The 56,873-nt window shown below is 69.4% G+C and carries 52 protein-coding genes (1 of these 52 running past the window's edge); 21 read left to right on the forward strand and 31 right to left on the reverse strand.

The genetic code is table 11. The features are described 5' to 3' along the window. The 5 genes from VFK57_14250 to VFK57_14270 form a co-directional block, all read right to left on the reverse strand. Positions 1 to 321 (reverse strand): complex I subunit 1 family protein (locus tag VFK57_14250; protein HET7696871.1); only part of this gene is annotated, 321 nt, incomplete at its 3' end. Next, positions 318 to 1,466, reverse strand: coding sequence for an NADH-quinone oxidoreductase subunit D (locus VFK57_14255; GenBank protein HET7696872.1), 1,149 nt, complete (start codon positions 1,464 to 1,466; stop codon positions 318 to 320). The genes VFK57_14250 and VFK57_14255, both read right to left, overlap by 4 nt. A gap of 12 nt (positions 1,467 to 1,478) precedes the next feature. Continuing rightward, positions 1,479 to 1,931 carry an NADH-quinone oxidoreductase subunit C gene (locus tag VFK57_14260; protein ID HET7696873.1) on the reverse strand — a complete coding sequence of 151 codons (453 nt, stop codon included), beginning with the start codon at positions 1,929 to 1,931 and terminating at the stop codon, positions 1,479 to 1,481. 1 nt (position 1,932) lies between these two features. Beyond that, positions 1,933 to 2,568, reverse strand: a complete 636-nt coding sequence (locus VFK57_14265; protein HET7696874.1) for an NADH-quinone oxidoreductase subunit B family protein — start codon at positions 2,566 to 2,568, stop codon at positions 1,933 to 1,935. Beyond that, on the reverse strand, positions 2,565 to 2,921 hold the full coding sequence (locus VFK57_14270; protein HET7696875.1) for an NADH-quinone oxidoreductase subunit A: 357 nt from the start codon (positions 2,919 to 2,921) through the stop codon (positions 2,565 to 2,567). Before VFK57_14270 ends, VFK57_14265 begins: the two co-directional genes overlap by 4 nt. 112 nt (positions 2,922 to 3,033) lie before the next feature. Here VFK57_14270 and VFK57_14275 point away from each other — a divergent pair, with 112 nt between their 5' ends. From VFK57_14275 to VFK57_14285, 3 genes are read left to right on the forward strand one after another with little or no spacing between them, the layout of a single operon-like run. Beyond that, positions 3,034 to 4,755, forward strand: a complete 1,722-nt coding sequence (locus VFK57_14275; protein ID HET7696876.1) for a GMC family oxidoreductase — start codon at positions 3,034 to 3,036, stop codon at positions 4,753 to 4,755. Between the two features lie 42 nt (positions 4,756 to 4,797). Further along, positions 4,798 to 5,394, forward strand: coding sequence for a gluconate 2-dehydrogenase subunit 3 family protein (locus VFK57_14280; protein HET7696877.1), 597 nt, complete (start codon positions 4,798 to 4,800; stop codon positions 5,392 to 5,394). Between the two features lie 40 nt (positions 5,395 to 5,434). Next, positions 5,435 to 5,851: a hypothetical protein gene (locus tag VFK57_14285; GenBank protein HET7696878.1), complete on the forward strand. Its 417-nt coding sequence runs from the start codon at positions 5,435 to 5,437 to the stop codon at positions 5,849 to 5,851. A gap of 76 nt (positions 5,852 to 5,927) precedes the next feature. Here the strand turns inward: VFK57_14285 and VFK57_14290 are convergent, their stop codons facing one another. Continuing rightward, positions 5,928 to 6,353, reverse strand: a complete 426-nt coding sequence (locus tag VFK57_14290) for a cupin domain-containing protein (protein HET7696879.1) — start codon at positions 6,351 to 6,353, stop codon at positions 5,928 to 5,930. 126 nt (positions 6,354 to 6,479) lie between these two features. After that, positions 6,480 to 7,646 (reverse strand): lactonase family protein, encoded by a 1,167-nt coding sequence (locus VFK57_14295; GenBank protein ID HET7696880.1) that lies wholly within the window; start codon positions 7,644 to 7,646, stop codon positions 6,480 to 6,482. Positions 7,647 to 7,667: 21 nt separating this feature from the next. Here VFK57_14295 and VFK57_14300 point away from each other — a divergent pair, with 21 nt between their 5' ends. From VFK57_14300 to VFK57_14310, 3 genes are read left to right on the forward strand one after another with little or no spacing between them, the layout of a single operon-like run. Continuing rightward, positions 7,668 to 8,411 (forward strand): carbohydrate-binding family 9-like protein, encoded by a 744-nt coding sequence (locus VFK57_14300; GenBank protein ID HET7696881.1) that lies wholly within the window; start codon positions 7,668 to 7,670, stop codon positions 8,409 to 8,411. 54 nt (positions 8,412 to 8,465) lie between these two features. Beyond that, positions 8,466 to 9,782 (forward strand): MFS transporter, encoded by a 1,317-nt coding sequence (locus VFK57_14305; protein ID HET7696882.1) that lies wholly within the window; start codon positions 8,466 to 8,468, stop codon positions 9,780 to 9,782. Positions 9,783 to 9,794: 12 nt separating this feature from the next. After that, positions 9,795 to 11,801 (forward strand): FAD:protein FMN transferase, encoded by a 2,007-nt coding sequence (locus tag VFK57_14310; protein HET7696883.1) that lies wholly within the window; start codon positions 9,795 to 9,797, stop codon positions 11,799 to 11,801. On the opposite strand, the gene VFK57_14315 is transcribed toward VFK57_14310, so the two are convergent. The 3 genes from VFK57_14315 to VFK57_14325 are packed head-to-tail and all read right to left on the reverse strand — an operon-like array spanning position 11,788 to position 14,597. Then, complete coding sequence (locus tag VFK57_14315; protein HET7696884.1) at positions 11,788 to 12,633, reverse strand: SDR family NAD(P)-dependent oxidoreductase; 846 nt, start codon at positions 12,631 to 12,633, stop codon at positions 11,788 to 11,790. The two genes, VFK57_14310 and VFK57_14315, sit on opposite strands and share 14 nt — an antisense overlap. A 4-nt stretch (positions 12,634 to 12,637) precedes the next feature. Beyond that, positions 12,638 to 13,462 (reverse strand): hypothetical protein, encoded by an 825-nt coding sequence (locus VFK57_14320; protein HET7696885.1) that lies wholly within the window; start codon positions 13,460 to 13,462, stop codon positions 12,638 to 12,640. Continuing rightward, positions 13,455 to 14,597: a DUF362 domain-containing protein gene (locus VFK57_14325; protein HET7696886.1), complete on the reverse strand. Its 1,143-nt coding sequence runs from the start codon at positions 14,595 to 14,597 to the stop codon at positions 13,455 to 13,457. Before VFK57_14325 ends, VFK57_14320 begins: the two co-directional genes overlap by 8 nt. 61 nt (positions 14,598 to 14,658) lie before the next feature. Between VFK57_14325 and VFK57_14330 the strand changes: the two genes are divergently transcribed. From VFK57_14330 to VFK57_14340, 3 genes are all read left to right on the forward strand, one after another. Further along, positions 14,659 to 15,132 (forward strand): RidA family protein, encoded by a 474-nt coding sequence (locus VFK57_14330; protein HET7696887.1) that lies wholly within the window; start codon positions 14,659 to 14,661, stop codon positions 15,130 to 15,132. A 220-nt stretch (positions 15,133 to 15,352) separates the two neighbouring features. Next, a complete protein-coding gene (locus VFK57_14335; GenBank protein ID HET7696888.1) occupies positions 15,353 to 16,951 on the forward strand; it encodes an aminotransferase class V-fold PLP-dependent enzyme in 1,599 nt (532 codons plus the stop codon). 4 nt (positions 16,952 to 16,955) lie between these two features. Further along, entirely contained in the window at positions 16,956 to 18,287 is a 1,332-nt protein-coding gene (locus VFK57_14340) for an amidohydrolase/deacetylase family metallohydrolase (GenBank protein HET7696889.1), read from the forward strand. A gap of 189 nt (positions 18,288 to 18,476) precedes the next feature. On the opposite strand, the gene VFK57_14345 is transcribed toward VFK57_14340, so the two are convergent. Beyond that, a complete protein-coding gene (locus VFK57_14345; GenBank protein ID HET7696890.1) occupies positions 18,477 to 19,325 on the reverse strand; it encodes a DUF1080 domain-containing protein in 849 nt (282 codons plus the stop codon). Continuing rightward, a complete protein-coding gene (locus VFK57_14350) occupies positions 19,322 to 20,011 on the reverse strand; it encodes a DUF1080 domain-containing protein (protein HET7696891.1) in 690 nt (229 codons plus the stop codon). The genes VFK57_14345 and VFK57_14350 overlap by 4 nt, the downstream gene beginning before the upstream one ends. A gap of 41 nt (positions 20,012 to 20,052) precedes the next feature. Between VFK57_14350 and VFK57_14355 the strand changes: the two genes are divergently transcribed. Then, on the forward strand, positions 20,053 to 21,657 hold the full coding sequence (locus VFK57_14355; protein HET7696892.1) for a Gfo/Idh/MocA family oxidoreductase: 1,605 nt from the start codon (positions 20,053 to 20,055) through the stop codon (positions 21,655 to 21,657). Between the two features lie 173 nt (positions 21,658 to 21,830). Here the strand turns inward: VFK57_14355 and VFK57_14360 are convergent, their stop codons facing one another. Continuing rightward, positions 21,831 to 24,263 (reverse strand): ABC transporter permease, encoded by a 2,433-nt coding sequence (locus tag VFK57_14360; GenBank protein ID HET7696893.1) that lies wholly within the window; start codon positions 24,261 to 24,263, stop codon positions 21,831 to 21,833. Positions 24,264 to 24,381: 118 nt separating this feature from the next. Next, on the reverse strand, positions 24,382 to 27,864 hold the full coding sequence (locus VFK57_14365; protein HET7696894.1) for a TonB-dependent receptor: 3,483 nt from the start codon (positions 27,862 to 27,864) through the stop codon (positions 24,382 to 24,384). 105 nt (positions 27,865 to 27,969) lie between these two features. Between VFK57_14365 and VFK57_14370 the strand changes: the two genes are divergently transcribed. Beyond that, positions 27,970 to 29,685, forward strand: a complete 1,716-nt coding sequence (locus VFK57_14370) for a VWA domain-containing protein (protein HET7696895.1) — start codon at positions 27,970 to 27,972, stop codon at positions 29,683 to 29,685. 52 nt (positions 29,686 to 29,737) lie between these two features. Here VFK57_14370 and VFK57_14375 read toward each other — a convergent pair whose 3' ends face one another. Then, positions 29,738 to 32,173 carry an ABC transporter permease gene (locus VFK57_14375; protein ID HET7696896.1) on the reverse strand — a complete coding sequence of 812 codons (2,436 nt, stop codon included), beginning with the start codon at positions 32,171 to 32,173 and terminating at the stop codon, positions 29,738 to 29,740. 134 nt (positions 32,174 to 32,307) lie between these two features. Between VFK57_14375 and VFK57_14380 the strand changes: the two genes are divergently transcribed. Further along, complete coding sequence (locus VFK57_14380; GenBank protein ID HET7696897.1) at positions 32,308 to 32,526, forward strand: hypothetical protein; 219 nt, start codon at positions 32,308 to 32,310, stop codon at positions 32,524 to 32,526. Here the strand turns inward: VFK57_14380 and VFK57_14385 are convergent. Beyond that, positions 32,523 to 35,201: an ABC transporter permease gene (locus VFK57_14385; GenBank protein ID HET7696898.1), complete on the reverse strand. Its 2,679-nt coding sequence runs from the start codon at positions 35,199 to 35,201 to the stop codon at positions 32,523 to 32,525. The two genes, VFK57_14380 and VFK57_14385, sit on opposite strands and share 4 nt — an antisense overlap. A 1-nt stretch (position 35,202) precedes the next feature. Then, complete coding sequence (locus VFK57_14390; protein ID HET7696899.1) at positions 35,203 to 35,532, reverse strand: PadR family transcriptional regulator; 330 nt, start codon at positions 35,530 to 35,532, stop codon at positions 35,203 to 35,205. Positions 35,533 to 35,876: 344 nt separating this feature from the next. Between VFK57_14390 and VFK57_14395 the strand changes: the two genes are divergently transcribed. After that, the gene (locus VFK57_14395) at positions 35,877 to 38,840 is read left to right on the forward strand and encodes a TonB-dependent receptor (protein HET7696900.1); all 2,964 of its coding nucleotides are present in this window, start codon (positions 35,877 to 35,879) and stop codon (positions 38,838 to 38,840) included. 82 nt (positions 38,841 to 38,922) lie between these two features. Beyond that, entirely contained in the window at positions 38,923 to 39,714 is a 792-nt protein-coding gene (locus VFK57_14400) for a helix-turn-helix domain-containing protein (protein ID HET7696901.1), read from the forward strand. A 1-nt stretch (position 39,715) separates the two neighbouring features. Here VFK57_14400 and VFK57_14405 read toward each other — a convergent pair whose 3' ends face one another. After that, positions 39,716 to 40,183 (reverse strand): DUF6265 family protein, encoded by a 468-nt coding sequence (locus VFK57_14405; protein HET7696902.1) that lies wholly within the window; start codon positions 40,181 to 40,183, stop codon positions 39,716 to 39,718. 176 nt (positions 40,184 to 40,359) lie between these two features. On the opposite strand from VFK57_14405, the gene VFK57_14410 reads away from it, so the two are divergent. Next, positions 40,360 to 40,830 (forward strand): hypothetical protein, encoded by a 471-nt coding sequence (locus VFK57_14410; GenBank protein ID HET7696903.1) that lies wholly within the window; start codon positions 40,360 to 40,362, stop codon positions 40,828 to 40,830. Between the two features lie 26 nt (positions 40,831 to 40,856). Here VFK57_14410 and VFK57_14415 read toward each other — a convergent pair whose 3' ends face one another. Beyond that, the gene (locus tag VFK57_14415; protein ID HET7696904.1) at positions 40,857 to 43,274 is read right to left on the reverse strand and encodes an ADOP family duplicated permease; all 2,418 of its coding nucleotides are present in this window, start codon (positions 43,272 to 43,274) and stop codon (positions 40,857 to 40,859) included. Beyond that, entirely contained in the window at positions 43,274 to 43,402 is a 129-nt protein-coding gene (locus VFK57_14420; GenBank protein ID HET7696905.1) for a hypothetical protein, read from the reverse strand. Before VFK57_14420 ends, VFK57_14415 begins: the two co-directional genes overlap by 1 nt. Positions 43,403 to 43,487: 85 nt before the next feature. On the opposite strand from VFK57_14420, the gene VFK57_14425 reads away from it, so the two are divergent. Both VFK57_14425 and VFK57_14430 read left to right on the forward strand, forming a co-directional pair. Continuing rightward, entirely contained in the window at positions 43,488 to 44,156 is a 669-nt protein-coding gene (locus VFK57_14425; protein HET7696906.1) for a response regulator transcription factor, read from the forward strand. After that, positions 44,153 to 45,130, forward strand: a complete 978-nt coding sequence (locus VFK57_14430) for a sensor histidine kinase (GenBank protein ID HET7696907.1) — start codon at positions 44,153 to 44,155, stop codon at positions 45,128 to 45,130. Before VFK57_14425 ends, VFK57_14430 begins: the two co-directional genes overlap by 4 nt. Before the next feature lie 87 nt (positions 45,131 to 45,217). Here VFK57_14430 and VFK57_14435 read toward each other — a convergent pair whose 3' ends face one another. Next, positions 45,218 to 47,629 (reverse strand): ABC transporter permease, encoded by a 2,412-nt coding sequence (locus VFK57_14435; protein ID HET7696908.1) that lies wholly within the window; start codon positions 47,627 to 47,629, stop codon positions 45,218 to 45,220. Here VFK57_14435 and VFK57_14440 point away from each other — a divergent pair. Further along, the gene (locus VFK57_14440; GenBank protein HET7696909.1) at positions 47,624 to 47,854 is read left to right on the forward strand and encodes a hypothetical protein; all 231 of its coding nucleotides are present in this window, start codon (positions 47,624 to 47,626) and stop codon (positions 47,852 to 47,854) included. The genes VFK57_14435 and VFK57_14440 overlap by 6 nt on opposite strands. Here VFK57_14440 and VFK57_14445 read toward each other — a convergent pair. The 8 genes from VFK57_14445 to VFK57_14480 form a co-directional block, all read right to left on the reverse strand. Next, on the reverse strand, positions 47,847 to 48,350 hold the full coding sequence (locus tag VFK57_14445; protein ID HET7696910.1) for a DinB family protein: 504 nt from the start codon (positions 48,348 to 48,350) through the stop codon (positions 47,847 to 47,849). The two genes, VFK57_14440 and VFK57_14445, sit on opposite strands and share 8 nt — an antisense overlap. Beyond that, positions 48,347 to 48,874, reverse strand: coding sequence for a DinB family protein (locus tag VFK57_14450; GenBank protein HET7696911.1), 528 nt, complete (start codon positions 48,872 to 48,874; stop codon positions 48,347 to 48,349). Before VFK57_14450 ends, VFK57_14445 begins: the two co-directional genes overlap by 4 nt. A gap of 77 nt (positions 48,875 to 48,951) precedes the next feature. Then, positions 48,952 to 49,872 (reverse strand): LysR family transcriptional regulator, encoded by a 921-nt coding sequence (locus tag VFK57_14455; GenBank protein ID HET7696912.1) that lies wholly within the window; start codon positions 49,870 to 49,872, stop codon positions 48,952 to 48,954. Positions 49,873 to 49,946: 74 nt separating this feature from the next. Next, complete coding sequence (locus tag VFK57_14460) at positions 49,947 to 51,575, reverse strand: cation acetate symporter (protein ID HET7696913.1); 1,629 nt, start codon at positions 51,573 to 51,575, stop codon at positions 49,947 to 49,949. Beyond that, positions 51,572 to 51,889, reverse strand: coding sequence for a DUF485 domain-containing protein (locus VFK57_14465; protein ID HET7696914.1), 318 nt, complete (start codon positions 51,887 to 51,889; stop codon positions 51,572 to 51,574). The genes VFK57_14460 and VFK57_14465 overlap by 4 nt, the downstream gene beginning before the upstream one ends. 12 nt (positions 51,890 to 51,901) lie before the next feature. Further along, positions 51,902 to 52,708, reverse strand: a complete 807-nt coding sequence (locus VFK57_14470) for a DUF4412 domain-containing protein (GenBank protein ID HET7696915.1) — start codon at positions 52,706 to 52,708, stop codon at positions 51,902 to 51,904. 16 nt (positions 52,709 to 52,724) lie between these two features. Beyond that, on the reverse strand, positions 52,725 to 52,874 hold the full coding sequence (locus VFK57_14475; GenBank protein ID HET7696916.1) for a hypothetical protein: 150 nt from the start codon (positions 52,872 to 52,874) through the stop codon (positions 52,725 to 52,727). A 117-nt stretch (positions 52,875 to 52,991) separates the two neighbouring features. Next, positions 52,992 to 53,246: a zinc ribbon domain-containing protein gene (locus tag VFK57_14480; protein HET7696917.1), complete on the reverse strand. Its 255-nt coding sequence runs from the start codon at positions 53,244 to 53,246 to the stop codon at positions 52,992 to 52,994. Between the two features lie 88 nt (positions 53,247 to 53,334). On the opposite strand from VFK57_14480, the gene VFK57_14485 reads away from it, so the two are divergent. Continuing rightward, positions 53,335 to 53,715, forward strand: a complete 381-nt coding sequence (locus tag VFK57_14485) for an MbcA/ParS/Xre antitoxin family protein (GenBank protein ID HET7696918.1) — start codon at positions 53,335 to 53,337, stop codon at positions 53,713 to 53,715. After that, entirely contained in the window at positions 53,681 to 54,439 is a 759-nt protein-coding gene (locus VFK57_14490) for an RES family NAD+ phosphorylase (GenBank protein HET7696919.1), read from the forward strand. Before VFK57_14485 ends, VFK57_14490 begins: the two co-directional genes overlap by 35 nt. Before the next feature lie 4 nt (positions 54,440 to 54,443). Here VFK57_14490 and VFK57_14495 read toward each other — a convergent pair whose 3' ends face one another. Beyond that, the gene (locus VFK57_14495) at positions 54,444 to 55,706 is read right to left on the reverse strand and encodes an MFS transporter (GenBank protein HET7696920.1); all 1,263 of its coding nucleotides are present in this window, start codon (positions 55,704 to 55,706) and stop codon (positions 54,444 to 54,446) included. Positions 55,707 to 55,999: 293 nt separating this feature from the next. Continuing rightward, positions 56,000 to 56,467, reverse strand: a complete 468-nt coding sequence (locus VFK57_14500) for a four helix bundle protein (protein HET7696921.1) — start codon at positions 56,465 to 56,467, stop codon at positions 56,000 to 56,002. Between the two features lie 128 nt (positions 56,468 to 56,595). On the opposite strand from VFK57_14500, the gene VFK57_14505 reads away from it, so the two are divergent. After that, positions 56,596 to 56,873 carry the 5' end (the start) of a sugar phosphate isomerase/epimerase family protein gene (locus VFK57_14505; GenBank protein HET7696922.1) on the forward strand. Its footprint extends 568 nt past the window's final position, so the window shows 278 of its 846 coding nt (coding positions 1-278); it begins with the start codon at positions 56,596 to 56,598; its stop codon lies beyond the right edge, outside the window.

The following is a 56,873-nucleotide window of genomic DNA, read 5'->3' on the forward strand; positions in this document are numbered from 1 at the left end:
CCACTTCGACGCCCACGACGCGCCGAACGGGATGACCGCCCACGCCATCATGGCCGGCGCGAAGGAGAGCATCGGCGCCAGGAAGAAGAGCGCCTTGTTCGCGTACGGCGGCAGCGTCTCCTCTTTCATGATGTTCTTCACGCCGTCGGCGATCGGCTGCAGCAGGCCGTGCGGGCCGACACGGTACGGCCCGACCCGCGACTGCATCCGCGCCGCGAACTTCCGCTCGAGCAGCGTCACGTAGGCGAGCACGCCGGTGAGCACGCCGAGAATGGCGGCCCCCATCAGCGCCGCGGCGACGGCGGGCGGCAGCGCGATCACCGGTCCACCTCGCCGAACACCGGATCCACCGAGCCCATGATCGCGACGACGTCCGCGACGCTGGTGCCGGGCAGGATGTGCGGCAGCACCGCGAGGTTCGAGAACGACGCCCCTCGCCACTTCATGCGATACGGCTTGTTGCTGCCATCGGACACGAGATAGCAGCCGACCTCCCCGCGCGGCCCTTCCACGCGCGCGTAGGCCTCCCCCTTCGGCACCTTCACCTGGGCCAGCGACTTCACCCCCGGGCGCGAGGAGATCGGCCCCGGCGGCAGGCCGTCGAGGGCCTGCCGGATGATCCGGATCGACTGGCGGAACTCCACCATCCGGACCAGATACCGCGCTTCGCAGTCGCCGGCCGGCCGGACCGGGACATCGAACGCGAAATCGCCGTACGACGAATACGGCTGCGCGCGGCGCAGATCGTAGGCGATCCCCGAGCCGCGGAGGAGCGGGCCGCTGACGCCGACGTCCTGGGCGAGCGCCGCCGAGATCACCCCGACCCCGCGCGTGCGCATCGTGAAGAACGGGTTGTCCGCCAGCATCCCCTCGTATTCGTCGAGCCGCTGCTCGATGAGGTCCACCGTCCGCCGGCACTGCTGCACCCAGCCGTCCGGCAGGTCGTAGCGCACGCCGCCGACCTGGTGAAATCCGTAGAGCAGGCGCGCGCCGACCAGCGACTCGAACAGGTCGAGCACCAGCTCGCGCTCGCGGATGCAGTAGAGGAAGATCGTCGCGCCGCCGCCCAGCGCGCCGCCCATGTCCATGCACCACGTGCCCAGCCACAGGCAGTGCGACGCGATCCGCTGCAGCTCGCCGACGATGACCCGCAGGTACTGCGCGCGCTTGGGGACCTCGAACTGCCCGATCTGCTCGGCCGCCATCACGTACGCCAGCTCGCTCGACATCGCCGCGACGTAGTCCGTCTTCGACGCGATCGTCGGGTACTGCACGTAAGCCAGCGTCTCCGCGAGCTTCTCGTGGCAGCGGTGCAGGTAGCCGATCACCGCGTCGACGCCCACCACCGTCTCCCCTTCGAGCGTGAGGATGGCGCGGAACACGCCGTGGGCCGAGGGATGCTGCGGCCCCATGTTCATGGTCAGCCGCTCGCTGCCGGTGTAGTCGAGTGCGCGAACGTCAGGCATGCGGGCAGGCGCCTACCGGTACGGCGGATGCGGCGTGTCGACCGCGTAAGACTTGAGGAGCGGATGCCCCTCCCAGTCGTCGGCGAGCAGGATGCGGCGGCGATCGGGATGGCCGGCGAACTCGACGCCGAACATGTCGTAGCACTCGCGCTCCATCCAGTTCGCGCCGCGGTAGACCGGCACCAGCGACGGACACGCCGTCCCGCCGGCGCCGAGCTTGGTCCGCAGCTGCACCGAGACGCGCGCCTCGAGGTTGTCGAGCCGGGCAATCACTTCGAGGCCCTCGGCCTTCCAGTCGATCGCGGTCAGGAAATTGAAGAACGCGCAGCCGAGCGTGTCTTTCGCGAACCGCGCCGTGGCCTGCCACGCCTCCGGCTGCACCCGGGCGACGATGGGGGCCGTCCCCTCGATGGTCGTGACCCCCTCGACCAGCGTCAGCAGCTCGCGCGCGCGTTCGGGCGTCATGTCAATCGACCTTCGGACCCGGTTCGGCGCGGCGGCCGGTGCGGCGGAAATGCGAGATCTGATCCTGGAGCAGCAGCAGCCCGTTCAACAGCGACTCGGGCGGCGGAGGACACCCGGGCACGTAGACGTCGACGGGGATGATCCGATCCACGCCCTTCACCACGTGGTAGCCGTGGCGGAACGGCCCGCCGGAATTGGCGCACGAGCCCATCGAGACCGCCCACTTCGGATCCGGCATCTGGTCGTAGATGCGCTCCAGCATCGGCGCCATCTTGATGGTGACGGTCCCCGACACGATCATCAGATCGGAGTGGCGCGGCGACGCCCACGGCACCATCCCGAGGCGCTCGACGTCGAAGCGCGACGCGAAGGTCGCCATCATCTCGATCGCGCAGCAGGCGAGGCCGAACGACACCGGCCACACCGAGGACTTGCGCGCCCAGTTGAAGAAGCCGTCGGCCACGGTGGTGACGACGAACCCGCCAGGGAAGGCGTGGATGCCCTCGGTCACGCGCTCGAACAGCGAGGACGCGGCGTCGCCCGTCTCGGGCCGCCGCTGGTGGTGGGTCTCCCACTCCTGGAGATCTTTGACGTCGCGCCAGAGCGGAATCGGAATCTGCGGAACCGGCGGCTTCACTTCCACTCGAGGAGCCCCTCCCGATAGGCGTAAATCCACGCGAGCCCGAGGATGCCGACGAACCCCAGCATGACCAGGAGGCCGCCAACCCCGAGCGCGCGCATCGTCACGGCCCACGGAAAGAGGAACACCGCGAGCGTATCGAAGACGAGGAAGATCAGGGCGACGAGATAAAACCCGACCGGAAACTGCACCCAGGCTTCGCCGATGGGCTCGGCGCCGCATTCGTAGTTCACGGCCTTGGCCGCTGAGGGGCGCGACGGCCGGACGACCCAGGCGGCGGCCAGAGATCCGGCGGCGAACGCCAGGATCAGCCCGAAAAAGATCGCAACCGGCAGATAACCGCTCAGCATCGGCGTGGACTTCGCAGGATGCGGAGAGCATAGCACGCGGCGGTGCCCGGATCGGCCGGACGCGATGCGGGCGGCCGGGTACCGCATTACAATCGGCGCGGGACACCCACCTATGCAAATCATCCGCAATCGCAGAATTTACGACGTCGCCATCATCGGCTCCGGCGCGGGGGGCGGCATGGCCGCGAAGGTCCTCACCGAAGCCGGGGCCGACGTCGTCATGCTCGAGGCCGGGCCGATGTGGGATCCGGTCAAGGACTCCTACATGTTCCGGTGGAACTACGACAGCCCGCGGCGCGGCGCGGCCATCCCCACCCAGCAGTTCGGGGAGTACGACGCCGCGTTCGGCGGGTGGACCCTCGACGGCGAGCCCTACACCACCGCCGCGGGCGACGACTTCTTCTGGTTCCGATCGCGCATGCTCGGCGGCCGCACCAACCACTGGGGGCGGATCTCGCTGCGCTTCGGGCCCGACGACTTCCAGCGCAAGTCCATTGATGGGCTCGGCGACAACTGGCCGATCACCTACGAGGACATGAAGCCCTGGTACGACGAGACCGATCGGCTGATCGGCATCTTCGGCACCAACCTCCCGTTCCGCAACGAGCCCGACGGCATCTTCCTGCCGCCGCCGAAGCCGCGCTGCTACGAGCTGCTGATCCAGCAGGCGTCGGAGAAGCTGGGGGTTCCCTGCGTGCCGTCGCGGCTGTCGATTCTCACCCGCCCGCACAACGGCCGCGCCGCGTGCCATTACTGCGGCCAGTGCAACCGCGGCTGCGCGACGCACTCGAACTTCTCGTCCCCCTCGGTGCTGATCCCGCCGGCGATGAAGACGGGCAGGCTCACCATCGTCGCCAACGCGATGGCGCGCGAGGTCACCGTGGACGAGAACGGGCTCGCCTCGGGCGTGTCGTACATCGACAAGAACACGGTCCGCGACAATCACGTCCGCGCCCGGATCGTCGTCCTCGCGGCGAGCGCCTGCGAGACCGCCCGCATCCTGCTGAACTCGAAGTCGCCGAAGTTCCCCCAGGGCCTCGCCAACTCCACCGGCATCGTCGGCAAGTACCTGACGGACTCGACCGGCACGGGCGTGACCGGGTTCATCCCGAAGATGATGGACAACCACCCGCACAACGAGGACGGCACCGGCGGCGCCCACCTCTACATGCCGTGGTGGATCGACAACAGGAAGCTGGACTTCCCGCGCGGGTATCACATCGAGATCGGAGGCGGCCGGCGCATGCCGGGCGCCGGCTTCCTCGGCAACATCCACGCCTATACCGGCGTGGAAGCGTCGGGAACGCCGATCGCGTTCGGCGGCTACGGCGCGAGCCTCAAGCGCGACTACCGCCGCGTCTATGGGTCGACCGTCAGCTTCGCCGGACGCGGCGAGATGATTCCGAACCCGGACAGCTGGATGGAAATCGATCCGCGCGTGGTCGACAAGTGGGGCATCCCGGTGCCGCGGTTCCACTTCAAGTGGAGCGACTACGAGATCAAGCAGGCGAAGCACATGCAGGAGACCTTCCGCGCCATCATTCACGAGATGGGCGGGACGCCGCTGTCGCCGATGCCGACGGCGCAGCAGAACTACGATCTCGCGCCCGGCGGCCGCATCATCCACGAAATCGGCGTCGTCCGGATGGGCAACGATCCGAACACCTCGGCGCTGAACAAGTACTGCCAGGCGCACGACGCGAAGACCGTCTTCGTCGCCGACGGCGCCCCGTTCGTGTCGCAGCCGGACAAGAACTGCACGTGGACGATCCTGGCGCTGGCGATGCGCACGGCGAACTACATCGCCGAGCAGCGCAAGGCAGGAGCCATCTGAGGCCACGGATCACACGGAACACACGGAACACACGGATGACTTATGGATAAGCTGAATCGCAGAACGTTGCTCAAGGTGCTCGGCGCGGCGCCCGCCGCCGCCGGGTTCACCTGGACCGAGGCGGAGGCGGCGCAGGCGGCGAAGTCGCAGGCGGCGCGGCGCACCGGGGCGAAGCCCGCCGCCTTCAAGCCGAAGTTCTTCACCGCGCACGAATGGGCGACGGTGAACCTGCTCGTCGACATCATCATCCCGAAGGACGAGCGCTCGGGCAGCGCCACGGACGCGGGCGTGCCGGAGTTCATGGACTTCATGATGAGCGACCAGCCGGGGCGGCAGACCGCGATGCGCGGCGGGCTGCGCTGGATCGACGCGCAGTGCGAGAAGCGGTACGACAAGCGCTTCCTCGAGTGCACCGAGGCCGAGCGCACGGCGGTGCTCGACGACATCGCGTGGCCGCAGAAGGCGAAGCCGGAGTTCCTGCACGGCGTCACGTTCTTCAACAGCTTCCGCGATCTGACGGCCGCGGGTTTCTGGTCCAGCAAGATGGGCGTGATCGACCTCGAGTACACGGGCAACACGATGATGCCGGAGTGGCCCGGCTGTCCGCCTGAGGCGCTGAAGAAGCTCGGGGTCGGCTAGAGAGTTCAGCCGTCAGCCGAAAGCGGAGAGCGGAGTCCGCATGAAAGTTCCGGCCCGATGGTCGGCGATCGACGACTCGGAACCGCTGCCGGTGTCCCTGCTGCGCGCGCCTGCCGCAATCGCCGCGGGCGCCTTCGTTGCCGGCGTGGCCGTGGGCGCCGTCGCGGCCCCGTTCGCGTCGGCGCCGACGCCGGCGATCACGTATCTCCTCACCCTCATCGTGTGCGCGCCGTTTCTGCTGCCGACGTCGGCCTATCGCCGGCACCGCGCGCTCTGGTGGTGGATGGCCGCGGCCGCCGCCCTCGCCACCATGCGCGCCGTCTTCATGGCGGGCTTCCTGCTGCCGTACCAGTCCTGGGGAGCGTGGGCGCTGAAATGCGCGATGGATCTCCTCGCCGCCGCGGTCCTGTGGCTCGCGACGCTGGCGATTTTCAGAGCCCCAGTCCCCGATTCGTAACCGATCGCCCGATCACCCGATCACCCGATCACCCGATCACCCGATCGCCCGATCGCCCGATCGCCCGATCGCCCGATCACTTCGCTTTCCAGTTGATCACGTGATACGTGGCGGGCGTCGAGCCGACGTTCTTGATGTTGTGCAGCTGGTTCGACGCCTGGAAGATCAACGATCCGGGCCCGCCGCGTTTCAGCTCGCCGTTGACCAGAGCTTCGACCTGCCCCTCCTTGACGATGAGGATCTCTTCGTTGGGATGCCGGTGCGGCGGGTGCGATTCCTCACCCGGGCGCAGCGTCGTGATGTGAATCTCGAGCTCCGCCAGCGTCGCCGTGGGCTGCTGCACGACCCGCCGCACTTCGCCGGTCCGGTTCGGCTGCGGGCTCAAGCTCGACCACTCGAAGAGTGTGGACGGCAGAACGTCGGCCCGTGCGGACGCGATCGATACCGCTGTCAGCGTGAGAAGAACCGCGATGGAAGCCACTGCCACGTCTCGACGCGTCATAACACTCCTCATCCGACATCCGCAGTCGTGGACTCACCCGACCGTGAGTTCTCCGCGCAGGTGGATGTCCTTTGACGACGACCCGATCATCTGCCGGTTTCATGATTTGCGAGGCGCGATACGCCCTCAGGGATTCACGAACACGACGCTGACCGGGAACGGGACCTGAAGCGTGGTTCCCGCCGGCGTGAGCCCGCCGGTCGCCTGATCGATCCGGAACACCACGATCGTGCTCGAGTTCTGGTTGGCCGCAATCAGGAGACGCCCGGACGGATCGATCGCGAAGTTGCGCGGCGTCTTCCCCTGCGTCGACGCGCGATCGAGCGCCGTCAGCGTGCCCTTCCCGGCGTCGATCCGGAAAGCCGCGATGCTGTCGTGGCCGCGATTGGACGCGTAGAGGAACCTGCCGCCCGGGTGCACGGCGATCTCGGCGCCGCTGTTGTCGCCGGCGAATCCTTCCGGCAGCGTGGAGAGCGTCTGGAGTTCGGTCAGCGTCCCGCGCGTGGCGTCATACCGCATCGCCACCACACGGGAGAGCATCTCGCTCAGGACGTAGGCGAACTTCCCGTCGGGCCGGAACGCCAGGTGCCGCGGACCGGATCCCGGTGCAATCGCGGAGAACGGCGGATCCGCGGGGGCCAGACCGCCGGCGCGCGGATCGATCCGGTAGGTCAGCACCTTGTCGAGGCCGAGATCCGCGGCGAGCACGAAGCGGTTGTCGGGCGACACCGTCACCGCGTGGCCGTGCGGTCCGCTCTGGCGTTCCTTGTTCACGCTCGAGCCGCTGTGCTGGAAGAACGCCGAGGCGTCGCCAAGCCGGCCGTCGTCCTGCACCGGAAACGCGGCGACGCTGCCGCCGCCGTAGTTCGCGACGAACACCCATTTGCCCGACGCGTCGAGCGAGACGTGGCACGGCCCGCCGCCGCGCGACGAGACCCGATTCAGCAGAGTCAGCGTGCCGGTGCCGCGATCGATCGAGAAGGCGCTGACGCTCCCGGCGTCGCGCCCTTGGTACCTGGACACCTCGTTCACCGCGTAGAGAAATCGCTGGTTCGGGTGCACCGCCAGAAACGACGGGCTCTCCGTTTCCGCGGCCAGGCCGTCGGTCCCCATCGGCGTCATCCCGCCGTCGGCGCGCAGCCGGTACGCGTAGATGCCCTTGCTCGGTGCCCGTGTATAGGTTCCGACGAACACGATCCGGTCGCCGGACGTCTGCGCGCGCGGAGCCGCCGCGGCGCCGGTCCAGACGATGGCGGCCAGCACGCCGGCAACGCCGAGGAGAATCCTGCGCATCGGCGCTAGATTACACCTGTCATGAAGGTTGTGATCTCCGTCCTGACCGTCCTGTGCCTGGTCCCGGTGACGACCCGCTATGATGGCGCCGTGAACGCGCAGCCCGCGGAGCGTCCCCGTCTGTCGGTCAAGCCGACGCCGGACTTCGAGGTTACCGGGACGGGTGACCATCCCGGCTGGCAGGCGACGGAGTGGACCACGCTCCGCCGGCGCCAGCCGGACGGGCATCCCTACGAGACCCGATCCAAGGTGCTCTATTCGAAGACGGGTTTGTACTTCCTCATGGACGCCGCGGACAGGACGCTCACGGCGGCGATGAAGGAAGACTTCATGGATCTGTGGAACGAGGACGTCTTCGAAGTGTTCCTCTGGACGGACGAGCGCTACCCGATCTACTTCGAGTACCAGATTTCGCCGCTGAACCGCGAACTGGCGATCCTCGTGCCCAACTTCGGCGGCCAGTTTCTCGGCTGGCGGCCGTGGCATTACGAGCGGGACCGCCTCACGCGCAAGGCCACCAGCACCGTTGGCGGACCCAAGACGTCACAGGCCGCGATCGACGGCTGGCGCGCGGAGTTCTTCATTCCCTACGCGCTGCTCCGCCCGCTGCAGAACGTGCCGCCGAAGCCCGGCACCGTCTGGCGCGCGAACTTCTACCGGATGGACCATGACGCCGGCAGGCGGACGCAGTGGGAGTGGGCGCCGGTCGGCGAGAGCTTTCACGAGTACCAGAAGTTCGGCGAGCTGGTGTTCGCGGATCGCTGACGCCAGAAAACGGCACGCCTGACCGCGCCGGGAATGCTATCATCCGCGCCACCCATGCCTTCACCCCATCGCTTCAAACTGTTCTCGATGATGGTGCTCGAGTTCTTCATCTGGGGCGCCTGGTATCCGCTGATCTTCGGCTATCTCCCGAGCCTCGGTTTCACGCCGGCCGAGCAGACCTGGATCCTGAGCACCTTCCCGGTCGCCGCCATCGTCGGCATGTTCTTCAGCAATCAGTTCGCCGACCGCAACTTCGCGGCCGAACGGTTCGTCGCCGCCAGCCATCTGATCGCGGGCCTGGCGATGATCTCGCTGTTCTGGATCACGTCGTTCTGGCCGTTCTTCTTCGCGCTGCTGGTGCACTGCCTCCTCTACGTGCCGACGATCTCGATCACCAACTCGATCGCCTTCGCGCACATGCAGGACGCGCAGAAGGAGTTCGGCATCGTCCGGATGGGCGGCACGATCGGCTGGATCATGGCGGCGTGGCCGATGACCTTCATCCTCGTCGACTGGGATCGGGTGCGCGCGGCCAACACCGACGGCTTCGTCAGCTGGCTGGGCACCGTTCTCGCCTCGGGCCTCACCGGCCCGGCGCTGCAGCAGGGCACGAAGTACGTGTTCGTCGTTGCCGGCCTCGCGTCGCTGGTCCTGGCGGCGTTCAGCCTGACGCTGCCTCACACGCCGCCGAAGAAGGTCACGGCGGGCGCGAACAAGTTCGCCTGGCTCGAGGCGCTGCGGCTGTTGAGCGCGCCGTTCATCCTCGTGCTCTGGCTGGTGACGTTCATCGACGCGACGGTGCACAACCTGTACTTCAACTGGACGGGCACGTTCCTCGGCACGCCGGCCGACGCCGGCGGCGTCGGCATTGCGGGGAACTGGATCATGCCGGTCATGAGCATCGGCCAGGTCGCGGAGATCCTCACGATGGCGGTGCTCGGCGTGACCCTGAAGCGGCTCGGCTGGCGGACGACGATGATCCTCGGGATCCTCGGACATGCGGCGCGCTTTGCCGTGTTCGCGTTCTTCCCCGAGAACCAGGCGCTCATCATCCTGATCAACGTCGTCCACGGCGTCGCCTACGCGTTCTTCTTCGCGACGGTCTACATCTTCGTCGACGAGTTCTTCCCGAAGGACGCGCGCGCGAGCGCGCAGGGGCTGTTCAATCTGATGATCCTCGGCCTCGGTCCGCTCGTCGCGAACGTGATCGGGCCGAAGCTGATGGGCGAGACCTTCCGCACCGCGGCAGGCGTGGACTTCCGCAGCCTCTTCCTGGTGCCCTTCAGCGCTGCGGTCGTCGCGGCGATCGTGCTGGCGATCTTCTTCCATCCGCCGCGCACCGTGCAGGCACCGGCGAACGCCAGGCATTGAGCCGGACCACTCGTGGCTGTGCGCTGCGCGGCGATCGCCGCGATCCTCTCGCTCGCCGGAGCGGCGGCGCCGCTGCAGCGCCACGAGGCCACGCGCGTGTCGATGGGCTGCGTCTACGCCATCGTCACCTACGGCCGCGATGCCGCCGCGCTGGCGCGGATCACTGAAGACGCCTTCGACGAGGTCGATCGCATCGATCGACTGATGAGCCACTACAGGCCGGAGAGCCCGCTCTCGCGCGTCAACCGCGAGGCGGCGCAGCATCCGGTCGGCGTCGATCCCGAACTGTTCGACTTCATCGCCGAGGCACTGCGCTACAGCCGCGAATCGGACGGCGCGTTCGACGTGACGGTGGGCCCCTTGATGAAGGCCTGGGGGTTCTTCCGCGGCGAGGGACGGATGCCCTCCGACGGCGAGCTTGCCGCCGCCCGGCGCGGCGTCGGCGCGGCCCACGTGCGGCTGAATCCGGCGGACCACACCATCGCGTTCGACCGTCCCGGTGTCGAGCTCGATCTCGGCGGCATCGCCAAGGGCTACGCGGTCGATCGCGCCGTGGCGCTGCTGAAGCGGCGCGGCGTCACGGCGGCCCTGGTCAGCGCCGGCGGCAGCACCATCTACGGGCTCGGCGCGCCGCCCGGACGCGACGCCTGGGACGTCGAGATTCAGGATCCCCTGGATTCACGACGCATCGCCCGCACGGTGACGCTGCGGGATCGCGCGCTGTCGGTGGCCGGACGCTCGGAGAAATCGTTCGAGTCCGGCGGCGTGACCTACTCGCACATCATGGATCCGCGCACCGGCCGGCCGGTGCAGGGGATGCTGAGCGTGGCCGTCCTCGCGCCGACCGGCACGGCGGCCGATGCGCTCGACAACGCGTTGTTCGTGCTCGGCCGGGAACGCAGCCAGCCGTATCTGCGCGCGCTTCCACCAACCGAAGCAATCTTCTTCCCCGCGGTCACCGACACCGCCGCCCAGCGGCCCGTTCCGGATCTCGAGGCGGCACCGTTCGCGCCGCGCAGCTACGTCGCGTATCGTCCGGCCTCGCCAGTGAAGGTCGACGGCAAGCTCGACGAGGCGGCATGGGCCTCGGCTCCCTGGACCGATGCGTTCGTCGACATCGAAGGGGACGCGCGCCCGCGCCCGCGGTTCCGCACCCGCGCGAAGATGTTGTGGGACGACGCCTTCTTCTACGTCGCCGCCGATCTGGACGAACCGGACGTCTGGGCGACGTTGACCGAGCGGGATTCGATCATCTTTCGCGACAACGACTTCGAGATCTTCATCGACCCGGACGGCGACACGCACGCCTACGCCGAGCTCGAAGTGAACGCACTCGGCACGCCGTGGGACCTCCTCCTGATCAAGCCGTATCGCGACGGCGGACCGGCGATTCACGCGTGGGACATCGCCGGCCTGCAGGTCGGCGTCGACGTCCGCGGCACCATCAACCGTCCGGGCGACCGTGACGACGGCTGGAGCGTGGAGATCGCGATGCCCTGGTCGATCCTCCGCGAGCTGGCGCCGGGCCACGCGGCGCCGAAGGCCGGCGATCGGTGGCGCGTCAACTTCTCGCGCGTGGAATGGCAGGTGGACGCGACCACCCGTTATGCCAAGCGTCTCCGCCCGGGGACGGCCGATCCGCTGCCGGAGGACAACTGGGTCTGGAGCCCGCAGGGCGCGATCGACATGCACATGCCGGAGCGGTGGGGCGTCGTGCAGTTCTCCGGCCTGCGCGCCGGCAGCGGCGCCGAACCAGTCGTGGACGATCCGAACGAGCGCGTCGCCTGGGCGCTGCGGCGTCTCTACTACCGGCAGCGCAAACTGCGGGCGAGCACCGGCAGCTATGCGCGTTCGCTCGATGCCCTCGGCGCGGGCGACATCCGCGTGGACGGCCTGGACTTCCGGCCGGAACTCGATGCGACGGCATCGTTCTACGAGATCGCCGCCAGGGGATTCGCCGGCGTCGTGGTCCACATCAACCAGGACGGCCGGGTCTGGCGCACGGCTAGCCGGCCGTAGTCGTGCGCGGTTCCGATCGATAGCCGCCCCTCGCCGCCAGCCGTCGCTTCACCGCCCGCGACAGGAACGGCAGGAACCGCTCGATCGCGACGAGGATCCTGCCGTGCCCGGTGACGATGATTTCGCGCTTCCCTCTCGCCACGGCACGCAGGCTCCGCGCCGCCGCCTTCGCAGTGGGCATGACGAGCCACGCGGGGATTGGCTCCGCGGCATCGGCGTGGAGCGCGCCCTGGTTGTCCACGCGCCGGATGTCGCTGGCGACGAACCCGGGGCTGATCAACGTGACCGTGACGCCGCGGAGGGCCAGCTCCGGCGTAATCGCGTCGGCGAGCGCGCGGACCGCGAACTTGCTCATCGCGTACGGCGAGCCGTTCGGCGCCGAGATCCACCCCGCGACACTGCCGAGGATCACCACGTTGCCTCGCGCCTGCTCGATCGCCGGCAGCGTGGCGTAGATCGTGCGCAGGACCCCGAACACGTTGGTCTCGAACTGCCGCCGGTAGTCGTCCACCGTCAGGTCGGGCAGCGCTCCGACGACGCCGAACCCGGCATTGGCGATCGCGACGTCGAGCGTCCCCCAGCGGCGCACCGCTTCCGCGGCGGCCCGGTCCACTTCTCCGTCGCGCGTTACGTCGCACTGAACGACGAGCGGCGCCGGGTGCCCGGCCGCGCCGATCCTTTGCGCGACCGCCTCGAGGAGAGGCGTGCGGCGGGCCGTCAGCGTCAGATGCGCGCCGGCCTGCGCCAGCTGCCAGGCCAGCTCGGCCCCGATTCCGGAGGAGGCGCCGGTGATCAGCACGCTCTTCCCGCGAAAGAAGGCTGGCGCACTCATGTGATCACCGCGCCGCACTGAGATCGACGACCGCGTAGACGCCGAACCGCGGCAACGAGAACTCCGTGGCGCCGCCGGCGACGACGTGATCGACGAGCGCCGACCGTCCGGCCCCCGCGATATAGACATGGCCGCCGGCAAAGCCGCCACGGACGCGCACGCGCAGGCCGTCGATTTCGCGCCCCCCGTAGTTGATGAGATGCAGGCGCACCTGCGCGGCGTCGCCGGTGAGCCGCCCGATGACCAGTTCGCTGCCGTAGACGCGCAGGCTGCGCCGATCGTCGGTCAGCAGGCGGCGGACCTTCAGCGCAAACGCACTCGGATCCGCCGCCTCTTCGGCCGGGAACTCCCGCGTGCCGACCGCGACGTTGAGGGGATAGCGCGGCTCCGGCGCCTTGACGACGGCGTAGAGCAGGTTGCGCCGCGCGAGCAGGTTCATCACCTCGCCGGTGACCGCACTGCCGTCGTCCACGACGCCGAAGTCGGCGATCGCGGGGAGGCGGGACGGCGGGAGGCTCCCGACGAAGGCGGCGAACGCGCGCAGCGCGTCGGCATCCGCCGGATCCGTCTGCAGGACCGCGTCCGCGTCGTAGGCGAACTTCTCGGCCATCGCGAGTGATGCCTTCCCCGCCGGCAGTTCGTAGCGGAATCTCGCGCCAGGGTGCCTGATGAAGCGCCAGCCGCTCGCGACGATCCACGGGCTTCGGGTCGGCGACGCCACGCCCGCGCGCGCGACGATGCCGGGTGTCGGCAGCAGTTCGCGCGCGCCGGTCTCTGCCTGGGTGACGGCGAGCGCGGAGAATCCGGCCAGGATCAGGAGCCTAGTCAACGCGGATGCTGTCGACCTTGATCTTCGTCCGGCCGTAGACGCCGAGCCCGAGCGTCGAGGCGTACTCCACGTGTCCGGGCTCGCGGATGATGATGTTGACGTTGGGATCCGCATCCCGCGCGCGCCCGTCGTCCACGCGCAGCGAGGCGGGCGAACGATCCCAGATCGAGATCGCGCCGCGGGCGCGGCGCTCGTCGTCGATGATGTCGAGCAGCAGGCGGTCGATGGCGACCGGGTCGGTGCCGAACATGATCTCCTTCGGGTAGAACACGTAACGCGTGGTCCTCGCGAAGGGACCGCCGTGCCAGACGCCGCGCAGGCCGTCCATGATCTGGAGCACGGTCCGCGAGCGCAGCGGCTCGATCGCCGCCAGCGTGCCGACGACCGAATAGGTGTGAGACGTGCCGCGGTAATGGGTGCGGGCGACGTTGGAGAAGCTTCCGTAGGCGATGTTCTTCAGGCAGCCCGTGGCGCCGGTGGCGCCGTGATCTTTCATGTTCGGGATATTGATGATCTTCGTCAGCTGCTGCGAGACCAGCCGCATCATGTTGGACCGGGTGTCGTCCTCGCCGAAGAGATCGGCTTCGAGGTAGATCGCCGGGTCGTATCCGGCGTTGTCGACGTTCCGGTTCGCGCGCTCGGCGGCGGCGATGGTCACGCCGGGCGGCAGGTGCGGGGCGTAGTTGCATTCGTCGAGCTGATTCTGGAAGCGCTCGTAGACGTAGACCTGCGACGGCGGCACGCCGGCCGCCCCGAGCTGACGCACCGTCTCGGCGACGATCTCGTAGGCGGAGATGCAATGCGGGTAGCCGCCGCAGTTCACCTTGATCCCCACGCGATCGGCGGGCTCGAAGAACCGGCGCCAGGCGTCCGTCGTCGTCGCCGCGCCGGTCAGCGCGCGCATGCCGCGCGCCATCATCTCGCGAACCACTTCGGCGTTCGCGGTCCCGGTAGCGGTGTCGACGCACCGATCGGACTTCACCGACACGACGCGTCCCGGGTACGGGCCGGGCATGCCGGGCGTGGCCGCCGGCTTGTGGGGGGACACGACACGAAACGCGGGAACGTCGCGCGGCCGCGCCTGGAGGAGCAGCGGCGCCGCTCCCAGTACCCGGACAAACGTGCGCCGGTCCATGACGGCGCCATCCTACTCCAGTTCGCTTGACGCCGATGGGACGCTGCGCCATGGTTACGCCATGAACAAGACAACTCGTCGCGGGTTCATCGGCCGCGGCGCCGCGGCAGCGGCAGCGGTCACGGCGGCGCTCCCGGCGCGGGCGTCGGCGCAGGCGCCGGCCGACAAGCCGGTGAAGAAGGTCCACTATCGCAGCGGCAAGAAGCCGGAGAAGACACCGCTGTTCAACAGCACGGTGTCGTACGGCAACCTGCTCTTCATCGCCGGCGTCGGCTACCACCAGGAAGGGGACATCAAGGTCCACACCAAAGGGGTCCTCGATCAGATCCAGCGGCAGCTCGAGAGCGTCGGCTCGTCGATGGAGAAGGTCCTCAAGTGCAACGTCTACTTGAACGATCTCAAGGACTACGCGGCGATGAACGAGGTCTTCCTCGGCCGCTTCGGGGACGAGCCGCCGGTGCGGACGACGATCGCGGCGCCGGGCGGGATCCCGGGGAATTCGCTGGTCGAGATCGACGTCATCGCGACGTTATGACCGCCGCGCGCGCGGCGAAGGTCTCTACTCGAACGCCAGTTCACCGTGGAGGACGTCGACGGAAACCGATTCTGTTTCCATGGCTGATCGAGCGAACCCGCTCGAGTTCAACCACACGGGCTGACAGACGGACGGGGTCCTGACGCTGCGGGCAGATCGGCATGCCCGCGAGTGATAAATCCGGTAAGCTGGCGCATCGCCGCGAACCGGAGGTGAGGCCGTGCTGCAGTCGCTGAAGAAGACTCTGAGCCGCCGTGACCTGTTTCGCTGGTCTGCCCTGCTGACCGCCCCCGCGCTTCTTCAGTCTCGCGCCGCAGGCGAAGCGCAGAGCCGGGCCCAGCCGCCGCCTCGCGATGTCTACCGGGCGATCGGCGTCCGCCCGCTGATCAACGCCCGCGGCACCTTCACGATCATCAGCGGATCGCTGATGCTGCCCGAAGTCCGGACGGCGATGGACGCCGCGGCGCAGCAGCACGTGCACCTCGACGAACTGATGGCCGCGATCGGCGCGCGGCTGGCCGAACTGACGAAGGCGGAATGGGGCATGGTGTCGTCCGGATGCGCCGCCGCCCTGACCCACGCGACGGCGGCCTGCGTGGCCGGCGGCAACCCGGACCTTCACATCCGCATCCCGAACCTGAGCGGCTTCGCGAAGGACGAAGTGATCATCCCGCGCCACTCGCGCAACGTCTACGACGCGGCGGTCCGCGCCGTCGGCGTGCGGATCGTCGACGTCGGCACGGCCGAGGAACTCGAGGCGGCGTTCGGTCCGCGCACCGCGATGGTCTACATCCTCGCGGGCCCCAACGCCGACAGCGGTCCGCTGAGCACGAAAGCGATCTGCGCCATCGCGCGGCAGAAGCAGGTGCCCGTGCTGGTGGACGCGGCTGCCGAAGTCCTGACGGTGCCGAACGTGCACCTGGAGAACGGGGCGACGCTGGTCGGCTACAGCGGCGGCAAGTGCCTGCGCGGCCCGCAGAGCGCCGGCCTGCTGCTCGGGCGCAAGGATCTGGTGCAGGCCGCGTGGATTCACAGCGCGCCCCATCACGGCTTCGCCCGCTCGATGAAGGTCGGCAAGGAAGAAGCGATCGCGATGCTGACCGCGGTCGAGATGTGGACCAGGCGGGATCACCAGGCGGAATGGAACCGCTGGCTCGGCTGGCTCGATCACATCGCCAGGCACGTCTCCAGGATTGACGGCGTCACGACCGCGATCACGGAGACGACGGAGTTGTCGAATCGCACGCCGGCGCTCTCGATCCGGTGGGACGCTGCACGGCTGGGCGTGACGGGCGCGGCCGTGGCGAGGCACCTGATGGACACGGAGCCGCGCATCGCCACCCCGGGCGGGCGCGATCGCGACGGCCTGACGAGCATTTCGGTCACCCCGTACCAGATGTCCGCCGGAGACGAGAAGATCGTCGCCGCCCGGATCCACGACACGCTGGCGCGTCCTCCCAAATCGATCCGGATCGACGCGCCGGCCGCGATGGCCGCACCCGCGGCGGATCTGAGCGGGCGCTGGAACGTGCGGATCGAGTACGTCGCCGCCGCCTCCACCCACGCGCTGCACCTGAAGCAGACCGGCAACCGCGTCGACGGCACGCACCAGGGTGATTTCGTCTCGCGCGATCTCGCCGGGACGATCGACGGCGACCGCGTCCAGCTCTCGAGCAGCTATGGCGAGCGGAATGGAGACGCTCTGAGTTTCCGTTTCAACGGCACGGTCACCGGCAACGAGATGGCGGGATCGCTCGACATGGGCGAGTACCTCACCGCGAAATGGACGGCGCGGCGGCACGAGTACCGGCGAGGGTGACGCGATGAGAGTGTTGCACAGGCTCGCCCTCGCCGCATGTCTGCTGGCCGCGGCGGTCGCGACCGGCAGAGCGCAGCGCCCGGTCGACGCCCGGAAATACGATCTGCTCCTGAGGGGCGGGCACGTGATCGACGGCCGCAACCGCCTCAGCGCGGTTCGCGACGTCGCGATCGCGGATGGGAAGATCGCGGCGGTCGCCGCCGGCATCGATCCGGCGCTGGCGCTGAAAGTGGTCGACGCGTCGGGCCTCTACGTGACCCCCGGCCTGATCGACCTGCACGTTCACGTCTACGCCGGCACCGGCGAGCGCGCCTCTTACGCCGGCGACAACAGCGTCTATCCGGACGGATTCAGTTTCCGCAGCGGCGTGACGACGGTCGTGGACGCCGGCTGCGCCGGCTGGCGCACCTTCGACGATTTCAGACAGCGGATCATCGATCGGTCGAAAACCCGCGTCCTCGCCTTCCTCAATATCGTCGGCAACGGCATGCGCGGCGGGAAGTTCGAGCAGGACCTCGCCGACATGGAGGTGAAGCCCACGGCCGACATGGCGCTGCGGCACAAGGGCCTGATCGTGGGGATCAAGACGGCGCACTTCGCCGGCCCGGAGTGGGCGCCGGTCGAACGCGCCGTCGCCGCCGGGACGATCGCGAACGTTCCCGTCATGGTCGACTTCGGCACCAATCGCGCCGAGCGTCCGCTCAGTGAGCTGGTCACGAAGAAGCTCCGGCCCGGCGACATCTACACGCACCTCTATTCGGGGCTGCGCGACGAACAGCTCCCCTCCGGCCAGGTGAACCCGGCGCTGTTCGAGGGGCGCAGGCGCGGCGTCGTCTTCGACGTCGGGCACGGCGGCGGCAGCTTCCTGTGGCGCATCGCCGTTCCCGCAGTGAAGGCCGGCTTCCTGCCCGATTCCATCTCCACCGATCTCCACATCGGCAGCATGAACGCCGGCATGAAGGACCTCCTCAACGTGATGGACAAGTTCCTCGCGATGGGACTGCCGCTGGACGACGCGGTGCTGCGCGCCACCTGGAATCCCGCGAAACAGATCGGCCGCGAGGACCTCGGGCACCTCTCGCCCGGAGCCGCCGCCGACGTCGCCGTGCTGCGGCTCGAGAAAGGACGCTTCGGCTTCGTCGATATGTATGGGGCGCGGATGGACGGGACGCAGAGGCTCACGAACGAGCTGACGCTGCGGGACGGACGAGTCGTCTACGACTTGAACGGGATCACGCGGCCGGACTGGAAGACGCTGCCGGGCGATTACCGCCAGACCGGCGACGCCCGGTGGGACGCTGTGACGCCGGCGCCGCGGCGCCCGGGCGGGAGGTAACGGAGGGGGACGGAGGGGGACGGAGGGGGACGGAGGGGGACGGAGGGAACGGTTTTCGACACGGAGGAACGGAGGGAACGGAGGGAAACGGAGCCAGGAGAGTTTTTCAGATTTCGCTCCGGTTCCCTCCGTTCCCTCCGTTGCTCCGTTCTAGAGACCGTTCCCTCCGTCCCCTCCGTTAACTCCGTTCTACTCGGCGAGCTTCAGCTCTCGAATCCAGACATTGCGGAAGCGCACCGGGTTGCCGTGGTCCTGCAGCCCGATATACCCCTTGGCGTTCGACGGCGCGTACGGTGGAATCTGACGATGCGCGGTGGGGCCCCAGAACGCCTGATTCGAGTGGACCACGACGCCGTTGTGCAGCACCGTCACCATCGCAGGCTTCTCCAGCTTGTCGCCGTTGAAGCGCGGTGAGGTGAAGGCGATATCGTATGACTGCCATTCGCCCGGCGGCCGCGACGCGTTCACCATCGGCGGAAACTGGCCGTACATCGCCGACGCCTGGCCGTCCGCATACGACTTGTTCTCGTAGCTGTCGAGCACCTGGATCTCGAACACGCCGTTCAGGAACACGCCGCTGTTGCCGCGTCCCTGGCTGTTGCCTCGCACTTCGGACGGCGTGGCGAACTCGACGTGCAGCTGGTAGTCGGTGAAGTCGTCGCGCCTGGTCCGGATCATGCCCTTGCCGCTCGAGAGCACGCCGCTCGCGTCGATCGGCCAGCTGACCGGGCCGCCGCCCTGCGTCATCTGCCACTTGCTCAGATCGTTGTTGGCGCCGAGCAGGACGATCGCGTCCGCCGGCGGCGGCAGTGACACGAACGGGCCCGGCTTCACGACCACCGGCCGCGGGCGATCGTCGTCGTGGACGAGCCACTTGCCATCCGGCTGCTTCGGCGTGTCCTTGTAGCCGGTGGGCGCCGGCGCCGGCGGCTTGGCCGGTCCGGCCGGCGGATTCTGCGGCGCCTGCACCTGCGTCATCACCCTGACGCCGAACAGCGCCGCGAGCAGGCACGCGGCGAACGTCGTCTGCTTTCTCATTGCAGCTCCCGGATTCTGATGTTGCGGAGTGACAGCATGCCGGGGTGATTGCCCTGGATGCCGATGTGGCCCTTCGGCGCCTTGCCGAAGTTCGGATACTTGGTGAACTTGCTGGCCTGGTATTTCGCTTCCCACTCGGGGCCGCCGATCTCGAACTCGGCGGTCTTGATCCCGTTCAGCCAGTGCTCGACGTGCGGCCCCTTGGCGACGATGCGCGTGCGGTTCCACTCCCCCACCGGCTTCACCGCGTCACGCGGCGGCGACGAGAACTCGTACATCGAGCCGGCGACGTGGTCGTCGCGCTTGTTGTCGGCCGCGTCGACGTTGTCGAGGAGCTGATACTCGGGGGCGCTCCAGTAGATCGCGTTGTACTCCTCGGTGCCGCGATAGAAGATGCCGGAGTTGCCCGCCTTGCCGATCTTCCACTCGAGCTCGAGCTCGAAATCGCCGAACTGTTCCCTGGTGACCATGTCGTTGGCGTTGCCGTCTTTCCACAGCTCGCCGTCCTTCACCAGCCAGCAGTCTTTCAGCACGCCGGGCTCGCACTGCTTGGGGGACCTGTCGGTCTTGAAGATCTTCCAGGCGTCCATGGTCTTGCCGTCGAACAGGCTCTTCCATGGTCCCGGCTTCCCCGCCGGGCTCTGCACCAGCACCGCGAAAACAATCACCGCAATTAGATGGCCCATGCCCGGAAGGTATATCATGACCGCGCGCATAGGGGGGCGTCATGGAAGACAAGAACAAGGGTGTATCCCGACGGCAGTTCATCGAGACGGCGGCGCTGACCGGCGCCGGTCTCACCATCGTTCCGCGGCACGTGCTTGGAAAAGGGTTTCAGGCCCCCAGCGATCTGCTGAACATCGCCGTGGTGGGCTGCGGCGGCATGGGACGCAGCAACCTGCGCGCCGTCGGCAGCCAGAACATCGTCGCGCTGTGCGACGTGGACTGGGACTATGCGGGGCGCGCGCTCGATCGCTTCCCGCAGGAGCTGGAACAGCGCCGCAACCCGCCGCAGCGGCCGGCCGGCGCGCCGGCGCAGCCGCCGCAGACCGATCCGGTCCGCCAGGGAGAGCCGATCGAGGTGCTCGAGCGGCTGGTGCAGAACGTCCCGAAGGCGAAGCGCTACACGGACTACCGCGAGATGCTGCAGCAGCAGAAGGACATCGACGCGGTGATCGTCGCGACGCCCGATCACATGCACGCGCCGATCGCGCTCGCCGCGATGGATCTCGGCAAGCACGTCTACGTGCAGAAGCCGCTGTGCTGGTCGGTCGAAGAAGCCCGCCTGCTGGCGAAGAAGGCGAAAGACAACCCGAAGATCGCCACGCAGATGGGCAACCAGGGGCATTCGGGCGCCGAGTCGCGGATGACCGTCGAGTACATCCAGCAGGGCGCGATCGGCGACGTCGCCGAAGTCCACGTCTGGACCAACCGGCCGCTCGGCTACTGGCCTCAGGGGCTGCCGCGCCCGCGAGCGGCCTCCGCCGCCGCGGCGACGGCCAGCGGCCAGGCGCCGCGCGCGCTGGGCTGGAGCGGCCGCGACGTCGAGACCCGCGTCGCGCAGGCGCTCGCCGCGGGTGCGACGCCGCCGCCGAAGGATCTCCAGTGGGATCTCTTCCTCGGCGTGGCCCCGCAGGTCGAGTACCATCCGGTGTATCACCCGTTCAACTGGCGCGGCTGGGTCGACTGGGGCCAGGGGGCGCTCGGCGACATGGGCGCGCATCTGATCGACTTCCCGTTCTGGGCGCTCGAGCTGGGCATGCCGACGAGCGTGGAGACGATCTCGACGCCGTTCAACGACATCTGCTTCCCGAACGCGACCACCACCTACTTCGAGTTCGCCGCGCGCGCCAGCAAGCCGGCGGTGAAGATGACGTGGTACGACGGCGGATTGCTGCCGCCGCGGCCGGCGGAGTTCAGCGACGAGATGATCGAGCGCAACGGCCGGATGGTCTACAAGGACCAGGTCGATCCCGGCGGTGGCGTCATGTTCATCGACAGCAAGGGCAAGCTGATGCACGAGACGTACGGCTACCGGCCGCGCCTGCTGCCGCAGTCGCTGCACGACTCGTACGGCAAGCCGAAGCCGACGCTGCCGCGCATCCAGACGACGCACGAGATGAACTGGGTGGAGGCCGCGAAAGGCAAGACGCCGGCGTCCTGCCCGTTCGACTACGCGGCGCGGCTGGTGGAAGTGATGCTGCTCGGCGTCGTCTCGCTCCGCGCGCGCTCGAAGATCTATTACGACGCGCCGAACATGCGGGTGACGAACCTCGCGTCGGCCAACGACCTGCTCAAGCGCGAGTACCGCGCCGGGTTCAAGCTGACGTAGTACCTGACTGTCACGGAATCACGCTCCGGGCACAAAGGTCACGAAGATCACAAAGATCACGAAGAAGACCAGTAGGTCTTCTTCGTGGTCTTTGTGATCTTCGTGGTCTTTGTGCCGGAGCGTCACTCGTGCCGGCGCATCACTCGTGACACGGCGGCGTCCGGCGACGCTGCTCAGTCGGCGCGCAGCACCGAGGCAGGCGTGACCCGGACGGCCCGGAGGGCGGGCACCAGCGAACCGGCCAGGGCGATGAGCAGCACGGCGCCGACGCCCGCCGCGAAGGTGGCGGGATCGCCCGGCGCAATCCCGAACAGCAGCGCGCTCATCCACCGTCCCGCGGCATACGCGCCGGCGACGCCGGGGACGATGCCGAAGACGGCCAGCCGCATGCCGCCGGCGAAGATCATCCGGCTGACGCCTGCCGGCTGCGCGCCGAGCGCGAGCCGCACTGCAATCTCCTGCGAGCGCTGCGACACGGTGTAGGCGAGCAGGCCGTAGATGCCGACGCCGGCGAGCAGGAACGCTACCGCCGCCAGGACGCCGAGCACCTGGATCTGCGCCTGCCGCGACGCCGTATCCCCCGCCAGCACGGCCTCCATCGTCCGGACGTTCGAGATCGGCTGCTCGGGATCCGCCTCCTTGACGATGCGGCGAATCGCTCCGACCAGCGCCTCGCCCGAGCCCGCGTGGCGCACGACCAGATCCTTCGGCTCGAAGTTCGTCGGCCAGCCGTCCGCGACCTGCCCCGCCGGCAGGTAGATCTGCGGCTCGCTGGTCCGCTCGAGCCCGCGCACCTTGACGTCGCCGACCACGCCGACGACGGTGCGCTCCGCGTCGCGGTGGCGGAAACGCCTGCCGATCGGATCCTGGCCGGGCCAGTAGCGCTCGACGAACGACGCGCTCACCACGGCGACCCACGCGCGGTCCCGCGCGTCCGCCTCCTCGACGTCGCGCCCGCGGCGAAGCGGGATCCCCATGGTCCGGAAGTATTGCGGCGTTACCCAGCGGTGGCTGACGCCGCCCGTCCGGTAGTTCTCCCGGGCCTGACCGGGAATCTCGACGGCGGTGACGATGCCCGTCATCACCATTGGCAGGCCGCTGATGAACGCGGCGCTCTCGACGCCGGGCAGCGCGCGAACGCCCGCCAGCACCTGCTGGTAATACTGATCGCGGCGCGCGGCGCGTTCGTATTTCGGCCGCGGCAGCGCGGTGCGCAGCGTGAGCACCTGGCGCGGAGAGAACCCGGGCTCGATCGACTGCACGCGCCAGAGCGCCCGGATCAGCAGCCCCGAGGCGATCAGCAGGATCACCGACATCGTCACTTCCACCGTCACCAGCACGGCGCGGACGCGCTGCTTTCGCCCGCCCGCGGTGCGGCCGCCGTCACGCAGCGCGGCGAACCCGGAGCCGCGCGCGGCGCGCACTGCGGGAAACAGTCCGAACCCGAGACCGGTGAGCGCGGTGAATACCGCCGCCAGCCCGAACACGCGCAAGTCGAGCGCCGGCCGTGCCGCGATGGGCAGCGTCGGCGGCACGAGGCTCGAGAACAGCGGCAGGCTCGCCGCCGCAACGGCGACGCCGACGGCGCCGCCGAGAAGAGTCAGGACGATGGTCTCGGTGATCAACTGGCGGATGAGCCGGCCCCGCCCGGCGCCGAGCGCCGCGCGGACCGCCATCTCGCGCTCGCGTGCGCTGGCCCGCGCGAGCAGCAGGTTGGCCAGGCTCGCGCACGTGAGGATGAGCAGGCACAGGGTCGCCCCGCCCAGCGCGGTCAGCATGACGCGGAAGCGCGGCGACATGTTGTCGTGCATGCGGAAGAAACTCACGCCCGTCTCGTCGTTGGTGTCCGGGTACTCGCGCGCCAGGCGATCGGCGAGCAGGGTCAGCTCGGCGCGCGCGGTGTCGAACGTGACGCCGGGTTTCAGCCGCGCGATCGCCTCGAGGTAGTTGTTCGAGCGATTCGCAAACGCGTCATCGCGGAGGATCAAGGAGGTCCAGAGCTCCTTGTCGCGGTCGGGAAAGTAGAACGACAGCGGCATGACGCCGATGACCGTGTACGGCGACCCGTTCAGGGTGATCGTCCGCCCGACCACACCGGGGTCCCCGCCGAACTGAGATCGCCAGAGTCCGTGGCTGATGATGGCCGCACGGGCGTCCGCGTCGCCCGGCTCGAACACCCGTCCCATGGCCGGCGCAACGCCGAGCAGCGGGAACACCTCCGGCGTCACCGAGGCAATCGCGAGGCGGACAGGCTCGCCTCCGCCGACGAGATTCACCGCGTCGGCCGCGAACGCCCCCATGCCGCGGAACGACGTGCTCGTCGCCTTCAAGTCGCGGTAGTTCGCCGGGGACATCTGGTTCATGCAGCCCCAGCCGCCGCCGGTGCGGGGTCCCTCGCAGAGCCGCACCAGGCTGTCCGGATCCGGGAACGGCAGCGACCGGAACAGCACGAAATCCGCGACCGAGAAGGCCGCGGTGTTGGCGCCGACTCCCAGGGCGATGACGAGGATGGCGGTCAGGGCGAAGCCGCGCGCGCGGACGAGCGTGCGGGCGGTGTAGCGCAGGTCCTGGAAGAGGATGTCGCGGTGGGCTGAGAGTGCTGGCATGAACGGCTCCCGGGAGTTTGACGCTCCAGGGAGCCGACGGTTAGCTCCAGCGCCGCGCGAACGAGCCTCGCCAGCGACGCCGTCGGGATCCGAGGGGGCGAAGCCCCTCGGATCGGAATCAGAAGCCCAGCCTGATGCCGAGCTGGAGCGTCCGCGGGAAGTTCACCTGGCTCGCCGTATCGACGATGCCGAAGTTGCCCTGCCGCGGGTCGGTGTTCGGCGCGCCGAAAATGCGGACGTTGAACACGTTGAACGCCTCGACGCGAACCTGCAGGTTCTGTCCGCCGGGGAGCCGGTTGTTCTTGAACAGCGAGAACGACCACTGCGGCTCGGTCGGCTCGTTGACGTCGTGGAACCGCGACTTCGCCACGCGGTAGTCGTTCTGGCCGAGCACCGTCCACGCGAACGTGCCGTCGGGGCGCGGGTTGTTCAGCGCCGTGCTGCTGTTGTCGAACCAGCGCGAGAACGACTGCTCGCTCTTGGGAAGCGCGACGTCGGAATCGAGCTGGACCGCGACGGTGTTCAACGCCAGCGGACGTCCGGACTGGATCTCGCCGATGGTATTGAACTGCCATCCGCCGATCAGCGCCGCGACGATGCCGCTCGTGCTGCCGCCGAACCGGCGCCCCGGCCCGAACGGCAGATCCAGCAGCGTGGTGATCGTCAGCCGGTGCCGGCGCTGATCCCCCTGGAGATCCCTGAACGGTTCGGTGTCGTAGTCGGTCAGGAAGTTGATCTTGTCCTCGAGCTTCATCAGCGTGTAGTTCACCGCGAACATCACGCCGTTGCTGTAGCGGCGCGTTGCCACCGTCTCGAGCGCGTTGTAGTACGCCGACCCGAGGTTCAGCCGGTTCATCGTGATCTGGCCGAACTGCGGGTAGGGACGCAGCAGCTGCGATCGGGCGGCCGTGGTGGCGTTCAGCCCCTGGCCGGGGACGAGGCCGGCGAACGGGTTGGTGAACGTCTGATTGAGGTAGCCGGCGTTCCCGCCGAGCGCAGGGATGGCCTTGTCGTTCTCGGACTTGGGCACCGAGTTGATGTTCCGGGACGCGCCCAGCTTGCTCACGACGTTGCCGACGTAGGCCACGTCCAGCCCGATCTTCCACGGCAACTGAATGTCGACGCCTGCCATCCATTGATCCGTATACGGCACCTCGTAGTCCGGATTGGGAATGGTGAAGCCGGTGCCGATGCTGGTGAGGAGCCCAAGCTCGCCGGCGAGCGGCTGCAGGAACCCGGACGGGAACGGATTCGCCCACGGCGTCGCAGGGTCGACGCCATTTGGCGCAAAGGCGACGAACGGCGTGTTCCTCTGGAAGTCGGTCGTGTAGACGCCCGCCTGCCCGCCGCTCGACAACCCCAGGTACGAACGGCCGTAGTTGCTCCGGGCGACGAGCCAGTCATTGATCTTGTAGGTAAACCCGACGCGCGGCTGGATGTTGTTCCAGTCGGCCTTGTAGGGCGTCTCCGGGCCGCCGCGGTTCGCGAACAGCAGGCCCCCTCGCAGCGTCAACGGCTGTCCGGTCGCGGGATTGATCGTGTTCGATCCCTGCGGGAGCTGCGACTGCAGCGGGTTGGGGGAGGTGGAATCGAAACCGGAGACCGTCAGGTTGTCGCCGACGCGAACCGGCGGCTGGTAGTCCCAGCGGAGCCCGAGGTTCAGCGTGGCGCGCGCGCCGATCTTCCAGTCGTCCTGCGCGAACAGCGCGTAGTAGCGGTACTTCTCCGTGCGGGGGGTTCCGGCGGTCACCACGCCGGCGTTAGGCAGTCCCAGCAGAAACTGCGCGAACTCGTTGCCCGACGCGGCGCCGGTTCCGCTGAGTGGATCCCGGCGCGTGAACTGCGTGCCACGGAAATCGAACCGGCCATTCGTCGGGACCTCGTCCTGACGGTAGAACTCATACGCCCGGAACTCGCCGCCGACCTTGGCGAAGTGCTTGCCGAACGTTCTCGACAGCGTCGAGCTGAGCGAGTACGCATCGTTCTTCGGACGCCGGAAGGTGCGCGGGAACATGTCCTCGTACTGATCGAAGTCGATCTGCGGGAACGGCGGTCCGGTGAGCTGATAGGGACCAGTGAATGGCAGGCTGGGATTGACGTCACCGTACTCCTTCTCGTGCGGCTCGTCGAACCGATCCCATGACACGCGCGTGTTCCACAGCATGTTGTTCGAGAAGGTGCGGTTGTCGTCCACCGTCGCGAGGTAATGGTTGCGGTGGGTCGGATAGTTGTCGCTGCGGAGCGCCGGCTCCGGCAGCGCGTTCTCGTTGCGATACTCGATCCCCCAGTTCGCGCTGTTGCTGAACGAGAGCCGGTGGTTGTCGCTGAAGACGTGGTCGATGCGCGTGAGATACGAGTTGTAGCGGTAGCGGCCCAGATTGGGCGAGTTGACGAAGTTGCTCGATCCCGCCAGGTTGCTCGGCGTCGCGTTCTCCTTGGGGATGAACGGCAGCAGGGCCTTGGCGATCGGGTGCCAGCGGTTCTCGGGGATGACGTTCCCCGGGAACGGCTGTCGCGTGCAGACCAGGCTCGCCGAGCAGACCGTGGTCGCGGGATCGTAGATGAGAATCGGCGTGCCGTTCGCCGTGGTCGTCTGCGAGAAGTCGCCGCGCAGCTGCGCTGCCGTGGGGATGGTCCGCGTCACCGGGAACGGGATGTTCTCGTAGAACCCCTGATAGCCGCCCATGAAGAAGGTCTTGCCGCGGCGGACCGGGCCGCTGAGCATCGCCTCGCCGTTGAAGTACTTGTGTTCCTTGTTCGAGATCCGGTTGCGGATGTTCTGGATCTGATTGGCGTCGAGCCAGGTGCCGCGGTGCAGCAGGATGCCGGAGCCGCGGAGATCGTTGGTGCCCGACTTGAACGTCATGTTGACGACGCCGCCGCTGGTGCGGCCGAACGAGGCGTCGACGCTCGAGGTGCCGATCTTGAATTCCTCGATCGCATCCACCGGCGGCGCGTAGTTCCAGTTGCCGGTGCCGCCGCCGGTGCCGGCGCTTGGCGCCCCTTCCATCAGGAACTCGTTGTTGCCGGTGCGGCTGCCGTGGATCGACAGCGAGCCGTTGACGTCCCACGCGCGCGTGCCGGAGAACCCGGTCGCGCCGAAGGTGGTCTGCGTGAAGATCGTCCCGGCGGTGAGCTGCGCGAGCATGTAGACCTGCCGCCCGTTCAGCGGCAGCTCCGAGATCCGCTTGTTCTCGATCGTCTGGGCGATCGTCGTCTCGTTCGATTCGATGTTCGTCGTCGCCGCGCTGACGGTGACCGTTTCCTCGACGGCGCCCATCGACAGCGAGAGATTGACGGTGACGGTCTCGGCGGTGCGCAGCGTGATGCCCTCGCGAACGAACGTCTTGAACCCGGAGAGGGCCGCGGTGATCCGGTACGGCCCCGGCTGCAGGTCTTGAATCGTGTACACGCCGCGGTCGTTCGTCTGAGCGTCGACGGCGACGTTGGTGTCGGTATTGAGCGCGGTCACGGTAGCGCCGGGCACGACGCCGCCTTGCGCGTCGGTCACGGTGCCGGTAACAGTAGCCCTGAACTGCTGGGCTGCTGCGTAGGCGGGTATGAGCAGAGCCAGAATCGCGAACCTGAGCGAACGAACCATGAGCACCCTCCTCCCAAGAAGGTGATCGCATCCTATTACTTTTTCGCGCCCGGGAGCGAGCGAAGCGGCCCCGCCGTTATGGCAAGATGGTCCGGGACGTCCACGGTGAAGCTGCGATCACCGCTCCTGCTGGTGCTCATCCTCGCGCTGCTCGCTCCGCTGGGAGCGGCGACCGAGCCTGTACGCATCTCGACCATCGTCACCGACCGCCAGGGCAAGGCGGTGACCGGCCTCACGCTGAAGGACTTCGAGATCCGGGAGGACGGCGTGCTGCAGCCGCTGCTCTCGGTGGAGTCGCGGAAGCCCGCGCCGCGCCGGCTGGCGATTCTGCTGGATGAGTTTCACGTCGATGCCGCGGACAGCGTCCGGATCCGCGATGCCGTCATCAGGTTCATCACCGCACAGATGCGCCCGGACGACACCGCGGTGATCCTCAAACCGCTCGACCCGCTGACCACGATCCGGCTCACGAGCGATCGCGACGCGCTCGTGGCCGCCGTCAGCACGTTCGAGGGACGCAAGGGGAACTTCGAGCCGCGCTCCGCGCTCGAAGAGGAGACGATTGGACGGGCGCCGGCGCTCGCCGAGGCCGGACGCGCGCAGGTCGTCCTCTCCGGCTTGCGTGCGCTGGCGACCCAGCTCGGCTCGTCGCCCGGGCGTTCGGCGATTCTGCTGGTGAGCGAGGGGTTCACGCGCCAGCCGCGGCGCCTGACGGTGCGCGGGCTGCCGGACGCCACGACCGTCGAACGCTTCGCCAACCGGTACGATGTGCCGATTTACGCGTTCGACCCGCGGACGGCCGCCGGCGAAGATGCGGCCGGAGTCGCGATGCTGGGGCGGTTCGTTGCCGAGACCGGGGGAACGCTGGCGCGCGGCGACGATCTCGCCGGCAACCTCGCACGCGCCGGCCAGGAGATCGACAGCGGCTATACCCTCACCTACCAGCCGTCGCGCGCCGACGACGGACGCTATCACCCGGTGCGCGTCACCGTCGTGCGGCGCGAGGCCGACGCGCGCAGCCGCGGGGGCTACGTCTCGGCGCCGTCGGCGGAAGCGCGCCGTGCGATGCGCGAGGGGCCCGGCGCGAACGTCATCCTGCCGACCCGCCTGCTCCGCCGCAGCCCGCTGATCGACGTGTGGTCCGGGGTGACGCGCGTCTCCACCAGCGACGGGCGCGTCATGGTCACATGGGAACCGGGACGCGCGCTGACCGCCGCCGGACGCGCGACTGCGTCGCGGGTGGCGCTGAAGGCGACGACGCGCGACGGCCAGGTGCTGTATGAAGGATTGCTCGCCCCGGTGCGCGTCGGGGAGGCGGCAGACAAGAACGCCTCGGATCGCGCGGAGTTCGACGCGCCTTCCGGCCGGGTCCAGCTCGATATGACCGTGCTCGGGATGCGCGGCGAGAAGCTCGACGTCGACGCCCGCGACGTCGAGGTCCCGGCGCTGAGCGGGTCGTCACCGCTGCTGCTGCCGGCAATCCTGATTGCCACGCAGTCGGCGCGCGAGTTCCGCGCCGTGGCCGACGACGCCAACGCGGCGCCCGATCCCTCGCGTCAGTTCCGCCGCACCGAACGCCTGGTGATCCGCGTGCCCGCCTACTCGGGCGACGCGCCGGTGCCGGTGACCGCCTACCTGCTGAACCGCCTGGCGCAGCCGATGCGCGAAATCGGCGTGCTGCCCGGCGCCGGCGGCGCCGGGGTCACGCAGTTCGATCTGCCGCTCGCGCCACTCGCGCCGGGCGAGTATTTTCTGCAGTTCAACGTCAAGGGCCCGGGCGCGCCCGTCGGCCAGCGGATTCAGTTCCGCATCACCGGCTGACGACGTCGCAGTTCCTTGCCGGTAGGGCCGCCGGCAGCGCGCCCGCCGGCCGTTACTCGCGTCGCAGCGCCACCAGCGGATCGACGGCGGCGGCGCGACGCGCCGGCAGCGCGCTCGCGAGCAGACCGGCACAGGCGAGGACCGCGAGAGCGCCGGCGAAGATGCCGGCATCGTTCGGCTGCACCTCGAAGAGGAACGATTTCACGCCCGAACCGAGATACCAGGCGCCGATCCCCCCGATCGCCAGTCCCGCCAGCATCAGCACTCCCGCGCGGCGCAGCACCATCGAGACGACGTTCGCGCGCGTGGCGCCGAGCGCCATGCGCACGCCGATCTCGTTCGTGCGCTGCGCCACCACGTACGCCATCACCCCGTAGATGCCGACGGCGGCGATCACCAGGCCGAGCACGCCGAACAGCGCGAGCACCGCCATGTTGAAGCGGCGCTGCGCGATCAGGCGGTCCATGTAACGCTCCAGCGTCACCGTGTCGCCGGTAAGGCGCTGCTCCGGATTGACCGACCAGATCGCCGCCTTCACCGCCGGCAGCACGGCGAGCGGATCCCCCGCGCTGCGGATCGCCAGCGTCGCGCCGTAGCTCTCTTCCTGCGCCGCCGGCAGATAGCACTCCTGCCGCGGCGCGATCTCCGGCCCGAGATGGTGAATGTTGCCGACGACGCCGACGACGGTCCACTCCTTCTTGTTCATCGTGAACCGCTGCCCGAGCGCGTCCTGGCCCGGCCAGTAGCGCTGCGCCGCCGCCTGGTTGATCACCACCACGGGACTGCTGCCGGCGCGGTCGTCGTCCGAGAGGTAGCGTCCTTTCAGCAACGGAATGCGGAGCACCCGCAGGTAGTTCGCGGACACGGTCCGCCGATCGATGTCGTCTCCTTCGCCGCTGAGCTGCCCGCGTCCCGGCAGCGTGATGCGCGTCCGGCTCCAGCTGCCGGAGAGCGGCAGGCCGCCGCTCACCGTCCCGACCATCTCCACGCCCGGGACGCGGCCGACTGCCTCGACCGCCTGACGCACGTATGGCGCGCTGCGAACCGCGTAATCGGCGAACGTCTCTCCCGGCCGGCGGCTCAGCCCGATGTTGAGCGCCAGCACATTCCTGTAGTCGAACCCGGGATCGACGCGGATCAAGCGCACGAAGCTCCCTGTGAACAGGCCGGCGCCGACGAGCAGGATCACCGCCAGCGCCACCTCGGCGACGACGAGGATGCTGCGCAGCCGCTGCGCGGCTCCGCCCGCGGTGGCGGAACGGCCCCCGTCCTTCAACGAGCCGGCCAGGTCCGGCCGCGCCGACTGCAGCGCCGGGGCCACGCCGAACAGAACGCCGGTGACGCCGGACGCGAGAATCGTCGCGGCGAGCACGCGGTAGTCGATCCCGATCGACGCGACGCGCGGAAGTCCGGCGGGCAGCCAGGCGCGCAGGACTGTGACGCCGCCCCAGGCGAGCAGCACCCCGAGCAGCGCCCCGGCTGACGAGAGCAGCAGACCTTCGATCACCAGTCCGCGGACGATGCGGAACGGGCTGGCGCCGAGCGCCGCGCGGATCCCCATCTCGCGCGTCCGGCCGGTGGCGCGCACCAGCATCAGGTTGGCGACGTTCGCGCAGGCGATCAGCAGCACGAGCACCACCGCGCCCAGCAGCATCAGCATCCAGCCGCGGACCTTGCCGACGAGATGATCGTGCAGCGTCAGCACGTACGCCCTGCGGCCGGGGGTCCACTTCGGGTCCTTCTGATCGAGCTGCTCCGAGAGCCGCCACATCTGCCCGGTCGCCTGCTGCAATGACAGGCCGTCCTTCAGGCGGCCGATCACGGTGTGGTTGTAGTTGTGGCTGTCCCCCTTGGTGCGATCCTCCTTGCTGAACATCATCGGCACCAGCAGGTCCGCCGGACGATCGCTGCCGACCGGATACGAGAACGTGGCGGGCATCACGCCGACGATCTCGTAGGCGCTGTCGCTGAGCTCGATCGTCCTGCCCACCACGTCCGCGGCGCCGCCGAACCGCCGCTGCCAGAAGCCGTAGGTCAGAATGGCGACGCGGTGCCGTCCCTCGACCTCGTCGCTCGCGTTGAACGCCCGGCCGAGAAGCGGCGCGACCCGGAGCACGGGGAAGAACTCCGCCGTGATGCGCTGCGCCCGCGCGTCTGCGGGCTCCCCCCCTTCCGTTTTCAAGCGGAACTGGGTCCCGGCGACGGCGGTAATCTGCTGGAACGGCTGCTGGAGCTCGCGCCAGTCCAGGTAGGTCTGCGGCGTGACGTTCCCGAGCCCGAAAGTGACCGCCCGCCGGGTGTCGTTCTCGTAGATCACCCCGAGCCGATCGTGCTCGTCGAAGGGCAGCCCGCGGAGGACGACAGCGTCGACCACGGAGAAGATCGCCGTGCCGGCGCCGATGCCCAGCGCCAGCACGAACAGAGCGACCAGCGTGAACCCCCTCGATGCGAGCAGGGACCGGGCGGCACTCTTGAGGTCGTCGCGCACGGCCGGTTAGACGGGCGACGCCGCCGTGGGGTTGGCCGTATGGACTTCCTTCACGCATGCGTCGCGCCCGCGCGGGCTGGCCAGCGGTGAACACGGGCCGCGCCGGTGGCACGAGGCTTGGTGGTGTGCGGCGTATGACGGACATCAGGAGCCTGGTCGAGGCGCTGCCCGAGTGCGAGCCGAAGGGGAGGCTGCGAGGCCTCGCCACCGCCGCGTCGACGCTCGACGAGGGCTCGCGCGGCGAAATCCTCGAGCGCATGGCGCGCGTCGTGCGCGAGTGGCGGGAAAAAGATCCGGTAACCGACCTCGACAGAGAGATCGAGCGGCAGATCCGCGGATCGCAGGATCGCTAGCCGCTGCGCAGGGCCGCCGCCGGATCCACGCTGGCAGCGCGCCGCGCCGGCAACGCCGCCGCAACCGCTGCCGCGGCCAGCAGCGTCGCCGCCGACACGGCGAAGGTGGCCGGATCCCGGGGTGTCATCCCGTAGAGAAAGCTCGTCAGCAGGCGCCCGGCCGCCAGCGCCGCGGGGATACCCAGCGCAATGCCGGCCCCCGCCAGGAGCAGCGTCTCGCGGACGATCCCGCGCATCACGCTCGACGGCGTCGCGCCCAGCGCCACACGGACGCCGATCTCGGCCGTGCGGTGCGCCACCGAATACGCAACCACGCCGTAGAGTCCGATGCACGCGAGCAGCAGCGCCAGCGCGGCGAACATCGCGCACAGCCGCAGCAGCAGCCGCTCCGCCGAGAGCGAGTGGTCGACCTGCTCGGTCAGGGGCAGAACCTGGCGGATCATCAGCTCCTTGCTGACGCTCGACAGCGCCTCGCGCACCGGCCCGGCAAGCGACGCCATCGGCATCGTCGACCGGACCTCGAGCGACCGCAGCGTCCGCGTCATCTTGGCGTAGGGCACGAACATGAGCGGCTTGGCGGCTGTGCGCAGGCTGTTGTATTTCGCGTCGCGGACGATGCCGACGATCTGCAGCGGCCGGCCGGGCTGGCCGCCGAAGCGGATCGTGCGTCCGACGGCCCCGCCGGGGAAGAAACGCCGCGCGAAGCTCTCGTTGACCACGACCGCTCCCGCTGCCGAGACATGATTGTCCTCGTCGCGCAGCGCACGCCCTTCGAGCATCGTCATCCCGAGGGTGTCGAAATAACCGGGTGAGACGCTGTTGTAGCGCGCCGTCAGCCGCTCGCTCGCCCCGGCGCCGGGAATCGAGAACGGCGCGCCGATATCCGACGGGCTGAAGATCAGCATCCCGGAGAAGCTGGCCGACTGAACGCCCGGAATGGCGAGCACGCGCTCGCGCGCGGCGCGTTCGACCGCGGCCATCGCCTCGGGCTGGCGGTTCGACGGACTGCCGGCGAGGCTGAACACGATCACGTTCTGCGGCGAGAACCCGAGATCCTGCGCGTAGAGCTTCTGGACGCTGCGCACGAGCAGGCCCGCGCCGACGAGGAGGAGCAGCGACAGCGCCACCTGCGCGGCGACCAGCACGCGGCCGGCCCGCTGCCGCGCCGGCTGCCGTATCGCGCGTCCGGCGCCTTTCAACGCCGGCGCGAGGTCGAGCCGCGTCGCCCGCAGCGCGGGGACGAGGCCGAAGATCACCGCGGTGGCGATGGCGAGCACGGCGAGGAACGCGAACACGCGGATATCGGGATCGAGCCGGAGCTTCAGCCCCACCGGACCGCCGAGGATCATCCGCGCCAGACTCCGGGCTGCGAGCTGGGAGATCAGGAGCCCGGCCGCCGCGCCCGCCGACGCGAGCAGCAGGCTCTCGATCAACAGCTGCCCGACCAGACGCGCCCGGCTGCAGCCGAGCGCCAGCCGGACGCCGATCTCCCCCGCGCGCGCCGCGCTCCGCGCCAGCAGCAGGTTGGCGATGTTGGCGCAGGCGATCAGCAGCACCAGCGCCACCATGCCCATCACGATCAGCAGCGGCTTCATGTAGGTGCGCCGCAGCGAGAAATCGAGCCCGGCGGCAGCCGGCAGCAGCTCGATGGACGCCTGCTCCGGCGTCTTCTGGATGCCCTCCTCCACGCGCAGTTGCCTGAAGAGCACGGTCAGCTGCGCGGCCGCTTCCGCGGGAGCGATGCCCGACTTCAGCCGGCCGAAGAACGCGGTGAAGGTTCCGCGCCGGTTCTCCAGCTCGTCGAGCGACGACCAGGCGGTGAGCGGGACCCAACCGTCGGCCGCGTTGCCGAGCACCTCGCCGGCAAACCCTGGCGGGGTGACGCCGACCACGCGCGCGGCGGTGCGGCCGATCAGAATCGTCCGGCCGATGACGGACGGATCACGGGCGAACTGCCGCTGCCAGAAGGCGTCGCTGAGGACGACGATCGAGCCGGCTTGCTCGGCGCTGGCCGGAACGCGATCGTCTTCAGGGAGGAACAGCCGTCCGGCGGCGGGCGCGAGGCCGAGCACCGAAAAGTAGTTGCCGGTAACGAAGCTGATCCGGACGTTGTCGATCTCCGCGCCGCCGCCGGAGGCGGCCGGCACCGTCACGCGAACCGGCGTCTCACCCGCCGTCGCGACGATGCCGGTCAGCGCCTGCTGCCGCGCCGCGAGATCCCGGTGCATCGGGAACGACAGGAATGCCGGGTCGCTGCCGCGCGGCGCGATCTCGACGAGCGCCGACGGGTCCCGGACCGGCAGCGGGCTGAGCGCCAGCGCGTTGATGAAGGTGAAGATCGCGGCGTTGGCCCCGATGCCCAGGGCGAGCGACAGCACCGCGGCGGCGGTGAAGGCGGGACTCTTGCGCAGCGCCCGCACCGCGTAGCGGAGGTCGCCGAGCAGCATCTCGAGGCGCACGCCGGCGCGGACGTCGCGCACCGCGTCCTGGACCGGCTCACCGCCCAGCGCGAGGCGCGCCGCCCGCCGCGCGTCGGCGTCGCTCATGCCCTGCGACGCGTAGCGGTCGCGGAGCGTCTCCTCCGCGGCGCGCAGCTCGTCGTCCAGCTCCCGTTCCACCGCGGACTTGTGCAACAGGTTGCGCCACGCGTGGATCAGCCGCGATCGGTGACGCACGTCAGTCGGCCTCGAGGATCTGCCCGATCGCGAAGACGACGCGGGCCCAGTTCTTCTTCTCGGCGGCGAGCTGCTTCTGGCCGGCGGCGGTGAGCCGGTAGTACCTGGCGCGCCGCCCTTCCGGCGTCTGCGTCCATTCGCCTTTGATGAACCCGTCCTGCTCGAGCCGGTGCAGCGCCGGGAACAGCGAGCCCGGCCGGACCACGAAGGTGCCGCCGCTGATCTGCTCGATGCGGTCGGCGACGCCGACGCCGTGACGCGGCTCCAGTTCGAGCGTCTTCAGCACCAGCAGGTCGAGGGTGCCCTTCATCAGCTCCGCCTGTTTGCCCATGGCGGAGATGCCAGCACGTTTCGGTGTTCGATATAGAAATTCTATATCGACCGGCCACGGGTTGCGCGGGGATCGGGGATCGGGGGATCGGCAAGCGGCACGCGGCTCAGCCGCGACCGGCGGCGATTCGGTCTGCTGGATGCGATCCACGGTGGAATTGGATCGCCTGGCTGCGGCTGCCCCCCGATCTCCGGCCGTTCGTCACACCCCGCGTCACTCGCCATCGCGGAGCACGCGCTCGCGGCGCGTGGGCCCCGTTCGTCCCACGGCCCGTGCGAACCCGTTCCGGATGTGGGACTGGTGTGTCGCTTGCTCAGCGCAGCCGCCATCAAAGGAGCTTCGCAATGCACACACGAACATGGCGGCTGCTGATTGCCGCGCTCTGCCTCGCTGGATTCGCCGCGAGCGCCGACGCCCAGCAGACGACCGGCACGATCACCGGACGCGTGCTCGACGAGCAGAAGGCCGCGGTCCCCGGCGCGACCGTGACGGCCAGGAACGAGAGTACCGGGTTGAGCCGCAGCGAGCTCAGCGACAGCGAAGGGATCTATCGCATCACCGGCCTGCCGGTGGGCAGCTACGCGTTGTCGATCGATCTCAGCGGCTTCCAGGCCCAGTCGCGCACCGTGCAGGTCAGCGTCTCGGAGACGCTCACGGCCGACTTCGATTTGCGCGTCGCGCGGGTCGCCGAGACCGTCAATGTGACGGCCGAGAGCCCGCTGGTCGACACCACGTCGTCCGCGGTCGGCGGCCTGGTCGACACCCGCCGGGTCGAGAACCTGCCGCTGAACGGACGGCAGTTCGCCAACCTGGCCGTGACCATCCCGGGCGTCGGCCTCGGCTTCCATAGCGACCCGACCAAGAGCACGCAGTTCTCGCCGCAGATCAACGGCGGCAACGGCCGCAACGTGAACTATCAGATCGACGGCGGCGACAACAACGACGACACCGTCGGCGGCCTGCTGCAGCTGTTCCCGCTCGAGGCGATCCAGGAATTCAACTTCCTGACCTCGCGCTACAAGGCGGAGTACGGCCGCAGCAACGGCGGCGTGATGAACATCGTCACCAAGAGCGGGACGAACGACTATCGCGGCAGCGTCTTCGAGCTCTTCCGGGACAAGGCGATGAACGCGAAGACGGAGACGGAGCGCCGCGGCTCGCTCGCCAAGCAGGATTACCGGCGGAACCAGTTCGGCGGCAGCCTCGGCGGACCGATTCTGCGCGATCGCGCGCACTTCTTCGCCGCCGTCGAGCGCACCAACCAGGACACCACGCAGGCGGTGTCCAGCCAGGGCCTCTTTCCCGACAAGGACGGGGTGTTCGCGACGCCGTACCGCGAGACCCTGTTCACGGGCAAGGCGACCGCCAACCTGACGCCGACGCAGTACCTGTCGGTGCGCTACGGCCGCAACCAGAACGCGCAGCCCTACGGCGCCACGCCGCGCGCCACCGCCGACAACTGGGGGGACAGCGACAACCGGTTCAACTCGATCAACGTCAATCACAACGCGTCGCTGCGCGGATCGAAGCTGAACGAGTTCGTCTTCCAGTACGCCGATTTCTCGAACCACATCTCGGCGCGGAGCCAGACGCCGTACGAGTCGTTCCCCAACGGCGTGACCACCGGCCAGAACGTCAACTCGCCCCAGAGCACGGCACAGAAGAAGTACCAGTTCCGCGACGACTTCTCCTGGCACGCCGCCGGCCTGGGCGGACTCGGTCACGACTTCAAGGCCGGCGTCAACTTCGTCAACGAGCCGCGCCTGTTCATCACGTTCAACACCGGCAAGGGCGTGATTCAGTACAACCACCTGAACAACGACGTCAACGGCCCGATCTCGAACGTGACGCTCAACGATGGCGACTCGGCCGCCAACATTCCGCTCAAACAGTACGGGATGTATTTCCAGGACGATTGGCGGGTGAGCGATCGCGTCACGCTGAACCTCGGCGTTCGCTATGACTTCGTCAAGGGGCTGCAGTTCGATCAGTCGCAGAACCCGAATTACCTGCTGGCGCAGCAGTCCGGCGCCGCCGGACGATTCGCCAGCGTCATCGGCTACGAGAACTTCGGCAAGAGCGCCAGGGACGACATGGACAACGTACAGCCGCGGGCCGGCGTGGTGTGGGACGTGCGCGGCAACGCCAAGGACATCGTCCGCGCCGGTTGGGGGATCTACACCGACTTCGGCTACACCAACTCCAACGTCCTGTTCGCCGCCGCGGACGCCAGCGGGTCCCGCTTCGGGACGGTGTTCACCGCCAACAACACGGCGGGGCTGCGCAACCCGGACGGCAGCTTCTACCGGGTCGGGCAGCCGCTGTCGAATCTCGCCTCGCAGAACGAAGCGGGCGCGCTGCCGCTGTTCGGGCAGTGGGTCGACCCTCGCCTGGAGCAGCCCGAAACGCGGCAGACGGCGATCGGCTGGACGCACGCGCTGTCCGCGAGCACGGTGGTCAGCGCCGACTACGTCCACATCGACGGCCGGAAGCTCAACGTCCGGCCGCGGCTGAACACCCGCGTCAACGGCGGCGATCGCCGCTTCGCGGACGTCGGCTTCAACCCGAACTCGTCGGCGGCGCGCGCCGCGATCAGCCGCGGCCGGTCGGAATACGACGGGCTGATTCTCGGCCTGCGCCGCCGGCTCTCGCGCGGCGTCGACTTCACCAGCTCCTACACACTCTCGCGCGGCCGCAGCACGATCGGCACCGCCGGGGACGAGCTGGACACGCGCTACCTGCAGGACGCCGCCAACCCGTTCGACGATCCGCGGATGCTGGGGCCGAACCGCCGCACCGACGCCCGCCATCGCCTCACGGCGAGCGCGACGCTGCAGCTGCCGGCCGGCTTCCGGGTCGCGCCGATCTTCATCTTCCGTTCCGCCCTGCCCGTCTACCTCGGCGAGGGCGTGGACCGCAATCTCGACGGCGAGCTGAACGACCTGCCGGAGCGCGCCGTGGCGTTCGACGGCTTCGACGGCAACGGCGTCGTGAAGCTGAAGGACATCGGCGCATGCGAGACCATCAACTGCGGCCGTGGACCGCGCTTCTCGCAGCTGAACCTGCGCGTGTCGCGCACCTTCCGGCTCCCGGGCCGCGCCAACCTGGAAGCGATCGGCGAGGTGTTCAATCTGTTCAACGCGATCAACCCGGCGAACATCGAAGGCGCCATCTCCGGCGTCGTGCAGACGGTGCGTCTGGTCGGCGGGCAGGCGAATCCGACCTATATGCAGCCGACGCGCTTCGCGGGCGACTTCCAGCAGCCCGAGCAGCGGGTCGGACAGATCGGGTTCCGGTTCACGTTCTGAGCGCAGGGGTGAAGCGGCGTTGACTGCGATTCCGGCCGTCACCGAAGCGTGGCGGCCGGATCGTCGCATAGACTCGACCGCGATGCGCTACACCCAGTACCCGCCGTCCCCCGCCCTGGCGCGGATCGCCGACTGCTACTGGATTCTCGAGGATCACGGCACCGGGCGGCCCGAGCCGATCATCCCGGACGGGCGGATGGAGATCGTCCTCCACTATGGCGTCCGCTTCGAGCGGCATCACCCGAACGGCAGCGTCGAGCGGCAGCCCGCGTCGCTGATCGTCGGCCAGATGCTGGCGCCGATGTGTCTCGGATATCGCGGGGCCGCCGGCGTCGCCGCCATCCGGCTGCGTCCCGCCGGGGCAAGGTCGGTGCTGCGCGGCCACGCCGCGGAGATCACCAACCGGGCGGTCGACCTCGAGGCGATCTTCGGATCGACGGCGACGCTGCGCGAACGGCTCGCGCTGGCCGCCGACGACGCCGCGCGGGTGCGCGTGCTGGAGGGGTGGCTCGCGTCGATCGTTCGCGGCGGACCGGCCGCGGAGATCGACGCCGCCGTCGGCGCGATCGCGCTCAGCGGCGGCACGGCCGCGCTGACCGGGGTGGCGGCCGACGCCGGCCTGAGCCTGCGTCAGCTCGAACGGCGGTTCCTCACCGACGTCGGCCTCCCGCCGAAATCGTTCGCGCGGCTGGTGCGCCTGCAGGCGGCACTGCGGCGCATCGGCGAAGGGCGGCCGCTCGCCGAGATCGCGCAGGCGTGCGGCTACTACGACCAGTCGCACATGACACGCGACTTCGGACGGCTCGCGGAAACCTCGCCTGCCGCCTGGCTGCAGGGCGCGGGCGATCTCACCCAGCTGTTCGTCGGCCGCTAGCCTAACTCCCGCCGCACGACGACTTCCGGTAGGGAAAGTCGATGCGCCGGTTCTGTCCGTTCATCGGCCCTTCGATCGACGCCGTCAGCGCATCGCCGTCCCGCTTGTAGATGATGCGTTTGGGAAAGTCGTGCGCCGGGTTCTCGAAGACGACCTCGCTCGCGGTGGCGCGCGCCGCAGTGAAGGTCGCCTCGGGCTGACGCGACGGTTTCGCCACGTACTCGAGCCCCTGCGCACCCTGGCGGATGATCAGGAACTCCCACTCCGTCGTCTTTTCCCCAGCCGTGGTCCGGGACACCCCCATCATCGTCCCACTCTCGGGCGGCATCCAGTGCTCGGCGACGTGGCGCCCGTTGCGCGTGGCGTCCCAGCACCCGGCAATCCAGGCGACATCCTTCACGGTGGGTTGCGGCGCGGCGGCGGCCTGCGCCGCGGCGGCCAGGGCGATGAACAGGGACAGTGAAAGCATGCCGCAGCCTACCGCGGACCGAAATGCCGCGTCTTGGAAAAATGCGACGCCCTACTGTTTCATCGCGTCGATGGCTCCGGTCGTCCCTGCGTGCCGACGATCGTGCGTCGGATGGCGCTCTGCAAGTGAACCGCGCGGCGCCGCGCGCGTAATAGGGAGTGCCACAGGAGGCACTCATGACAATGTTGTGTGTCGCGACGACCGCGTTGATGCTGCTGCAGCCCGCCGCAGCCAGGCCTGCACCGCCGAAGCCGGCTGCCGCCAAGCCGGCCGCGGCAAAACCGGCGGCGACCGACCTCGCGGTGACCCTGAGCTACAAGGGCAAGGGGACGGTCGACGCGGGCCACCAACTGATCGCGTGGCTGTTCACGGACGCGAACGTCACGAGCAGCAGCCGTCCGATCGCCACGCTGACGACGGCGAAGAACGGCGACACGCTGACCTTCAAGGACGTACCTGCCACGCCGGTTTACATCTTCGCGGCGTACGACGCCAGGGGCGGGTACGACGGACGCAACGGTCCGCCTCCCGCGGGAATTCCAACCGCGCTTTACCGGAAGGTCGCCAAGGGGCCGGCGACGGCAGTGAAGGCCGGCGGTCCGGCGGTGAAGCTGAGGTTCGACGATTCGCAGCCCTGGAAACCGTAACGCAGCACGAGCGGCGCTCGGCCGAACTAAATCCGCAGCGCCACCAGCGGACTCACGCGGCTCACCCGTCGCGCCGGCCACCACGCCGCGGCGGCGGCGACGGCGAGCAGCGCGGCGGGAACGGCTGCGAACACCACCGCGTCCGGCGCGGCGCCGAAGACCGCGATGACGACCGCGAACGCCGCGACCCAACCGACGAGGGCGCCGGCAGTCACCACGACCAGGTGTTCGGCGACGAACTGCGCCACGACCCGCGCCGGGGTCGCGCCCAGCGCCAGCCTGACGCCGATCTCCATCGTCCGCAGGGCGACGGAGTAGGCGACCACCGCGTAGATGCCGATCGCCGCGAGCAGCAGGAGCAGCGGCGCGAGCACGCCGAACATGCGCGCCGGAATGCGGCGGAAGATCAGGTTCGCTTCGATGTGATCCGAGAGCGTGCGCACGTCGAAGACCGGCAGTTCCGGATCCAGATCGCGGACGACCGACCGCAGCGTCATGGCGATCGCCGTCTCCGTCCCCGGACGCGTGCGGAGGTGGATCTCCCCCGCCGCGGACGGACGATCGCGGTACGACAGGTAGATGATGGGTGTCGGCGGCTCGCCGAACGAGTTGTAGAGCGAGTTCTTCACCACGCCGGCGATCGTGTACTGGCGCCCGCGGGTGTCGAGTCGGAGCCCCACCGGGTCGCGGCCGGGCGCATAGCGCCGCACGAACGCCTCGTTCACGATCGCCTGGCGCGGCGCCGCGTCGTCGCGGAGGCTCACGAAGTCCGACCCGGAGAGAATCGGGAGCCCCATCACCGCGAAGTAGCCGGGCGTCACGGTGTTGGTCAGCGCTTCGTCGGGGTCTTCAGCGTTGGGCGGACGCCCCTCCAGAGTGAACAGACGCATCGGCAGTCCGTGGATGTCGAGCGGCACCGCCGATGCGATTGCCGCTTTCTCGATCCCGGCGGTCGCATTGAGGCGATCCAGGAGGGTCGCGGCGAACGTGCGCGATGTGGTGTCGGTCGACGGGCGGACGGACAGGTCGTATCCGGCGAGGAGGATGCCGGCGCGGGTGAAGCCGGGATCCTCGTGCCGGGTGTTCATGAAGTTGCGCAGGAAAATGCCGGCGGCGACGAGCACCATGACGGCAAGCGCCACCTCCGCGGCCATCAGCGTGTGGCGCAGATAGCTGCGGCGCGGCGTCGCGGCGGCGGCGCGAAGCGCCTGCTGCACGTCGAGACGCGCCAGCTGGACGGCCGGCGCCATCCCGAAGATCAGACCGCACGCGACCCCCAGCCCGATCGCGAACGCCAGCGTGCCCCAGTCGACGGAGGTCTCGAACGACACCGGAATGCCGCGGACGCGCAGCGGCGGCATGGCGTTCAGGAGTCCGGTTCCCCACGCGGCGATCACCGCGCCGACCGCGGCGCCGGCGAGCGCGAGCAGGACGCTTTCGGTCAGCAGCAGACTGGCGATCCGCCAGCGCCCCGCGCCGAGGGCGAGCCGCATCCCCATCTCACGCTGCCGCGCGCTGGCGCGCGCCAGCACCAGGTTGGCGGTGTTGCCGCACACGGCGAGCAGCAGGAGCAGCATGATCGCCTGCATGATCCCGAGCGACGTGCCGAGCATCCGCTGCGGCCCGCGCGGCGCCCGCCAGTACGGCAGCACCTCACCCTGGACGTTCCGGCTGGCGGCGGGATAGGTCCGCGCGAGGTGCGCCATCGCCGCGTCGACCTCGCTCTGCGCGCGCGCCGCGTTGGCGCCCGCGGCCAGCGGCCCGGTCACGGTGTAGGCGCGGATGCCGCGATCCTCGAGATCGCGCGCGCCGCCGAGTACCGCCGGGGCCAGCGTCGCCGGCAGCCAGAAGTCGAACATCAGCCGCATCACCGTGCCCTTGAAGCCGCGCGGCGCCACGCCGACGATCGTGAGGTCGACGCCGTTGACACGAACCCGCCGGCCGGGCACGTCGCCGGCGCCGGCGAATCGCGTCTGCCAGTAGTCGTACGAGATGACCACGACCGGGGCGGCGCCCGGCCGCTCGACTTCGTCGCGGCGGAGGAAGCGGCCCAGCGCCGGCGTCAGGCCGAGGCCGGCGAAGTAGTTGTCGGACACGAGCAGCCCGGTCGATCGCTCCACCTGGCCGCGCTCGCCGACGTAGAGCGGAATCATGCGGAAGGCGATCAGTTCGTCGAAGACACGGAGCCGCTCGCGCAGATCGCGATACTCCAGCCAGGACGCGCCGGGGTACAGCCCGGCCTCGGTACGGGGCTCGACCAGGTGCAGCCGCGACGCGATCGCCACGCCTGGGATCGGCGTGAAGACGACCGCCTGAACCCACGAGAACACGATCGTGTTGGCGGCAATGCCGACGGCGAGCGATCCGATCACGACCGCGGCAAGGCCCGGCATGCGGGCGATGGCGCGCGCCGCGTGGCGCAGATCCCGGACCAGCGCCGCCATCACCGCGATCCGTGCAGCGATCGCAGCCAGTCGTGCACCGCGCCGCCTTGATCGCCGTGCAGGAACAGCAACGCGGCGACGATGACCGCGGCGACGACCGCCAGGACGCCAAGCATCTTGAGACTCATGGCGCGAGGATATTCATGCCCCGCTGAACGGCGGGTGAACGCGCCGTTCAGCCCCCGTTCAGGTTGGAGTGGGCTATAAACGATCGTGCGCGTTCTGGTGGTCGAAGACGAAGCCCGGCTGGCAAAGCAGCTGGCAAACGCGATCGCGGATGCCGGCTACGCCGTCGACGGGGCGTCGGACGGCGCGCGCGCCGACTTTCTCGCGCAGACCGAGCGCTACGACGCCGTGGTGCTCGATCTCGGCCTGCCGAAGGTCGACGGGCTCACGCTGCTTCGCCGCTGGCGCGATGCCGGCCTGGCAATGCCGGTGCTCGTCCTGACCGCCCGCGGCAGCTGGCACGAGAAGGTGCACGGCATCGACGGCGGCGCCGACGACTACGTCGCCAAGCCGTTCCGCATGGAGGAAGTGCTGGCGCGGCTGCGCGCGCTGATCCGCCGGTCGAGCGGACAGGTGGCGGCGGAGCTGCGCTGCGGCCCGGTCGCGCTCGACCCGCGCGGTGCGAAGGTCTCCGTGCACGGCCTCCCCGTCCGCCTCACCAGCCACGAGTTCCGCGTCCTCTCCTATCTCATGCACCATCGCGGCAGGGTGGTCTCGCAGGCGGAGCTGAGCGATCACATCTACGCCGAAGCGGCCGACCGCGATTCGAACACCGTCGAGGTCTTCATCGCCCGGCTGCGGCGGAAGATCGGATCGGCCGCGATCGAGACCGTCCGCGGTCTCGGCTACCGGATGGACTGCGATCGCGCGCCATGAGATCGCTTCGCCTGGCCATCCTCGTCGGCGCCGGTCTGTGGACGCTCGGGCTGCTGGCGGCGTGGGCGGTCCTCCTGACGCTGAATCACCGCGTCTTCATGTCCGTCGCCGTCGTCCACGCGTATCCGCATTCGCTCGGCGTGCTGGCGATCGGATCGATGCTGGTCGGGTTCGCGATGGTCCGCGCCGGCCTGAAGCCGCTGAACGAGATCCGGCGCCGGCTCGCGGACGTGCAGAGCGGCCGCGCGCGCCAGGTGCTCGGCGAATATCCGTCGGAGGTGCAGCCCCTGGTCCGGGATCTCAACGGCCTGCTCGCGCACCAGGAACAGGCCGTCAGCCGCGCCGTCGCGAAGGCCGGCGATCTGGCGCACGGACTGAAGACGCCGCTCGCGGTGCTGTCGCAGGAAGCGGAGCGCGCCGCGGGCCGCGGCCAGCCCGAGCTCGCCGCCGCGATCGGCGAGCAGGTCGAGCGCATGCGGCGACAGATCGAATATCACCTCGCGCACGCGCGCGCCGCGGCCTCCGGCGCGACGCCCGGGCTGCATTGCCCGGTCCGGCCGTCGGCCGAAGGCCTCGCCCGCACCTTGCGGCGGCTGCACGCGGACCGCGGCCTGGCGATCGCGCTCGACGTCCCCGCCGAACTGGCGGTCCGCTGCCCGCGCGAGGATCTCGACGAGATGCTGGGCAACCTGCTGGACAACGCGTGCAAGTGGGCGCGCGGCCGGATCCGGCTCTCGGCGGAACCGGCCGGCGGCGACGTCGCGCTGGTCGTGGACGACGACGGTCCGGGGCTGGCGCCGGCGATGCGCGCCGCGGTGCTGCAGCGCGGGGTCCGCGCCGACGAGGCGGCGCCGGGGTCGGGCTTCGGCCTGGCGATCGTCGGCGAGATCGCCGCCGTCTACGGCGGCGCCATCGCGCTGGAGACGTCACCCCTCGGCGGGCTTCGCGCCCGGCTCACCCTCCCCTCGGCCTAGGCAGCCGCGCGGTCGCCGTTCGACGGCGCCGGCGTGACGCTCTGCGTGCGCGCTCCAGACGATGACCGACACCATCGCGACGTCTGATCAGCGCTCCCTGAGCGCGACCAGCGGATCGACGCCGACGGCGGCGCGCGCGGCGATGGCGGCGGCGAGGCCGCCCACGACGAGCAGCGCCGCCGCGCACGCGGCCGCGGGTTTCCAGATCCCGCCGCCCACGTCCGGCAGCAGGGCCGCGAGTCCGGCGCCGGCGGCAATCGAGGTGACGATCCCGGCGATCGCCCCGGCGGCCACCGCTCTCGCGCCCGCCCAGGCCATCGTCCACCACACGTTCCCGGAGCTTCCACCCAGCGCCAGCCGAATACCGACTTCCCGGGTGCGTTCGACGACGGATCGAGCGGTCACTCCGTAGGTGCCGATGGTCGCAAGCAGCAGACCCACGGCGCCGCACGCCGCGATCACCATGGCGCGGAAGCGATGCGCGCCGAGCGAGTCGGCCAGGAACTCGTTCAGCGTGACCACGCCCGCCAGCGGCTGATTCGGATCCACCTGCCAGATGGCCCGCTTGATGTCCGCGACGGCGCCGCGAGGGTCGCCGGCGGTGCGAACGACCAGGCCAACCGGCGCGGCGGCGTTGCTGCCTTGGAAGTACGGCGTATACAGGATGTCAGCGGCGTCGAGATTGAGGCCGACGTCGCGGACGTCTCCGGCGACGCCGACGACGGTGACGGAGACCTTGCTGTTGTTCCCGCGCTGGATGCGCTTGCCGAGCGGGTCTTCGTCGCCCCAGAAGCGCCGGGCGAAGCCGCGGCTGACGATCGCGACCAGCGGCGCGTCGATGCGATCCCGCGCGTCGAAGGCGCGGCCGCGCACGATGGGTATCCGCATCGCTTCGAGATAGCCGGGGCTGATCCGCCGGTACTGCACCGTGTACGGCTGGCCGTCCGGCGATGGACGATCCTCGATCCGGATCAGCGTCGTGAAGAAGAAGTTCACCGTGAAGGTGTTCAGCGTCGTGCCCGCCTCGACGACGCCTGGCGCGGCGCGGAGCCGCTCGAGCACGCGTTCGACGAACCGGGTGCGGTCGCGCTCCTCCGGGAACAGATTGGCCGACAGTCGCAGCTGTCCGGCAATCACGTGGGAGGGATCGAAGCCGGGATCGAGCCGCGAGGCGCGATGCAGCGCCGCGACGACCTGCGCGCCGCTCGACAGCAGCACGAGCGCGAGCGCGGTCTGCGCCGTCACCAGGATCGCGCGGATGCGGCGCGCGCCGGGTCCGCCACTGGCGCGGCGGGAACCGGCGGCGACGGCGGCCGCGATCCCCGGTCCGGCGATGCGCAGGACCGGCGCCGCGATCGCCGCCAGCATCACGATTGCCGCCACGGCGAAGCCGCACAGCGCCACCCGCCAGTCGATCGTTGCCTGCGCCGCGGCGACGCGATTGGCGCGATCGAGCGCCAGCATCGCCGGCACCAGCCACGACGCGGCGATCAGCCCGCCGAGTCCGCCGGCGCCGGCCAGGATCAGCGCTTCGGCAATCTCGCCTGCGGCCAGGTCGAGACGTGACGCGCCCAGCGCCGCCTTCACCGCGAAATCCGCCCGGCGGTACAAGACGTCCGCGAGCGTCAGATTGGCCAGGTTCGCGACGGCAATGAGCCCGAGCGCGGCGACGGCGACGAGCAGCATCACGACCGCTGGGCCCTGGGCGCCGAACTGCGCCTCGCGCATGTCCCTGGCGCCCGCGCTCCACCCTTTCAGCAGCGCCGGATTCTCGGCGACGAGATCCGCGAACACACGATCGATCTCCGCCCTGGCCCGTGCGGCGGTGCCGCCGGCGGGCAGCAGGCCGTAGGTCACGACCGAGGTCAGCGCCGTCCGCGCCATCGGATTGCGCGTCGACAGCGGCGTCCAGAGCTGGGACGGCACGAATGCCGGCTCGAAGCCGCGGCGCATGACCCCGACGATGACGTGCGCGTCCCCGTCGATGATCACGCTGCGGCCGATGACGCGGCGGTCGGCGCCGTAGCGGCGCGTCCAGAGCGCGTGACTGAGCACGGCGAGCTTGTCGTCGGCCGCCGCTTCCTGCTCGGTGAACACGCGGCCCGCCTCGATCTCGCCGCCGAACAGCGTGAAGAATCCCGCGGTCACGCGTCCGGCCGGCACGGCCTCGGCCTCGCCCTCGCCCTCGCCGGTGAGCGCGCGCTCACCCGACCAGATCCCTTCGATCCGCTCCAGGGAGCGGACCCGCTCGCGGTACCGTTCGAGCTGCAGCGGCGTCAGCGGGTTCGCGTCCTTGAACTCCGGCCGTCCCGGCGACTGCAGGTAGAGCCGCAGCAAACGATCGGCGTGCGGAAACGGCAGCGGCCTCAGGAACGTGACGTTGGCGACGGTGAAGACGGCGCTGACAGCCGTCACGACGATCGTCACCGTGAAGAGGCGCCCCGCGGCGAGTCCGGGGCGCTTGGCGAGCATGCGGAGCGCTATCGTCAGGTGTTGCATCATGACCATCCTCCGGCTCCTTGCCTGCGCGCCAGCGGCCGCCTCGTCATGGGAGCGCGCTACGCCGGCGTCGGGCTGATCGTCGTGTCGGCGGCGGGCGACGCCGACGCGCGCACGCTCTTCGAGGCAGACCCCTCCATCAGCGCCGGTACCGTTGCGCTCGAGATGCACCGCCTCTCGGTGTGCTACCCGGGGATCGTGGGGACGCCCGCGCCGCCTAGGTGAGCAGCCGCTCGATCTGCGCCAGGTGGTTGCGATCGTGGCCGGCATAGAGCGCGAGCAGATGCCGCACGCTCTCGCGCCCGCGCTCCGCGTGGATGCCGTAGCGATCGAGCTCCTCGGCACCGAGCCCGCGCACCAGCCGCACCGTCGATTCGCGGATCGCCGCGAACAGCGCCAGCGACTGCTGCGCGTCGCTCGATTCCGCGCGCTGCACGCGCGACCACGCGTCCTGGTCGTAGGCCTGGATCGCGGTGCCGGGCGCCGCGAGGATCATGCGGAGGCGATAGGCGAACACGATCTCGGCGTCGGCGAGATGCGCCACGATCTGCGCGGCCGACCATCGCCCCGGCCCGGGCGATCGCTGGAGCGCCGCGGCGCTCCGGCCATGGATCGACCTCGCGATCGTCGCCGGGGTCGACGCCAGCACCTCGACGGGATCGGCGCCGGCCGAGAGCGCCAGCAGCCGCGCCGTGTATTGCTCGAAGGTCTCGACGATCATGCGTGTGCCTCCTGCAGCAGGCTGAAATACTTCCGCCACGGGCCCACCTGACGCCCGAACGAACGGGTCAGCAGGCGCGAGATCTGCGCGATGTGCGCCAGGTCGTGCGTGGCCCAGCAGGCGAGGAGCTGCTCGAGCGTCACATGCCCGAACTCGGGATGAATGCCGGTCAGGCGCAGATGATCGGCCGACAGGCGGAACGAGTCGAGCCGCTCCAGGTTGGCGCGGCGGAGCTGGCCGAACTCGCCGACCAGCGCCTCGGCGGTCCAGCCGCGATAGCGGGTGAATCCCCCCTCGCGGTCGAACGGCATGAAGCGGCCGCCATCCGACAGGATCCGCTCGAGGCGCGGCATCCAGTCGGTGATCTCGCCGTCGGCGACGTGGCACAGGACTTCGACGACGTGCCACGAGCCGGGGGCGTCGCGCCACGTCAGCGCCTCGGGCGGCGCCGCGGCGATCAGTCCTTCGATGATGCGGGGGGTCTGCGCCAGGGCCTGGCGCACGGCTTCCAACGGAGTGTTCATGACCTTCACATGGTCAGGCTACCCGCATCGGCGCGTGACATCCAACGAATCGTTGGCCTGCGATCGATGAGCGGCGTTCATGCCGAGGCGCGGCCGCGCGTCCGCGCCGGCAGCGCGCGCCCGGCGACGAGATCGATGAAGTCCGAGAGGTACGGCGGATCGGCGTGCGCCGCGAGGGTGGCCGCGGCCCACTGCCGCCGCATCCCGCGCCGCGTAATCGACAGCCCGGCGACCCCCCCGCTGGCGATGGCGCGCTGCGCCGACCAGCGCGGCAGGATGCCGACGCCGGCGCCGGCCCGCGCCAGCTCGATCATCGCCTCGGTGAGCATGATGAACGACACGCGCGCGGGCACCAGCCCGCGGGGCTGGAGGATGCGGCGGAAGGCAAAGCTGTCGTCGCGCGCCGACGAGTAGAGCAGCAGGTGCTCGGCGGCCAGCGCCTCCGGCGCCACCCACGGCCGCCGCGCCAGCGGATGCGTCCTGGCGACGATCGCCACCATCTCGTCGTTGAACAGCGGCCGCAGGCGAAGGCGCCGATCCCTCGCCGGATCGATCAGGATCGCGAGATCGATCCGCCCCTCGAGCAGCGCCTCGACCGGCCCGCCGGTCTCCTCGGCGGCGACGTTGATGGTGACGCGCGGGTGCTTGGCCTGGAAGGCGGAGAGAATCGGCCCGAGCCAGTGATAGCCGGTGTAGCACTCGGTGCAGACGCGGATGGTCCCTTCACCGTGCCCGGCGAGCCGCCGCACGTCGTCTTCGGCGCGCTGCACCTCGCCGAGGACGCGCCGCGCCGCCTCGAGCACGCGGCGCCCCGGCTCGGTCAACACCATGCGCCGGCCCAGCCGGGTGAACAGCGGCGCGCCGAGGCGCCCTTCGATGTCGCGCAACTGGTGGCTGAGCGCCGACTGCGTGAGATGCAGCTGCCCCGCCGCTTTGGTCATGCTGCCGGCGTCGGCGATGCCGGCGACCAGGCGCAGGTGCCGGATCTCCAGGTGCATGCGGGCATCCTAGCATATGAGCATTGCTCATCGACCTACGGGTTCGTACGTGGATACCTCATAGGCGTCACAGCCTAGACGGCGCCCAGTCCGGTGTTCGCCCGGACGTTCAGCTCGCTGTACGCGGCCCGGCCCTCGTCGGCGGCGCCCAGCCACGTGCCCGCGACGGCGGCCAGGAACCCGAGCGGCACCGACACGATGGCCGGGTTGTCGAGCGGAAACAACGGCGGCCGCTGGATGAGATGCCGCGCCGCCACGCCGGCCGCGTCGACCCCCATGACGGAAGGGCTGAGCACGATGAGGACCACCGCCGACAGCAGGCCGGTCACCATCCCGGCGATCATGCCCGTGGTGTTGAAGCGGCGCCAGTACAGCGTCAGCAGAATCGCCGGCACGTTCGCGCTCGCCGCGACGGCGAAGGCCAGGCCCACGAGGAACGCGACGTTCAACGATCGCAGCGCGATCGCGAGCACGATCGCCAGCAGGCCGATGACCGCCGCCGTCACCCGCGCCACCAGCACCTGTTCGCGCTCGTCCTCGCGCCCCTTCTTGACCACGGTGAACCAGATGTCGTGGGCGAACGCCGAGCTCGCCGCGATCGTCAGCCCCGCCACCACGGCGAGGATCGTCGCGAAGGCAATCGCCGCGACGAACGACAGGAACACGTCCCCGCCGATTTCGCGCGCCAGCAGCGGCGCGGCGAGGTTCTGGTTGGCGACGATCCGTCCGCCGCTCATCAGCCCGATGTTCCCCTTCCCCACCAGCGTCGCCGCGCCGAACCCGAGGAAGGTCGTCATGACGTAGAACGAACCGATCAGGATCATCGCCCAGACGACGGACGTCCGCGCCGCCTGCGCCGACGGCACCGTGTAGAACCGCACCAGAATGTGCGGCAGCCCGGCGGTGCCGAAGATCAGCGCGACCCCCAGCGACATCAGCGACAGCGCCCCCCACCGGCCGTGGTAATACAGCCCCGGCTGCGTGAAGTCGCGCACGATCGGCGCGCTGCCGTCGGCGCACGCGCCGTTGACGATGCCTCCCTCGCTGCAGAAGCTGCCGGTGATCGAGGCGATCGCGTCGAAGAAGGCCAGGATCGAGAAGTCGTAGCGCGCGAGCACGAGCAGGGAGAGCAGAATGGTGCCGGTCATCAGCAGCACCGCCTTCACGATCTGCACCCACGTCGTCGCCAGCATGCCGCCGAACACGACGTAGACCAGCATGAGGATGCCGACGCCGACGATGGCCGTGTTGAAGCCGATGCCGGGCACCAGCAGGCTGACCAGCGAGCCGGCGCCGACCATCTGCGCGATCATGTAGAACAGACTCACGGTGAGCGTCGAGGTCGCGGCCACGACACGGACGATCGGACGGCGCAGCCGGAAGGCGAGCACGTCGGCCATGGTGAAGCGGCCGGTGTTGCGCAGCGGCTCGGCGACGAGCAGCAGCACGGTCAGGTAGGCGACCAGCCATCCCACCGAATACATGAAGCCGTCGTAGCCGTAGAAGGCGATCAGCCCGGCGATGCCGAGGAAGGACGCGGCGGACATGTAGTCTCCCGCCACCGCCCAGCCGTTCTGAAAGCCGGTGATCCGGCGTCCGGCGCTGTAGAACTCCGTCGTCGTGCCGGTCCGCCGCGACGCCCAGTAGGTGATGCCGAGCGTGATCACGACGAAGAGGAGGAACATCGCGAGCGAGGTCGTCATCGCCGCGACCCGCCGATCCGGTGCAGCAGCTCTTCGGCCATGCGATCGAAACGGCGGGCGCGCCGCACGTACGCGGCCATCAGCGCCCAGGCCATCACGAACTGCGAGAGGGCGAACAGGTACGCCAGGTTGATGCGGCCCGCCACGGGGGTGCTCATCACGTCTGGCCAGTAGCCGACCAGCGCCGGCAGCGCGAAGTAATAGACGACGAAGAAGATGCTCGCGGGCAGCAGGAACGCGCGCTTGGCGCGGACCAGGGCGCGGAACTCGGGCATCCGCTCGATGGCGGACCAGTCGGGATGCGAATCAGCCATGCGGTGATCGGGCTACCGCCCGCGGCCGGCGGGTCCGCCGAACGGCCGCTTCTGATACCCGGCGGGCACCGCATAGATGGAGTCGGGGAACGTCTGCCGGCTCACGTCGCTGATCTCCGTCGTGATCTGCCGCCCGAGCACCGTCGCCGTGCGCCGGACCGGAATTCCCGCGAACCCCTGCTGCTCGACGGTGCCGATCGCGAAGGCCTGGCTGGCCATGGCGGGCACGACGCGCTTGAAGAAGTCGATGAACTGCTTCGTCACCGCGAAGTCCGCTTCGGTCAAACCGAGCGTCTTCGGCTCGACGGTGCAGACCTCGGACGTCCTGGTCTCCCCGTCGTAGCCCTCGTACTTCGTGCAGCTCCACTTGCCGACCGTGTCCGTGCCGGTCCGCTTGTAGACCGTCTTCGGCGCGGCGCCGCCCGCGCCGCCCATCCGTCCTTTCATCATCGACTCGATCTGGGCGCGCTGCTCCGGCGGCAGGCTCTCGAGCTGCTTCTGGATCTGCGACATGGCCTGGGACATCTGCGCGCCGAGCTGGTCGGCGTCCGCCTTCGTCAGCTCGGTGTAGCTCTTGTTCTGGTCGTCGATCATGATCAGCACCTGCCGCGTGCCGTCGAAGATGACGACCTGCTTCTCGCCGCGCGGCCCGGTGGCCTCGGCCCGCATGCGGTTGCTCTCGATCTGGATCTGGTTCGTCGACGGCGTGCCGCTCGACGTGGTCTTCTCGACGATCAGGATGCCCGCGGCCCCCTGAACCGATACGGAGAGGACGCAGGCGCCGGCGCCCGCCAACAGGCTGGTGAAGGTCACTTTCATGCCCCGCATTATCGGTTCATTCGGCGCGCAGCGCTACCATCGGATCGACGCGGACGGCGCGCCGCACCGGTACATAGCAGGCCGCCAGCGTGGCGAGCGCGACCGCGAAGGCGACCGCGGCAAGGTCGCCGCAGCGGAAATCCCGTGCGCGCGAGCGGATGCCCATCGCGCGGAATAGTCTGGCCTGACGACGGTGCAGACCGCGGAGCGGATGTCCTGAACGAGCGTGTCCATGGGGAGGGCGGAGTCACAGGATGACGCGCGCGCGGGACTGCGGTCCGCGTCAATCGTCCAGGTGTTTCTTTTCGACCTCCTGCTGAAAGGCGGCCTGGTCCCGCCGCTGCGCGTTCTGCTGCTTCTCGACGGCGCGGCGCGCGGCCGGGCTGAGTCCGCCGGAACGCACCGAGAAGGAGAACCCCGAGAGGAGGCGCTCGAGATCGCTCGCGCCGCAGGCGGGGCAGAGGGGTCGTGCGGGCTCGCGCACGAGCGCCTCGAAGACCTCGCCGCAGGCGCGGCACCGGAAGTCGAACAGCGGCATGGGCACATTCTCTCCCGGGCGGGACGGGCGGGCCTTCGGCTTGCCTTGGAATGAAACGTATGCCATTATTTCTATGGAAAGCACGCGCATGCCCCGTCCCAGGCCCCGGCCCGACCCGCTCGCCGACGCCGCGCTCGTCACCACGGCGGTCGTCCGCGCCGCCTCGCGCCTGGGGCTCTCCAATCGTTCGCTCGCCCGCGTCCTGGGCGTGTCCGAGGCGACCGTGTCGCGGATGGGGGGCGGCGCCTATCTCTTGAAACGCGGCGACAAGGCGTTCGAGCTCGCCCTGCTCTTCCTGCGGATGTTCCGCGCGCTCGATGCGCTGGCGGGCGGCGACGAGCAGGTCGGACGCGCCTGGCTGCGCAATGAGAACCTCGCGCTCGGCGGCGTCCCCGCCGCGCGCATCGAGTCGCTCGCCGGGCTCATCGACGTCGTTGGCTACCTGGACGCCCACCGCGCTCTCGGCTGAAGCGCGGCGCCTCGCCGGCCGCTGCTGGCGCGTGGTCGAAGCCCAGCACGTGGTCTCGACGATGAAGATCGTCGACACGCTGGCCGAGCAGGCGCGGCTGGAGGAGCTGCTCGAAGAGAGCAAGCCGGCCGTCCCCGAGGACTGCCGCCACCTCCACTACCTCCTGTTCACGCCCTTCCGCTACGGCGCGCTCTATCCGCGCGGGTCGCGGTTCCGCCGCGCCGGCCTGACGCCGGGGGTGTTCTACGCGTCCCAGGCGGTGACGACGGCGATCGCGGAGATGGCGTTCGCGCGGCTGCTCTTCTTCGCCGATTCGCCGGCGACGCCGTGGCCGGGCAATGCCGTCGAGCACACGGCGTTCCAGGTGCGGTTTCGCACCACGCGCGGTCTGGATCTGATCGCCGAGCCCTTCGATCGCGAGCGCGCGCGATGGACGGACCCCACGGACTACAGCGCGTGCCAGGCGCTGGCGGACGCCGCCCGGGCGGGCGGCGCGGAGGTGATCCGCTACGCGTCGGCGCGGGATCCCGGCGGGGTGAACATCGCGCTCCTCACCTGCGCCGCGTTCAGCGGCACCGCGCCGCTGGATCGGCAGACCTGGCGCCTGCATCTCGACGGCCGCGGCGTCCGCGCCCTGTGCGCGCATCCCGAGCGGCGCCTGGCGTTCGATCGAGCGGCGTTCGCGCGCGACCCGCGCATCGCCAGCCTGCGGTGGGATCGGTGACCGTCTACAGGCTGTCATCCTTCGTCTCGCGGCTCGCGAGGAGACCGGCCAGCGTGAGCGCCGCCGCGAGCGCGAGGTAGTAGCCGACGTACTGCAGACCGTACCGCTGGGCGAGCCAGGTCGCCGCATACGGCGCGAGCGACGCGCCGAAGATGCCGGCGAGATTGAAGGTCAGCGAGCTGCCGGTATAGCGGACGGCGGTCGGAAACAGCTCCGACAGCGCGGTGCCGAGCGGGCCGTAGGTGAATCCCATCAGCGTGAGCCCGGCCGCCATGGTGAACATCGCGCCGGCGGTGCCGGCGCTCAACAACGGCGCGAACACGAACCCGAACAGGCCGATGGCGATGGTGGTGAGGATCAGCGTCCGCCGCCGGCCGTGCGAATCGGCGAGCGTCGCCGAGAGCGGAATCGTGACCGCGAAGAACAGAATCCCGAAGAGCTGAATCAACAGGAACTGCTGCCGGTTGTAGCCGAGCGCCGACGTCCCCCACGACAGCGCGAACACGGTCATCAGATAGAACAGCACGAACGTCGCGAGCGAGATCAGGACCCCGAGCACCAGCTGCCGCGGGTGGCGCCGGAATACTTCCACCATCGGCAGCTTCACGCGGCCGCGGCGTTCCAGCGCGTCGCGGAAGACCGGCGTCTCGTGAATGGTCAGCCGGACGTAGAGGCCGACGATGACGAGCGCGGCGCTGGCGAGAAACGGGATGCGCCAGCCGTAGCCGAAGAACTGCGCGTCGGTGAGCTGGTTCGACAACAGCAGGAAGATGCCCGCCGAGCAGATGAATCCGACCGGCGCGCCGAGCTGCGGGAACATGCCGTACCAGGCGCGCCGGCCGGGCGGCGCGTTCTCGATCGCGAGCAGGACCGCGCCCCCCCACTCGCCGCCGAGGCCGAGCCCCTGCCCGAAGCGGCACAGCGCGAGCAGCAGCGGGGCCGCGATGCCGATCGTCTGATACGTCGGCAGCAGGCCGATCAACACCGTCGAGATGCCCATGGTCAGCAGCGCCGCCACCAGCGTGGTCTTGCGCCCGACGCGATCGCCGAAATGCCCGAACAGCGCCGACCCGATCGGCCGCGCCAGGAACGCGATCGCGAAGGTGGCGAGCGAGGCCAGGGTCGCCGACGCCGGATCGGACGCCGGAAAGAACAACCGCGGAAAGACGAGCACCGCGGCGGTGGCATAGATGTAGAAGTCGAAGAACTCGATCGCGGTACCGATCAGGCTCGCGAAGAGCACCTGCCTGGGAGAATTGACGCTCACGACGCCACGACCGGTGCGGCCCAGAGCGCGATTGCGGCGGCGGCGAAACGCATGCGGTATCTTAGCCGCAGGGGACTCGCTTCGCTCGCTGTCGGGCAGCGTGGAAGGGGACTCGCTGCGCTCGCTGTCGGGCAGAGACAGGGTCAGTCGCTTCGCTCCCTGTCGGGCAGCGTGGAAGGGGCCTCGCGGCGCTCGGCGTCGGGCAGAGTGGAAGCGGCCTCGCTGCGCTCGCTGTCGGGCAGGGACAGCGACGAGTCGCTTCGCTCCTTTATCGCGCGAGGAGCTGGGTGAACTCACTCGTCCGGCGACTGGAAACCGGCGTTGCGCGGGCGGCGGGCGGCAACGGTTCCGGAGGCTCGTCGCTTCGCTTGTTTCTCCGCCTCTTCCCGTCGGATCTGGGCGAGCTTCGCCGCGAGAAGACCGCCGGTCAGCTTCATCGCTGAGTCCGCGAGTTTGCATGCCCTCGTGAACTCTGCTTCGGTCCAGTACTTTCGGTGAAACCCGCGGCGCAGGTGGTTCGTCGTTTCCCCGAGCGACGCGCGTGCGATTCGGTAGTAATTCGCCGATTCTCTGGGTTTGAATCGCAGGAAGCCTTCGGCGATCTGTGCGGGCGCCTTGGCCGACGATTTGAGGATCTGCTCGCGGAAACTCTCGTTGCGCGCAGCACCGCCAGTCGACGTCAGGTCGTCCACGAGATCGGCCAATTCGTCCGCAAACTGCCACGCGATGAGATCTTCGTACCGGGTGATTTTTGGCTGCATGCCGGCCGCGTGGCATAGCGCGTGCCGTCCCACCGGAGCGGCGCTCGTCACCCTTCCAACGACGCGGTGCCGGGTCCGGCGCGACCGTCCCGAAGCGAGGCACCCGCCGGGCATATAATCGCGGCGTGATGAAGAGAACTGCGGCGACGTTGGTGCTGGTGGCCGTCGGCTTATCGCTCGCGGGGGCGCAGACGTCCGGGGGAAAAGTCGCGGTCGGCTATTGCACAGGGCTGGCGAACCTCGAGGCGGCCAAGGCCGCCGGGTTCGACTACGTGGAGGTCTCGGCGACCGAGATCGCCAATCTCTCGGACGCGGATTTCGACGCCGCGGCGGCGAAGATCAAGACGATCGGGATTCCGACGCCGGCCGCAAACCTGTTCGTGCCCGCAGCGATCAAGCTGACCGG

It is taken from the genome of Vicinamibacterales bacterium, from assembly GCA_035699745.1.
GTDB lineage: Bacteria > Acidobacteriota > Vicinamibacteria > Vicinamibacterales > 2-12-FULL-66-21 > JAICSD01.

Bases quoted from the DNA above. Each gene is read 5' to 3' on its own strand.
- VFK57_14255 (HET7696872.1), bottom strand. From the start codon at position 1,466: ATGCCTGACGTTCGCGCACTCGACTACACCGGCAGCGAGCGGCTGACC.
- VFK57_14260 (HET7696873.1), bottom strand. From the start codon at position 1,931: ATGACGCCCGAACGCGCGCGCGAGCTGCTGACGCTGGTCGAGGGGGTC.
- VFK57_14270 (HET7696875.1), bottom strand. From the start codon at position 2,921: ATGCTGAGCGGTTATCTGCCGGTTGCGATCTTTTTCGGGCTGATCCTG.
- VFK57_14275 (HET7696876.1), top strand. From the start codon at position 3,034: ATGCAAATCATCCGCAATCGCAGAATTTACGACGTCGCCATCATCGGC.
- VFK57_14280 (HET7696877.1), top strand. From the start codon at position 4,798: ATGGATAAGCTGAATCGCAGAACGTTGCTCAAGGTGCTCGGCGCGGCG.
- VFK57_14285 (HET7696878.1), top strand. From the start codon at position 5,435: ATGAAAGTTCCGGCCCGATGGTCGGCGATCGACGACTCGGAACCGCTG.
- VFK57_14290 (HET7696879.1), bottom strand. From the start codon at position 6,353: ATGACGCGTCGAGACGTGGCAGTGGCTTCCATCGCGGTTCTTCTCACG.
- VFK57_14295 (HET7696880.1), bottom strand. From the start codon at position 7,646: ATGCGCAGGATTCTCCTCGGCGTTGCCGGCGTGCTGGCCGCCATCGTC.
- VFK57_14300 (HET7696881.1), top strand. From the start codon at position 7,668: ATGAAGGTTGTGATCTCCGTCCTGACCGTCCTGTGCCTGGTCCCGGTG.
- VFK57_14305 (HET7696882.1), top strand. From the start codon at position 8,466: ATGCCTTCACCCCATCGCTTCAAACTGTTCTCGATGATGGTGCTCGAG.
- VFK57_14315 (HET7696884.1), bottom strand. From the start codon at position 12,633: ATGAGTGCGCCAGCCTTCTTTCGCGGGAAGAGCGTGCTGATCACCGGC.
- VFK57_14325 (HET7696886.1), bottom strand. From the start codon at position 14,597: ATGGACCGGCGCACGTTTGTCCGGGTACTGGGAGCGGCGCCGCTGCTC.
- VFK57_14330 (HET7696887.1), top strand. From the start codon at position 14,659: ATGAACAAGACAACTCGTCGCGGGTTCATCGGCCGCGGCGCCGCGGCA.
- VFK57_14340 (HET7696889.1), top strand. From the start codon at position 16,956: ATGAGAGTGTTGCACAGGCTCGCCCTCGCCGCATGTCTGCTGGCCGCG.
- VFK57_14345 (HET7696890.1), bottom strand. From the start codon at position 19,325: ATGAGAAAGCAGACGACGTTCGCCGCGTGCCTGCTCGCGGCGCTGTTC.
- VFK57_14350 (HET7696891.1), bottom strand. From the start codon at position 20,011: ATGGGCCATCTAATTGCGGTGATTGTTTTCGCGGTGCTGGTGCAGAGC.
- VFK57_14355 (HET7696892.1), top strand. From the start codon at position 20,053: ATGGAAGACAAGAACAAGGGTGTATCCCGACGGCAGTTCATCGAGACG.
- VFK57_14360 (HET7696893.1), bottom strand. From the start codon at position 24,263: ATGCCAGCACTCTCAGCCCACCGCGACATCCTCTTCCAGGACCTGCGC.
- VFK57_14365 (HET7696894.1), bottom strand. From the start codon at position 27,864: ATGGTTCGTTCGCTCAGGTTCGCGATTCTGGCTCTGCTCATACCCGCC.
- VFK57_14380 (HET7696897.1), top strand. From the start codon at position 32,308: ATGACGGACATCAGGAGCCTGGTCGAGGCGCTGCCCGAGTGCGAGCCG.
- VFK57_14390 (HET7696899.1), bottom strand. From the start codon at position 35,532: ATGGGCAAACAGGCGGAGCTGATGAAGGGCACCCTCGACCTGCTGGTG.
- VFK57_14395 (HET7696900.1), top strand. From the start codon at position 35,877: ATGCACACACGAACATGGCGGCTGCTGATTGCCGCGCTCTGCCTCGCT.
- VFK57_14400 (HET7696901.1), top strand. From the start codon at position 38,923: ATGCGCTACACCCAGTACCCGCCGTCCCCCGCCCTGGCGCGGATCGCC.
- VFK57_14405 (HET7696902.1), bottom strand. From the start codon at position 40,183: ATGCTTTCACTGTCCCTGTTCATCGCCCTGGCCGCCGCGGCGCAGGCC.
- VFK57_14410 (HET7696903.1), top strand. From the start codon at position 40,360: ATGACAATGTTGTGTGTCGCGACGACCGCGTTGATGCTGCTGCAGCCC.
- VFK57_14415 (HET7696904.1), bottom strand. From the start codon at position 43,274: ATGGCGGCGCTGGTCCGGGATCTGCGCCACGCGGCGCGCGCCATCGCC.
- VFK57_14420 (HET7696905.1), bottom strand. From the start codon at position 43,402: ATGAGTCTCAAGATGCTTGGCGTCCTGGCGGTCGTCGCCGCGGTCATC.
- VFK57_14430 (HET7696907.1), top strand. From the start codon at position 44,153: ATGAGATCGCTTCGCCTGGCCATCCTCGTCGGCGCCGGTCTGTGGACG.
- VFK57_14435 (HET7696908.1), bottom strand. From the start codon at position 47,629: ATGCAACACCTGACGATAGCGCTCCGCATGCTCGCCAAGCGCCCCGGA.
- VFK57_14445 (HET7696910.1), bottom strand. From the start codon at position 48,350: ATGATCGTCGAGACCTTCGAGCAATACACGGCGCGGCTGCTGGCGCTC.
- VFK57_14450 (HET7696911.1), bottom strand. From the start codon at position 48,874: ATGAACACTCCGTTGGAAGCCGTGCGCCAGGCCCTGGCGCAGACCCCC.
- VFK57_14455 (HET7696912.1), bottom strand. From the start codon at position 49,872: ATGCACCTGGAGATCCGGCACCTGCGCCTGGTCGCCGGCATCGCCGAC.
- VFK57_14460 (HET7696913.1), bottom strand. From the start codon at position 51,575: ATGACGACCTCGCTCGCGATGTTCCTCCTCTTCGTCGTGATCACGCTC.
- VFK57_14465 (HET7696914.1), bottom strand. From the start codon at position 51,889: ATGGCTGATTCGCATCCCGACTGGTCCGCCATCGAGCGGATGCCCGAG.
- VFK57_14470 (HET7696915.1), bottom strand. From the start codon at position 52,708: ATGAAAGTGACCTTCACCAGCCTGTTGGCGGGCGCCGGCGCCTGCGTC.
- VFK57_14475 (HET7696916.1), bottom strand. From the start codon at position 52,874: ATGGGCATCCGCTCGCGCGCACGGGATTTCCGCTGCGGCGACCTTGCC.
- VFK57_14480 (HET7696917.1), bottom strand. From the start codon at position 53,246: ATGCCGCTGTTCGACTTCCGGTGCCGCGCCTGCGGCGAGGTCTTCGAG.
- VFK57_14485 (HET7696918.1), top strand. From the start codon at position 53,335: ATGCCCCGTCCCAGGCCCCGGCCCGACCCGCTCGCCGACGCCGCGCTC.
- VFK57_14500 (HET7696921.1), bottom strand. From the start codon at position 56,467: ATGCAGCCAAAAATCACCCGGTACGAAGATCTCATCGCGTGGCAGTTT.